We start from the raw sequence: 56,986 nt of genomic DNA on the forward strand, positions 1-56,986 counted from the left end.
GCGGGCGGAGCCCGCAATTGGACCGCCGCGGGCGGAGCCCGCAATTGGACCGCCGCGGGCGGAGCCCGCAATTGGACCGCCGCGGGCGGAGCCCGCAATTGGACCGGAGCCCTCGCGGGCCCGAAGTTCCGCGGCGGCGAAGCGCACCTGCTCGAGGATCTCCGCGGTGGACAGATTGCGCTTCAATCCACCCTGGCCGGTGGCGCAGAACGGGCACGCCATGCCGCAGCCGGCCTGTGACGAGATGCACACGGTGTTGCGGTCGGGATAACGCATCAACACCGATTCGAAGGTCGTCTTGTCGACCGCCCGCCACAGCACCTTGCGGGTCTCCCCCGCGTCGCATTCGATCTCGCGGGCGGCGTCGAGCAGTGTCGGGAACAACGAGGCGGCGACCTGGTCGCGGATCCCGGCCGGCAGGTCGGTCATCTGCTGCGGGTCGGTGATCAGCCGACCGAAGTACTGGTTGGCCAGCTGTTTTCCGCGGAAAGCCGGCAGTCCGAGCTCGGCCAGCGCGGCGGCGCGCTCGGCGTCGGCGAGATCGGCGAAATGCCGCGGCGGCAGCGCACGGCGCGGAGCGTCGAAGACCAGGGGCAGAGGATTCGGCATGACTGCCGTCCAGTATCCCTGGCGGCGGCCCGGTCAGGCCAACAGCGTCAGCACGACCCAGCCCATCACGGCCGACGGGAGCATGGCGTCGATCCGGTCCATGATGCCGCCGTGGCCGGGCAGCAAGGCACCCATGTCCTTGATGCCGAGGTCGCGTTTGACCTGGGATTCCACCAGATCACCGAGGACGCCGGTGATGACGAGCATCAACCCCAGCGGAACCCCGACCCAGGCGGGGTTGTCGAGCAGGAACGTCACCGACAGCACCGCGGCCGCGACCCCGAACACGAGCGAACCGCCGAGTCCCTCCCAGGACTTCTTCGGGCTGATCGCCGGTGCCATCAGGTGCTTACCGAACAGCACCCCCGCCGCGTAGCCGCCGATGTCGGCGAACACCACGGTGGCGATCACCGTGAATACGCGGCCGCCGCCGTGGTCCTGGAAGATCAGCAGCGCGCTGAACGCGGCGAACAGCGGAACCCACGTCGCCAGCAGAACCGTGGCGGCGATGTCACGCAGATAGTTGACCGGTGGTCGGCGCAGTCCACGCCCGACGAGCCGCCAGACCATGCATACGACGATCGTCGCGCCGAAGGCTCCGAGCACTCCGGTCGGGCCCCACGGCCAGCTCAGCCAGATCATCGCCTGACCGCCGAGCAGCAGCGGAACGGCCGGGAGGTCATAGCCGGCTTCGCGGAGCCGTTTGATCACCTCATGGGTGGCGATCGGGATGAAGACCGCGAGCACGGGCAGCCAGCCGATCGGCCAGAACAACAGGATGCCGATCGCCAGTCCGCCCAGCAGGACACCGACGGCGATGGCCGCGGGCAGGTTGCGTCCTGCCCGCGAGGGCTTCTTCGTCGGCGGTTCGTCGACCGGCTGATTCATGCGAGAGATCGATTGCTGTGGTCTCAGACCTCCAGCAGCTCGCCTTCTTTGTGCTTGACGAGTTCGTCGATCTGCGCGGTGTACTGGTGGGTGGTCTTGTCCAGGTCCTTCTCGGCGCGCGTCACCTCGTCCTCGCCCGCGTCCCCGTCCTTCTTGATGCGCGCCAGCTCTTCCATCGTCTTGCGGCGGATGTTGCGGATCGCCACCTTGGCGTCCTCGCCCTTGCCCTTGGCCTGCTTGACCAGATCGCGGCGTCGCTCCTCGGTGAGCTGAGGGATCGCGACGCGGATGACGTTGCCGTCGTTGCCGGGGTTGACGCCGAGGTCGGAGTTGCGGATCGCGTCCTCGATGGCACGCAACTGGTTGGCCTCGTAGGGCTTGATGACCACCAGGCGCGCCTCGGGCACGTTGATGCTCGACAGCTGCGTGATCGGGGTGGGCGTTCCGTAGTACTCCACCTGGATGCGGTTGAACATGCCGGGGTTGGCCCGTCCGGTGCGGATCGACGCGAGGTCGTCTCGCGCGACCGCCACGGCCTTCTCCATCTTCTCCTCGGCATCGAAGAGGGCTTCTTCGATCACAGTCGTCTTCTCCCGTCGCTGTCGCGTGCGATACGCGTCGTCACGTGGTGACCAGTGTCCCGATCTTCTCACCCGCGACGGCGCGCGCGATATTGCCGTCGACGAGCAGGTTGAAGACCAGGATCGGCATGCCATTGTCCATGCACAGGCTGAACGCGGTCGCGTCGGCGACCTTGAGCCCCCGGTCGATGACCTCGCGGTGGCTGATGGCGGTGAGCAGTTCGGCGTTCGGATCCTCCCTCGGATCCGCGGTGAACACGCCGTCGACGGCTTTGGCCATCAGGACCACGTCGGCGCCGATCTCCAGGGCCCGCTGGGCTGCGGTGGTGTCGGTCGAGAAGTACGGCAGTCCCATGCCGGCCCCGAAGATCACCACACGACCCTTCTCCAGGTGGCGGACCGCGCGCAGCGGGATATAGGGCTCGGCCACCTGGCCCATGGTGATGGCGGTCTGCACCCGGGTGTCGATGCCCTCCTTCTGCAGGAAGTCTTGCAGCGCAAGGCTGTTCATCACGGTGCCGAGCATGCCCATGTAGTCGCTGCGGGTACGTTCCATGCCGCGCTGCTGCAATTGGGCGCCGCGGAAGAAGTTGCCGCCGCCGATGACCACCGCGACCTGGGCGCCGCTGCGCACGACGTCGGCGATCTGCCGGGCGACCAGGGCGACAACGTCGGGGTCGAGGCCGACCGAGCCGCCTCCGAACATCTCACCGCCGAGCTTGAGGAGGACCCGCGAATAGCCGGGCCTGATGGTCGACGACGAATCTTCACCGTGGGGGCTGGTGCCTTCCGCCATCCGACTCCTTCGCAGTGCTCGCACCGGTGCACGCGCGGCCCCGACCGGCACCGCGACGGCACTCCTCATCCTGCCTCATCGCGGGGTCGACACGGCGCCGGGGTCGTCGGCGGGTCGGGGTTCAGTCGCGCACGCTCGGCCAGGGCCGGGCGGCCTCGAGCTCGTAGGCCAGCTCGAGCAGTCGCGACTCGGCACCCATCGGCGCGGAGAACATCATCCCCACCGGCAACCCGGTCGCGCTCTGCGCCAGCGGCAGTGAGATCGCGGGTTCACCCGTCGCGTTCTGCAGCGGCGTGAACGCCACCCAGGCGGTGAGTCGTTCGATGACCTGCTCGTAGGGCGCCGTCGGATCGAGGTGGCCGATGCGCGGCGTGACGTCGGCCAGCGTGGGCATCAGCACGACGTCGTAGGTCTGGTGCAGCCGCGACGTGATGCGCCGGATCCGGGCCAGGCGGGCGATCGCCCCGGGCAGCCGGTGCAGGTTGCGCGCCGCATGCGCTTCGAGTCCGCGCGTCAGGTTGTCCAGCCGGTCGCGGTCGAAGCTCGTCCCGAAGGTGCGCCGTCCACCGCGCACCAGCGCGAACGCCAGAAACGACCAGTACAGCAGGAAGTCGTCGACGAAATGGCCGGGTACCGGGTTGCCGATGACCTCGATCCGGTGTCCGAGACCCTCCAGCAGTTTGGCGGTGTCCAGGGTCAGCGCGCTGACCTCGGCACTGGCCTCCCGTTCGATCGACTCGGTGCAGACGGCGATGCGCAGACGCTGGGTACTCGGGCCGGTGACGTCCCCGATCGGCGGCAGCTTCGGGTTGGCGATGGCGCGTTCGGCCTCGCGGTAGAAGGCCGCGGTGTCGCGCACCGTGCGCGTCACGACACCGTTGTGCACGATCCGCAACGGCATCTGGCGCATGTCCCTGTCCAGCGGCAGCCGCCCCCGCGACGGCTTGAGCCCGACCAGGCCGTTGCACGCGGCGGGGATGCGGATCGAGCCGCCGCCGTCGTTGGCGTGGGCGATGGGGACGACGCCCGCGGCGACGAACGCCCCCGACCCCGACGAGGACGCACCGGCGGTGTGCTCGGTGTTCCACGGGTTGCGCACCGGCCCGAACCGCGGGTGTTCGGCAGACGCGCTGAAGCCGAATTCCGACAGGGCGGTCTTGCCCAACGGCACCAGGCCGGTCGCCAGGTAGGTGCGCGCGAAGTCGCCGTCGGCGCTCTCCGGGCGTGGGTGCCACGCGTCGGTGCCGCTCATCGTGGGCATCCCCGCGACGGCGACGTTGTCCTTCAGAAAGCTCGGTACGCCGTCGAAGAACCCGCCGAATGGCCGCCGCTGGGCGGCCCGGGCGCGCGCCCGGTCGAAGGCCTCGAAGACCAGGCCGTTGAGCGTCGGGTTCACCGCCTCGACCCTCGCGATCGCTGCTTCCACGACCTCGGATACCGAGACATCCCGCCGTCCGAGTGCCTCGACGACACCTACGGCGTCGAGGTCGCCGAGTGCGTCGTCGGCGAACGCCGAAACTCGATCCATGCGCCCGACGGTACCAAAGCGTACCGCTTGCGGTCGGTGATCTGAACGGTCACTCCGCGCGTCGCAACACCGCACCCACGGTCATCGCCAGGATCTTCCAGTCCAGCCACAGCGACCAGTTCTCGATGTAGAAGTTGTCCCACTCGGCGCGGTCGGCGATCGAGGTCTGCCCGCGGAGTCCGTGCACCTGCGCCCACCCGGTGATGCCGGCTTTGACGCGGTGCCGCTCCCCGTAGCGCGCGATCTGAACGTTGAACAGCTCGACGTACTCCGGCCGTTCGGGGCGCGGACCGACCAGGCTCATGTCGCCGCGGATGACATTGATCAGCTGGGGCAACTCGTCCAGCGAGGTGGCGCGCAGGAACTTCCCGATCCTGGTGCGGCGGTCGTCGCCTTCCACACCTCCCGGAGCCGACCCGGCCTCAGGTAGGTACGCGGGGTCGGACTCCTTCGGCGGGCGCATCGAGCGGAACTTCAGGCAGCGGAAAACCCGGCCGTCGCGGCCGGTCCTCGGCTGCGCAAAGAAGATCGGCCCCGGCGAGCTCAACCGCACGAGCAGCATCAGCGTCACGAACAGCGGAGCGATCGCCGCCAGGCCGATCGCGGCGACCACCCGGTCGGAGACGTGCTTGCACGTGAACTGCCAACCGCGCGGATTCACCCGCGGCGCAGCGATCAACGGCAGACCGCCGATGTGGTCGATGCGGGCATGCACCCCGATGGTGTCGAAGATCCGCGGCACGATCCAGACCGCGACTCCGAGATCATGGGCGGTCCTGACCGCCCGGGCCATCGCGTCGTCACGGGTCCGGGAGAACGTGACGATCACGCACTCGGCTCCGGTGCAGACGATCGCCTCGCCGAGCCGATCCAGGCCGCCCAGGTACGGAATGTCCGAACGGTCTCCGCTGGACAGTCCGCCCCACGGCGGCTCGTCATCGATCAATCCGACAGGTCGCAGTCCGTATTCCGGCGTGATCGCCAGCCGCTCGATGACCTTTGCGGCGATGCGTCCGTTACCGACGATCAGTGTCGGCGCGGTCAGCACACTGCGACGGAACAGGCACCTTCGGATCGACAACCACAGCAGGCGTCCGAGCGGCACCAGGACCGCCGCGCACATCCAGATGCGGGCCACGGCGTCGTCCGCCGATTCGGCCACGCCCGGGTTGGACACGAGCCCGGACAGCAACAGCACCGCGGCCAAAGCCGTCGCCGCCGCAATGGTGGGGAGCTCGTCGAGGAAGGTGCGCTGCAGTGATCGCCGATACAGTCCGCGGATTGCGATCAACGCCACGACGGTCGGAGCGAAGAACCACAGCATCCAGATCGGCGGCAGATCGAAGCCCAGACGCGTAGCCCAGATCGCGCCGATCGCCACCGCGGCCGAGGTGGTGGTCAAGTCCAGGAGCGGACCGAGAACAGGCTCCCAGGACCTCCGCCGTCTCAACTGGTCGAGATCGACGACGACCTCGGTTCGGGCATCTGTCCGCGTCGCCGCATCTGCGGTGTCCCGGACCTCGAGGATGTCTGTCACCTGCAGCCACGGCAATTGTCAGGTTCAGACATGCGGATAGATTAACTCTACCGACACCGAAACACGCGAAATCCAGCCCTTTTGATGATCGACAAGCGGCATCCGAGTTAGCTGTACTGTTGCTGCGATCCTGTCATGGGGTAATCCGCAAACCCTGCCGTCGCCGCAGCGGGCACCTCGGATCGTCTTTGACCCGTTCAAGGCACGGGTAGCAAATAGGTGGACAGGCCACGAACAGTTCCTGGCAGCAGACGCGAGCCGGGTGCGGATTCCGTCGTCACCGCCCCGCCGGAAAGAACGAGGCCCCCGAGACGATGTCTCGGGGGCCTCGTGACTTCAGTGCGGAGAGGTCAGGCCTGACCGACCTCGAAGCGGACGAAGCGCGTTACCGTCACGCCGGCCTCGTCGAGGAGCGCCTTGACGGTCTTCTTGTTGTCGGACACCGACGGCTGATCGAGCAGCACGACGTCCTTGTAGTAGCCGTTGACCCGACCCTCGACGATCTTGGGCAGCGCCTGCTCGGGCTTGCCCTCGTTGCGGGCGGTCTCCTCGGCGATGCGGCGCTCGTTGGCGACGATGTCCTCAGGGACATCGTCGCGGGTGAGGTACTTCGCCTTGAGCGCCGCGATCTGCAGCGCGACCGCGTGCGCGGCTTCGACACCCTTGGCCGCGTCGCCGGCCTGGTACTCGACGAGCACACCGACCGCGGGCGGCAGATCGGCGGCCCGCTTGTGCAGGTAGGTCTCGACCGTGCCGTCGAAGAAGGTCGCGCGACGAAGCTCGAGCTTCTCGCCGATCTTCGCCGACAGATCGGCGATGGCCTGCTCGACGGTCGAATCGCCGAGCTTGGCGGCCTTGAGCGAGTCGACGTCGCCGGCCTTGGCCTCGGCAGCCGCGGCGACGATCTGCTCACCCAGGGCCTGGAACTCGGCGTTCTTGGCGACGAAGTCGGTCTCGGAGTTCAGCTCGATCAGAGCGCCGCCCTTGGCCGCAACCAGACCCTCGGCGGTGGCGCGCTCCGCACGCTTGCCGACGTCCTTGGCGCCCTTGATGCGCAGCAGTTCGATCGCCTTGTCGAAGTCGCCCTCGGCCTCGACCAGCGCGTTCTTCGAGTCGAGCATTCCGGCGCCGGTCAGCTCACGGAGACGCTTGACGTCGGCAGCGGTGTAGTTAGCCATCTGAGCCTTCCCTACGGGTTCGGGGTGGTCGTGGGTTCGGTGTGGGTCTCGGCCTCGGGCGTACCGGGCGTCGCCGCGGTGGCGCCGGCCAGCAGTTCCTGCTCCCACTCGGGCAGCGGTTCGGCCGCCGCATCCTGGCCGGCCTCGGCCTTGCCGGCGCCGGCGCGGGCCTGCAGGCCCTCGGCGACCGCGGAGGCGATCACCTTGGTCAGCAGCGCGGCCGAACGGATCGCGTCGTCGTTGCCCGGGATCGGGTAGTCGACCAGGTCCGGATCACAGTTGGTGTCCAGGATCGCGATGATCGGGATGTTCAGCTTGCGCGCCTCGGCGACGGCGAGGTGCTCCTTGTTGGTGTCGACGACCCAGATCGCCGAGGGCACCTTCTGCATGTCGCGGATACCGCCGAGCGAGCGCTCCAGCTTGTTCTTCTCGCGGGTCAGCATCAGGATTTCCTTCTTGGTGCGACCCTCGAACCCGCCGGTCTGCTCCATGGCCTCGAGTTCCTTGAGCCGCTGCAGGCGCTTGTGCACGGTGGAGAAGTTGGTGAGCATGCCGCCCAGCCAGCGCTGGTTCACATACGGCATGCCGACGCGGGTGGCCTCCTCGGCGATGGATTCCTGCGCCTGCTTCTTGGTGCCGACGAACATGATCGACCCGCCGTGCGCGACCGTCTCCTTGACGAACTCGTACGCCTTGTCGATGTAGGTCAGCGTCTGCTGCAGGTCGATGATGTAGATGCCGTTGCGGTCGGTGAAGATGAACCGCTTCATCTTCGGGTTCCAGCGTCGAGTCTGGTGTCCGAAGTGGGCGCCGCTGTCAAGCAGCTGCTTCATGGTTACAACAGCCATGGTTGGCCATACCTCTTGTGTTGTCGGTTGTCGTCCGGCATCGGGTGAGCCGGACCCTGGCGACTGTTTCGGTGCCGGACCCCGGAGGGACCACCCGGCACACAGGTATTACAGACGCGCGAAGTCAACCCGCAGATGCGAGTTGCGGTTAGCAGTTTACACGCCGAACAGGGTGCTCTTGACCACCGGCGGAGCTGTCCACAGGCGCCGCACAAGCCGGTGGCGTCGAGCCTGACGGCTGCGCTGAACTGCAAGGATGCGGATCGTCGCGGCGCTGTTGTGGTGTGGGTTGGTGTGGGCGGTGCCGGCGCAGGCCGACGGCACCCGCTTCGGGTGGCCGCTGCGGCCGCCGCCCGCGGTGGTGCGGGCCTTCGACGCCCCGTCCCCGAATTGGCAGCGCGGGCACCGCGGCGTCGACCTGGCCGGACACCCGGGTCAGGCTGTGTTCGCCGCCGCTGCCGGGACGATCGTCTACGCCGGGCAGCTCGCCGGACGGCCGCTGGTGTCGATCGCGCATGCAGGTGGTCTGCGCAGCAGCTACGAACCGGTGCGGCCCGGGGTCCGGGCCGGTCAGACGGTTGCGGCGGGTACCCCGATCGGCGAGCTGGTCGCAGGCCACGCCGGTTGCGCGGCCACGGCCTGCCTGCACTGGGGCGCGATGTGGGGTGCGGCGGCGCGGGCGGATTACGTCGATCCGCTGGGTCTGCTGTCCGCGACCCCCATCCGGCTCAAACCCTCGGGCGGCGGTGGCGGTTAGCGTCGGAGTGTGACCACCGAGGCCCACCGCAACCGACGTCCGCGTTTCGGTCTGACCACCGCACTGCCGCGGCGGGGCGGCCAGTGGCGGACGTTCGCGCAGTCGGTCGAGGCGGCCGGTGTCGACGTCCTGACCTTCGCCGACCATCTGGCCCCGGCCCTGGCGCCGTTCACCGGCGCCGCCGCAGCGGCGCTGGCAACCGAGTCTCTGCGGGTGGGCACGCTGGTGCTCAACAACGACTTCCACCATCCGGTCCAGATCGCGCGGGAGGCCGCGACGCTGTCGGAGGTCAGTGGTGACCGGTTCGAACTCGGTCTCGGCGCCGGCCACATGAAAAGCGAGTACGACGCCGCCGGTCTGCGATTCGACCGCGGCGCCGTCCGGGTGGACCGCCTGGTCGAATCGGTCACGGTAGTGCGGGATCTGTTGGCGGGCAAGGGAATCCGCTTCGCCGGTGCGCACTACCGGGTACACGCGGAAGCAGGAACGCTGGTCCCCGTGCCGGGCTCACCGGTGCCGCTGCTGATCGGCGGCAACGGCACCCGGGTGCTGCAGCTGGCCGGACGGGTGGCCGACATCGTCGGTTTGGCCGGGATCAGCCACAACCGGGACGCCACCGAGGTGCGGTTCACTCACTTCTCGAGCGCGGGGCTCGCCGAGCGCATCGCGGTGGTGCGCGCCGCTGCCGGCGATCGGTTCGAGCAGATCGAGTTGAACGCGCTGATCCAGGTGGTGGAGTGCACCAAGGATCGGGCGGCCACGGCCGACGCGCTGGCAGGCCGGCTCGGGGTGCCGGCGGACCTGCTGCTGGATTCGCCGTTCGTGCTGTTGGGCACCCACGAGCAGATGGCCGAGACCCTGCTGGAGCGGCAGCGCCGTCTGGGGATCAGCTACTGGACGGCGTTCGACGAGTGGGCCGGACGGCCGTCGGCGCTGCCCGACCTCGCTGCGGTCATCGGCCTGCTGCGGCCGTGACTCAGGCCCGCGGGTGGGCCTGGTCGTGCACGGCGCGCAGCCGCGCGACGCTGACGTGGGTGTAGAGCTGGGTGGTCGCCAGCGACGAGTGACCCAGCAGTTCCTGGACCACGCGCAGGTCTGCGCCGCCTTCGAGCAGATGGGTCGCCGCGCTGTGGCGCAAGCCGTGCGGACCGATGTCCGGCGCGCCCTCGACGGCCGCCACCGTCTGGTGCACGACGGTGCGTGCCTGCCGCGGATCGAGCCGGCCACCGCGGGCGCCGAGCAGAAGCGCGGGACCGGACCGGTCGGTCACCAGATGGGGACGCCCGTCGGTCAGCCACGCCGTCAGGGCGGCGTCCGCGGGTTGACCGTAGGGCACCGTGCGCTGCTTGTTGCCCTTGCCGAGCACGCGCAGCAGCCGCCGCGAGGTGTCGACGTCGTCGATGTCGAGTCCGCACAACTCGCTGACGCGGATGCCGGTGGCGTAGAGCAGCTCGACGATCAGGCGATCCCGAAGTGCGAGCGGATCATTCTGTTGGGCACCGGATTTCGCGGCATCGAGGGCGTCGAGCGCCTGGTCCTGACGCAGCACCGAGGGCAGGGTGCGGCGGGTCTTCGGCATCTGCAGCCGGGTCGCGGGATCCTCGTCGAGCAGGCCCCGTCGCACGGCCCAGGTGGTGAACGTCTTCACCGCCGAGGTCCGTCGTGCGAGGGTGGAGCGCGCGGTGCCGGCCGCGGCCTGGGTGGCCAGCCAGGACCGCAACAGCGGCAGTGTCAGGCCGCGCAGTCCGGCGCCGGGGCTGCGTTCGTCGACGAAGTCGAGCAGTGCGCGCAGATCGCCGCGGTAGGCGCGGCGGGTGTGCTCCGACCGGCCGCGCTGCAACGCAAGATATTGATCGAATTCGTCGAGCACCGCGTCCACCGCTTCACCGTGGCAGACGCTTCCGCGGTCGGTCAGCCGACGCGCCGCAGCACGTCGTGGGTCAGCTCCGCGAGGCTGCGGTAGCCGTCGACGGCCATGATCAGATCGGCCTCGGCCAGCAATGACCGCAGCACGTGCACCACGCCGTCCTCGCCGCCGATGGCCAGACCGTAGGTGTAGGGCCGGCCGACCCCGACCGCGGTGGCGCCCAGCGCGACCGCCTTGACGATGTCGGCGCCGCTGCGGATGCCGGAGTCGAACAGCACGGGCATGCCGTCGGCCGCTTCGACGACACCGGGCAGGCAGTCCAGCGCGGGCAGCCCGCCGTTGGCCTGGCGGCCGCCGTGGGTGGAGCAGTAGATGCCGTCGACCCCGCCGTCCTTGGCGCGGCGGACGTCGTCGGGGTGGCAGATGCCCTTGAGGATCAGCGGCAGGTCGGTCAAAGACCGCAGCCAGGGCAGATCATCCCAGGTCAGCGGGTTACCGAACTGTTGAACCCACTGCAGCACGGTGGCCTGCATGTTTTCCTCGGGCGGTTGGGACAGCGCCGCGCGGAAGACCGGGTCACTGGTGTAGTTCGACAGGCACCGGCCGCGCAGCTGCGGGAAGTTCGACGTGGCCAGGTCGCGGGGCCGCCAACCCGGGATCCAGGTGTCGAGGGTGACGACGATGGCCTTGTAGCCCGCGGTTTCGGCGCGCTGGACGAAGCTGGCCGCCAAGTCGCGGTCGGCGGGTGTGTAGAGCTGGAAGAACCCGGGGGTGTCGCCGAATTCGGCGGCCACGTCTTCGAGGGGGTCCTCGGTCAGGGTGGACACCATCATCGGCACGCCGGTGCGGGCCGCCGCCCGCGCGGTGACCAGATCGCCGTGGCCGTTCTGCGCGCAGATGCCGATGACTCCGACGGGCGCCATGAACACCGGCGACGGCAGTTTCAGACCGAAGAGGTCCACGGACAGGTCGCGTTCGGTGGCGCCGACCAGCATCCGTGGCATCAGCCCCCACCGGTCGAACGCGGTGCGGTTGGCGCGCTGGGTGTGTTCGTCGCCGGCCCCGCCGGCGACGTAGGACCACACCGACGGCGGCATGGCGACCTCGGCTTTGGCTTCCCACCCGGCGTAGTCCATCGGCAGCGTGGGCAGGATGCCCGAGAGGCCCTGGAGGTAGATCTCGAGTTGGTAGTTGCCGAAGGTCATGGCGTCAGCCTGCCATCGACCCCGGCGCGGGCACGGTTATTTGGCTTCGGCCGCGGCCAGTTCGCGTTTCCACTGCCGGAAGGTCTCTTCGGTGCGGCCGCGGCGCCAGTACCCGGAGATCGACGATGCCCACTGGGCTGGGATGCCGCGTTCCTTGCGGATGTAGGGCCGCAGGTTGTGCATGACGGCCTGGGCCTCACCGTGGATGAACACCTGCGCCTGGCCGGGCAGCCACGGTGTCCCGGTGACCGCCTCGATCAGCGGCGCGTGGTCGCCGGCGATTTCGTCGCCGACGAGGTCGGCGCGGCCACCGCGGTAGATCCAGCGCACCTCGACCCCTTCGGGGGCGGTCAGCTCGATTTCGTCCTCCGGTCCGGCGACTTCGATGAAGACGCGGCCGATGGCGTTGGCGGGCAACGCCTCCAGCGATGCGCTGATCGCCGGCAGTGCTGCCTCGTCGCCGGCGAACAGGTACCAGTCGGCGGCCGGGTCGGGCGCGAACGCTCCGCTGGGACCCATCACGAACAGGCGCCGGCCCGGGGTGGCGTTGGCCGCCCACGGCCCGGCGACCCCGTGGTCGCCGTGCACGACGAAGTCGATGGTCAGTTCCCGGCGCTCGGTGTCGGCGCGGCGCACGGTGTAGGTGCGCACCACGGGTCGCTTGTGCTCCGGCAGCACGTTGAAACTGTCCAGGGTCAACGGCTGTTCGAGACCGCTGACGTCGAGGTCGTCGTCGACGAAGACCAGCTTGACGTAGGCATCGGAGTATTCGTTCGGGGTGAAGGTGTCAAATCCGGTGCCACCGAGGACGACTCGCACCATGTGGGGTGTGATGTTCTCGGTACGCACCACGTGGAACGTGTGCACGGGACGGCCTGCCACTTGATCAACCTCCACTGCTGACGGCTTTGTCAGCGACTATACGAGCGACCCTGCTCCAGCAGGGTCGGCCGTGTGCCTCAGCTGCGCGTCGCCAGCCTCCAAGTGCCCTCCTCCTGTCGGATCAAACCGCGGACCTCCAACATCGCCAACGCACCCAACACCCCTGCCATCGGCAGCCCCGCCAGGATCGCGATCTCGCCGACCGTGCGTGCCCCGCGGCGCGGCAACGCCTCGTACACAGTGAGTTCGGTGTCATCGAGGTCGTCGAGAGCGGTGGTCGAATGATCTGGTTCGGCAGCAAGCTCGCCGAGGCGCCCGACCGCTTCGACCACCTCCGCTGAGCGGGTGACCAGGGTGGCCTCATTCTTGGCGATCAGCGCGTGGCAGCCCGCCGACGTGGCCGAGGTCACCGGTCCCGGGACCGCGAACACCTGCCGGCCCAGCGCCCGCGCCCATGCGGCGGTGTTCGCCGCACCACTGCGCAGCCCGGCTTCGACGACGACGGTGGCCCCGCTCAACGCGGCGACCAGCCGGTTGCGCGCCAGGAACTGCCGTCGCGTCGGCCGCAGGCCGGGCGGATACTCGGTCAGCACCAGTCCGCTGCGGCCGACGCGGTGCAGCAGCGCCGAGTGCCCGGACGGGTAGGGCACGTCGATGCCCGCTGCCAGCACCGCGACGGTCTCGCCCTCGCAGGCCAGCGTGGTGCGGTGCGCCACGCCGTCGATGCCGTAGGCGCCGCCGGAGACCACCGCGACGTCGCGCTCGACCAGACCGGCGGCCAAGTCGGCGGTCACGTGTTCGCCGTAGGCGCTGGCGGCGCGGGTACCCACCAGTGCCGCCGACCGCGCCGCGACATCGGCCAGATATGACGGGCCCACCGCCCACAGCACCAGCGGGGCGTGTCCCCACTGCCGCTCGGCCAGCGCGGGGTGTGTGAACGAGGTGAACGCCAGATGGGGCCATTCGTCGTCGCCGGCCGTGAGCAAGCGCCCGCCCAACCGGTCGAGGGTCTTCAGATCGGCGTCAGCCGAGTCGATTTCGTGGCGCGCCTCGGTAGCGCGGGCCAGATCGCCGCGGACGTCGCGGGCGCGGATGCGCTGCGCGGCCTCGACGGGACCTTCTGCTCGTACCAGTTCGGTGAGCAGCGGATGGGGTGGCTCGCACACCCGGGACAGGTAGGCCCACGCACGCCGTTCTGCGGTGTCCATCAGGGGGTCCCCTGCCGAAAGCTGAGTGCGGTGGCCACGTCCTGTCGGGTCGGCGAGGTGCGGCCGCCGAGGTCGGCAAGTGTCCAAGCGACCCGCAATGTGCGGTCCATGCCACGGATGCTCAGGGCTCCGCGGTCGACGGCGGTGCGCACCGGCGCCATGGCGTCTGCGCTGAGCCGGAACCTGCGGCGCAGCAGTGTGCCGCCGGCTTCGGCGTTTGTGGTGATGCCGTGTGGTCGCCACCGCTCGGCAGCAGCCTGACGCGCGTTCCAGACACGTTCTCGCACTGCCGAGGTGGACTCCCCCGCCTCGTCGACGAACGGTCCGGCCTTGGAGGTGTGCATTTCGGTGCGCAGATCGACGCGGTCGAGCAGCGGCCCCGACAGCCTGCTGCGGTAGCGCCGCCGCTCGGCGGCGCCGCACTGGCAGTCCCGGGGGTCCGGCGGCGCACACGGGCACAGGTTGGCCGCGAGAACCAGCTGGAAGCGGCACGGGTAGGTCGCCACTCCGTCACGACGCGCCAGCCGGATCTGCCCGTCCTCCAACGGTGTGCGCAGCGCCTCCAGGGCACCGGTGTTGATCTCGGCGAACTCGTCGAGGAACAGCACGCCGCGGTGGGCGCGGCTGACCGCGCCCGGACGCGCCATGCCCGGCCCGCCGCCCACCAGTGCGGCGACGCTGGAGGTGTGGTGCGGGGCGACGAACGGCGGCCGGGTGATCAGTGGGGCGTCGCCGCTCAGCAGCCCGGCCACCGAGTGGATGGCCGTGACCTCGAGCGCCTCGCTGTGCGACAGCGGCGGCAGCAGACCCGGGAGACGTTGTGCCAGCATGGTTTTCCCAATCCCCGGCGGGCCGGTCATCATCAGGTTGTGCGCACCGGCAGCGGCCACCTCGACGGCGAAGCGGGCCTGCGGCTGACCCACCACGTCGGCCAGATCCGCGGCGACGTCGGGAGTGTCGGCAGGTTGATCGACGCGCCCGGCCAGTTCGCCCTTGCCGCGCAGCCAGCTGTGTACCTGACGCAGGGTGCGTGCACCCCACACTTCGATACCGTCCACCAGACTGGCCTCGGCCAGGTTGTCGATCGGCACCACCACCGCCGACCAGCCGTGGTTACGGGCAGCCAACACCGCCGGCAGCACCCCGGTGATCGCCCGCACCCGCCCGTCCAGGGCGAGCTCACCCAACAGCACCGTCTTCTCCAGGTGCGGCCACGCCTTCTTGTCCTGCGCAGCCAGCACCACGGTGGCCAACGCCAGGTCATAACCCGAGCCGACCTTGGGCAGCGTCGCCGGGGACAGCGCCAGCGTCAACCGGGTCTGCGGCCACTCGAACTTGCAGTAGGAGATCGCCGCCCGCACCCGGTCCCGCGACTCGCGCAGCGCGGTGTCGGCCAGACCCACCAGAGACACCCCCGGAAGACCACCGGCGATGTGGGCCTCGATTTCGACGATCACCCCGTCCACACCGCGCACCCCGACCGAGAACGCCCGCCCCAGCGCCATCACGCCACCGCCTGCAGATGGGTGATCTCCGGTTCCCGACGCCGACCCACCCGGATACCGATGACGTCGATGCGCACCGCGGCCCAGCTGCGTCCCTGGGCGGCCAGCCACAATCCCGCCAACCGGCGCAGCCGCCGCACCTTCGCCGGCGTGACCGCCGCCGTGGCCTCTCCGAACAGATCCCCGGCCCGCGTCTTGACCTCGACGAACACCACCGTGCCCGCATCGGCGGCGATGATGTCCAGCTCGCCGTAGCGGCACCGCCAATTACGTTCCAGCACAGACAAACCCCGACGCTGCAGATAGTCCACCGCCACCTGCTCGCCCCACGCGCCGAGTTCACCGCGACTCTGTGTTCCGGTCATGTCCGCAACCCTGACCCGCCCCGCCGACACCTCCCTACACCAACCCGCAGTTGTCCCCAGAACCGCGTTCCTCCACAGGCGCGGCCGCCCGCGGTTTCACCGCCGTCAAACCCGGGGTATACGCGAGCATCGCGCCGACCAGGAGGACTCATGACCACCCGAGGATCAGCCTCGTCGCTGCACCGATCCGCCCACGGTGCCGCCGACCGGGCCACCGACAGCAAGGCCTTCGAGTACACCGCGCGGGCGGGTTTCGCCGCCAGCGGCGTGCTGCACCTGCTGGTCGGCTACATCATCGGCCGGCTGGCCTTCGTCGGCGGCGGCGGTAACGCCGACCAGTCCGGCGCGCTGGCCACGCTCGGCAGCCAGACCGGCGGAGCGATCATGTTGTGGGTGGTCGCCGTCGGGCTCGCCGCCCTCGGACTGTGGCGGCTGGCCGAGGCCGTCATCGGCTCCAAGCCGAGCGAATCGCGGCGCGGCGACAACCCCGCGTGGAAACGCGGCAAGTCGGTCGCGCTGGCGGTGATCAACTTCGCGATCGCGTTCTCCGCGGCGCGGTTCGCGATGGGCAGCGGACAGTCCAGCAGCCAGCAGAACTCCGGGCTCTCGGCACAGCTGATGCAGTCCGCGTGGGGCAAGGCGCTGCTGTTGGCGGTCGGGGCGGGTGTGCTGGCCGTCGGCGCCTACCACGTCTACAAGGGCGTGTCCGAGAAGTTCTTCGACGACCTCGACGTGTCGCGCGGCACCGGCATCACCGCCGCCGGGGTCATCGGCTACGTGGCCAAAGGCGTCGTGCTCGGTGGTGCCGGTCTGCTCGTCGTGGTCGCCACGCTGCAGGCCGATCCGACCAAGGCCAGCGGACTCGACGCCGCGGTCAAGACCCTCGGCGAGGCTCCGTTCGGCAAGTTCCTGCTGATCGCCGCCGCGCTCGGCATCGCCGCGTTCGGTGTCTACAACTTCATCCGGAGCCGCCACAACCGCATGTGAAAAACCACGGCGGTATCGTCACGGCCATGTCGTCGTGCCGGCCGAGCGGGCCATGCGTGCCCTGATCGACCACCTGCGTACATACGGTGAGCGCACGGCGGTGCTGACCGAGACGACGCAACTGTCCTACCGCGACCTCGCCGACGAGGCCGCGGCGGTGGCCACCCGGCTCGGGACGCGTCGCCAACTGGTGATGATCGAAACGACCAACACGGTTTACTGCCTGGTGCACTACCTCGGGGCGCTGGCCGGTGGCCACGTGGTCTTGCCGGTGGCGGCCGACCGCGACCACCGCGCGATCACCGAGACCTACCGACCGGACGTCATCGTGACCGCCGGCGGAATCCAGGTGCACTCGCACGGCGCGCACGACCTGCACCCCGACCTCGCCCTGTTGCTGTCCACCTCCGGCAGCACCGGCTCCCCGAAGCTGGTGCGGCTGTCGCGTGACAACCTCGTCTCCAACGCCGCGGCGATCGCCGGCTACCTCGGGATCCGCGAAACCGACCGCGCCGCAACCACTCTGCCGATGTCCTACTGCTACGGCCTGTCGGTGGTGCACAGCCACCTGCTGGTCGGGGCCGGGCTGATCCTCACCGACCACAGCGTGGCCGACGAGCAATTCTGGACGCTGTTCCGGCGCCACCGGGGCAGTTCCCTTGCTGGGGTGCCGTACACGTTCGAACTGCTCGAGCGGGTCGGCTTCGACGCGATGGATCTACCGCACCTGCGCTATCTGACCCAGGCCGGCGGACGCATGCCCGCCGACCGGGTGCGCCGCTTCGCCGGGCTCGGCCGACGACGCGGCTGGGACCTGTTCGTCATGTACGGCGCCACCGAGGCGACCGCGCGCATGGCCTACCTGCCGCCGGACCTGGCGCGGTCCCGGCCGGAGGCGATCGGCGTACCCATCCCCGGCGGCACGTTCACCCTCGAACCGTCCGACGAGTGGCCCGGCGGCGACGTCGGCGAACTGATCTACCACGGACCCAACGTCATGCTGGGCTACGCCGAGCATCCCGCGGACCTGGCCACCGGCGCCACGCTCGACGCGCTGCGCACCGGCGACCTGGCGCGCCGCGCCCCCGATGGTCTCTACGAGATCGTCGGCCGCAAAAGCCGTTTCGTGAAGATGTACGGTCTGCGCATCGACCTGGCACAGGTGGAGTCCGCGCTGCGCGACGACTCCATCTCCGCATTGTGTGTCGACCACGGCGATCAACTGGCAGTGGTGGCCGCCCGAGCACCCGACGTTTCTTCGGTGCGTCGGTCCGCGGCCGAGGCGGCGGGCGTCCCGGCCGACGGGGTCCGCGTCGTCAGCGTCGACGAACTGCCCATGTTGTCCTCCGGGAAGCCCGACTACCCGACCGCGCGCGCGTGGGCCGCCGCCGCCACCGACGGCACGGTCGACGACCACACCACCGACCTGGCGGCCCTGTACGCCGAGGTCCTGCACCTCGATCCGGCCGATGTGGACGGCGACGCGAGCTTCGTCGATCTCGGCGGCAACTCCCTGAATTACGTGACCGTGTCGCGGCGGTTGGAGCGCGCGCTCGGGCGGCTGCCGGCGCAGTGGCCGCAGATGCCGCTGCGTGAGCTGCAGGCGCTGGCCGGCGCGCCGCGACGACGACGCCTGTGGGACACCACCGTCGAGACCAGCGTGGCGTTGCGCGCCGCGGCGATCGTGTTGATCGTCGTCTCGCACGCCGAACTGTTCGAACTCTGGGGCGGCGCGCACATCCTGCTCGGGGTGGCCGGCTACAACTTCGGCCGGTTCTGCCTGACCCCGCTTCCGCGACGCACCCGCATACGTCATCTGCGGTCCACCATCGCGTGGATCGCGGTCCCGTCGATCGCGTGGGTGGCGGCGGCGCTGCTCCTCACCGACGACTACCACCCGACGAATCTGTTGCTGGCCGACAAGTTCCTGGGACCACCGGACAGCATGACCGCCGGACGGTTGTGGTTCATCGAGGTGCTGGTGTGGACGCTGGTGGTGCTGGCGCTGTTGTTCTGGCTGCCGGCCCTCGACCGCGCCGAGCGCCGGTATCCGTTCGGGGTGGCCGCGGCGTCCCTCGCGGTCGGGATGGTGCTGCGGTACGGCCCGGGCGCGGTGCCCGACGCGAAGTTCACGATGCTGGCCTTCTGGTTCTTCGCGCTGGGTTGGGCCGCGGCCAAGGCGCGCACCGCAGCCCAGCGCGCCGCGGTGACCGTCGTGCTGGTGGTCGGCATGATCGGGTACTTCGACGACCCGCTACGCGCGGCGCTGGTGCTGAGCGGTCTGGCGATGCTGGTCTGGCTGCCCGCGCTGCGGTGCCCCGCTCCGCTGGCGGCGGTGGCGGCGGTGGTCGCCGAAGCGTCGCTGTACACCTATCTGACGCATTACCAGATCTACCCGCTGTTCGGGTCGCACCGCCTGCTCGGAGTTCTGGCCTCGATCCTGGTCGGCGTCGCCGTGACCGCCGCGGTGACGGCGCTGCGGACCCGACTGGGGCGACGCGCGGTCAGCGCGCCGGCTGGGTCGCCGGTTCGCGCGCTGCGATGAGTCCCTCCTGAACCAGCGTCGCGGTGACGGTGCCGTCGCTCCCGATCAGGCTCGCGGTCACCACGCCGCGCCCGCGCGCACCCGCCGGGGACCGACACTCCAGCAGGTTCCACCGATCGGCGACCACCGGCCGGTGCAGCCACATCGAGGAGTCGGTGGTGCCGCTGCGGTGCGTGCGGGCGGCCATCGAGTGCCCGTGCACCTGCAGCGCGGGGTCGATCAGGTAGAGGTCGGTGACGTACACGGCGACCAGCGTGTGCAGTCGCGCGTCGTCGGGCATGTCGGCGGTGACCCGCCACCACATCCGCCGGACGAAGTCCTCGGTGCCGGTGTGGGCGTCGACGATCCGGATGTCGAGTTCGTCCAGGGGCAGTGACGGCGCCGGGCCGGGCGGACCGGTCGGCGGCAGCGTCGCGGGATCGTCCAGGCCGGCCCGGCGGCCGTGTTCGGGCCCGGGCAGGCCCGCGGAGAACGACACCGTCGCGGTGGTCAGCAGCCGCCCGTGCTGGGTCGCCTCGACGCGACGCGACGCGGCGGTGCGGCCGTCGTGGATCCGGTCGACGCGGTAGTCCACCGGCTCCCCCGCATCACCACCACGCAGGAACTGCAGGTGCAACACCGTGGGCGCCTTACCGTCATCGACGGTGTGCCACGCCGCAGCGAGGGTCTGCGCGAGCAGCAACCCCCCGTACGCGCGCTTACCGGCCGGACCGCTGGGCCGCCCCCGCCAGGTGTCGTCTGCGAGCGCCTCGACCTCGAGCAGGCGGCGCAGCGTGCTCACGCGACGGTGCCCGAGCCGAAGAGTTCGTCGATCGCGCCCCGGTCCATCGACAACCACTCCCCCAGCACGGCGGCCGTGTCGTCGCCGAGCGCGGGCGCCGGAACCGCCCGCGGATAACTGCCGTCGATCGACACCGGCAGCCCGGCGGCGAGATGTCGCCCGACTCGCGGCTGGTCGAGCTCGGTGAACAGCGGGTTGTCGGTGACGCGCGGATCGGTCGCCGTTTCGGCGAAACTCTGATAGCGCTCCCACAGCACCGAGGTCTGCGACAGCGCCGCGGCGATCTCGGCGCCGGTGTGCGCGGAGAACCACTCGGCGAACAACGCGCTCAACGCATCTCGGTGCCGGTAGCGTTCCCCTTCGTCGGAGAAGTCGGCTCCGACTGAATCCGCCAGTCCCGCAACGGCTTCGGCGGTGCCGGTCAGGGTGGTCAGGTCGCGGAAGTGGCGTCCGGTCAGCGCGACGACCATGTAGGACACCCCGTCGCTGCTGGTGAAGTTCTGCCCGTAGGTGCCGTAGACGGAGTTGCCGATGCGTTGCCGCGAGGTGCCGTTGATCATCGCCTCGGTGAGCAGACTCAGGTTGCCGGCCGTGGCCAGGGCGACATTCTCCAGCGGGATGCTGATGCGCTGGCCCGCCCCGGTGGCGTCGCGGTGGCGCAGAGCGGTGACCACAGACAGGGCCGCGTACAGGCCGCAGCTGACGTCCCACGCCGGCAGGACGTGGTTGACCGGGGTGGTCAATTCGGCGGGCCCGGTCACCAGCGGGAACCCGATCGCGGCGTTGACCGTGTAGTCCACGCCGGTGCCGCCGTCGTGGCGCCCCGAGACCTCCACGTGGATCAGGTCGCGCCGCACCTTGAGAAGCTCTTCGTAGGAATGCCACTGGCGCCCAGCGACATTGGTGATGAACACGCCGGCATCGGCGACCAGCCGGGCGACCAGCGCCTGCCCGTCGGCCGAGCGCATGTCCACCGCCAGCGAACGCTTGCCCTTGTTCAGCCCCGCCCAGTAGATGCTGTCCCCGGCTTCGGTCAGCGGCCAGCGGCGGTAGTCGGCGGCCCCACCGACCGGGTCGACGCGCAGCACCTCGGCGCCGAGTTGGGCCAGGGTCATCCCCGCCAGGGGAACCGCGACGAAGCTGGAGATCTCGACAACCCGCACACCGGCCAACGGCCGCGCCGGGTCAGGCGCTGTATCGGTCACCCGATCAAGCTAGCAAGGCCCCGTTCAGACCAGGTCGATCGCTTCGGCGATCGAGGCCAGTACCCGGCTCGGCCGGAACGGGTAGCGCTCCACCTCGTCAGCCGACGTCGATCCGGTGAGCACCAGGATGGTCTCCAGCCCCGCCTCGATACCGGCGACGACGTCGGTGTCCATCCGGTCTCCGACCATCACCGTGGTCTCCGAGTGCGCCTCGATCCGGTTGAGCGCGCTGCGGAACATCATCGGGTTGGGCTTGCCGACGAAATACGGCTCCCGCCCGGTGGCTTTCGTGATCATCGCCGCGACCGATCCGGTGGCCGGCAACGGGCCCTCGGCCGACGGGCCGGTGACGTCGGGGTTGGTGGCGATGAACCGGGCGCCGCCGAGGATCAGTCGCACCGCCTTGGTGATCGCTTCGAACGAGTACGTGCGTGTCTCGCCCAGCACCACGAAGTCCGGGTCGATGTCGGTCATCGTGTACCCCGCCTCGTGTAAGGCCGTGGTCAACCCGGCCTCCCCGATGACGTATGCCGAACCGCCGGGTTGCTGGTCGGCCAGGAAGGTCGCGGTGGCCAGCGCCGAGGTCCAGATCGCCTGCTCGGGTACGACCAATCCAGATCGGGCCAACCGGGCCGCCAGGTCACGCGGAGTGAAGATGGAGTTGTTGGTCAGCACCAGAAACGGCCGCTCCCGTTCGGCGAGTCGCTGCAGGAACTCCGCGGCACCGGGCAGCGCGTGTTCCTCGCGAACCAGGACGCCGTCCATGTCGGTCAACCAGCACTGTGGGGTGGCGCGCATCGACCCAGTGTGGCAGGCGCAGCACCGATCGGGCCAGAGCCGGCGTCACCCGGCCTGGCCGGACCGGCAGACCATCACCGATATCTCGCTGTGCTGCAACAGATTCAGACTGGTCGACCCCAGCAGCGTGCTGGCCAGCGCATTGCGTCCGCGGGTGCCGACGACGACGAGTTGCGCATCGCCGCAGTGGTCGAGCACGGCTTGCGCGGCCGCGCCCTCGGCGACCACGCACTCCACCGCCACGCCCGGATAGCGCTGCACCAACCGGTCGGTCTCGGCGACCAGCAGGGTCCGCTGCGCCGCGGACAGCGAGTCCCGCAGTCCGTCGTCGGCGCGGGCCGCCGGCAGGCGCGTCGACCAGGCCCGCACCGCGCGCAGGCCGACGCCCAGCCGGTCGGCGACGTCGAACGCCGTCGCCAGGGCCGCCGCACCCGACGGGCTCCCGTCGGCGCCGACCACCACCGGCCTGTCGGTCAGCTCCGGCCGATCGCCGCGCCACGACACCACCGGACAGTGCGCCTGAGCGCTCACCGCCAGGGTCGTCGAACCCAACAACAGGACCGATGCGGTGTTGATCTCCTTGCCGCCCAACACGATCAGCCGCGCCTCGCGGCTCATCGTGGTCAGTACCTGGTCGGCGGACTCCCGGTGCGAGGAAGTCGACACCGCCAGTTCCGGGAGATCGGCGCGCACCGCGTCGGTCGCGTCCTTGAGGAAGATCGGCGACGTGTCCGCCTGATACGACATGATCGCGGCCTGGATCGCCGCGGTGGCCTCGGTCAGTCCTCGCCCCAGCCCGACCACGGCGTGCACGATGTGCAGCGGGGCGTGCAGTCGGTCGGCGACCGCCGCCGCCCACCGGGCAGCGGCGATCGCGCGGTCGCTGCCGTCCACCCCGACCACGACCGCACCGGTGTGCTCTGCCATGACACTCTCCTCGGATACTCGGTTCGGCGACGGGGCCGGCGTCAGAACGCCAGACAACAGATCTCGTGGGCCTCGGCGATGGTGTCGCCGAGGGGTCGACCGGTGTCGATGCGGTGCGCCCCTTCCCACACGTGCTCGGTCGCCTCGGCCAGCGCGGCCGCGATGGCCGGTGTGGCATCGGAGGTGGTGTTACGGCGCGCGGCGATGCGCGCCTTGGCCTCCTCCAGCGGCAGCGTGCACGCGAACTCGATGCTCGGACAGTGCATCTCGTCGGCAGTGTCACGAGCCCGCTGCCGATGGCCGGGATCGTGCCACGTCCCGTCGAGGATCACCGTGCGCCCGAGACCGAGCAGACCCGCGGCCCGGTTCAGCACGGCGTCGTAGACCTTCTCGATCTGTTCGGGGCTGTAGAGCCCCGAACTGAAGGCGCCGACCTCTCCGCCGATGACGCCGTCACGTTGCAGGTCCTTGCGCACGTCGTCGGTGGAGATCACCTCGGCCTGCAGATGCTGGGCCAGGCCTCGGGCCAGGGTGGTCTTACCGGTCCCGGGCCCGCCGCCGACCAACACCAGCCGCACCGCGCCGGTGCGCAGGTGATCGAGCGCGATGTCGAGGTGACGCCGAGCCGATTCCGCCGCGTCGGAACGGCCCTGTCCGGCGCGGATGCAGTCGGTCTTGGCGCGCACCACCGCCCGGTAGGCGATGTAGAAGTGGATCAGCGCCGTCGGCGCCGGATCCTGCGCAGCCGCGCGGTAGCGGTCGAGGAACACCTCGGCCAGGTCGCGACGGCCCAGGAACTCCAGGTCCATCGCCAGGAAGGCCGCGTCGTCGATGCCGTCGACGTGGCGCAGCCCCGCGTCGAACTCGAGGCAGTCGAGCAGCACCGGCCCCTCGGGCCGGCAGAAGATGTCGTCGGCGAGCAGATCGGCGTGGCCGTCGACGATGCGGCCTGCCGCGATGCGTTCGGCGAACAAGGCTTCGCGCCCGGCGATGAACTCGCCGGCGAGGCGTTCGACGTGGTCGACCGTCTCCTCGGGCAGCAGAGTCGGGGCGTAGCCGTGCAACTCGACCAGGTTGTCGTGCCAACGCTTGGCGACGGCCGCGGCAGTGGCTCCGGCGTCGACCTCGCTGCCGCGGTCCGCGCCGGCATGGAACCGGGCCAGCAGGTCGGCGACGGCCCGCAGGTCGTCGTCGACGGCCACTCCCTGCCGGCCGCGCGTGCTGAGGCGGTCCTGCTCGGCGTAGCGGCGCATCACGATCACCGGTTCGTCGGCTGCGCCGTCCACACCGGTCAGATGCGCCACCCCGAGATAGGCCTCGGGTGCGAGTCGGCGGTTCAGCGCGACCTCCTGGACGCAGGCCTGTTCCCGCTGCTCCACACTCGAGAAGTCGAGAAAATCCGTGCGGACGGGCTTCTTCACCTTGTACGCCCGATCACCGACGAGCGCGACGATGCCGGTGTGGGTCTCGTGGATCTGGGGGCAGGCATCGGTGGAGTGGTCGCCGTTCATGAGTCCCATGCTGCCCCACACGTCGGCCCCGCGCTGCAGCCCCTGGACCGCCGCAACAGGGACCAACGGCTCTAGTCAGCCGGTCCGGACCGGCAGACGCGCCCACCCCCGCACGCTGGAGGTGCGGGCCCGGCTCGCCTGCTGGTAGTCGACCTCCCAGTCGGTCCAGCGTTTGAGGACCTCCTCGAACGCGACCCGCGCCTCCAGACGCGCCAATGCAGACCCCAGACAGAAATGGATGCCCTGCCCGAAGCTGAGGTGCCCGCCGGTGCGGTGGATGTCGAAGCGGTCCGGATCGACGTAACGGGTGTCGTCGCGGTTGGCCGAGCCGTTGAGCAGCAGCATGAACGAGCCCTCGGCGACGGTGTGGCCGTAGAGCTCGACGTCCCGGGCCACGTAACGTCCCTGCACCGGCGACGGCGGCTCGAAACGCAGGGTCTCCTCGACCGCCGACGGAATCAGCGACGGGTTGTCGACGAGTTCCCGGCGTTGGTCGGGATGGTTGGCCAGCAGCTCCCCCATGAACCCGATCAGCCGGGCCGTCGTCTCGCCGCCGGCGCCGGCGATCATCGCCGTGTAGGCCAGCACCTCGGTGCGGTCGAGTTGCCTGCGGGTGCCGTCGGGCTCCTCGACCTCGGCGTTGAGCAGCTCGGTCATCAGGTCGTCGGACGGATGGGTGGCCCGCCACTCGATGTACTCGGCGAACAACGCCAGCGACTCGGCGAACACCGTCGCGCTGACATCGCCGAGCTCATCGCCTGCCGCGATGTTCTGGTCGGTGCGTTGCCGGATCTGCTCCTGGCCCTCTTCGGGGATACCGAGGAGGTACCCGATCGTGCGCATCGGCATGATCGCGCCCAGGTCGGCGACGAAGTCGAAGCCGTCGCGGCCGACCAGCGGATCCAGGGCGCGCGCACAGAATCCGCGCACCAGGTCCTCCACCGCGAGCATGCGCCGGGGGGTGAAGACCCGCGACAGCAGCCGCCGGTGCAGGTCGTGCAGTGGCGGATCCTCGAACAGCAGGATGCCCGGCGGCACCTCGATACCGTTGAACAGGATGTCGGCGGTGGTGCCCTTCCCCGACCGATAGGTCTCCCAGTCCGGAAGCGCCTTCGCCACATCGTCATACCGGCTCAGTGCGTAGAACCGGTATCGGTCGTTGTAATACAGCGGCGCTTCCTCGCGCATCCGGCGCCACACCGGGTACGGATCGTCATCGATCGCGAAATCATAAGGGTCGTAATAGAGTTCGACGGTGTCGGGTGTTCCCACGATGTTGACCCCTACCTCGGTTGGTTCTCGATGGGCGGCCACAGCTGTTCGGTCGGCCCCTCGGTGACGTACCCGCCGAGCTTGGTGGCCAGATGCGGCGCGAACACCGCGCCGTACATCAGGTGACCGACCACCACCACCGCCGCGATGGACAGCAGCGACGAGCCCAGCTTGCTCGACGACCGCTTGTCCGACCACACCTCGATGACGTTGCGGCCCTGCTCGTCCACGCGTCCGAGCAGATAGGTGAACACCATCATCTGCAGGCCCATCGCGACCGCGTCGTAGACGGGGTACTGGTAGCGGCTGCCCTGGAACAGCGCCAGCCCGTCGATCACGTAGCCGTAGACGAACACCCCGAGGCGCGGCCCGAAGAACCCGTTGAACAACAGCGCCCAGCAGAATCCCACAGCGAAGCCGACCGCCAGCAGCGTCTGCGGGCGCCGCCACCCGAACCGGGCGATCACCTTGCGGCCCAGCGCGGCGCCGATCACCGCGGGCAGCACGAAGTAGGCGATGTACCCGATGGGAACGGCCGAGGGCAGCCCACCGCCCCAGGTCATGTTCATCGGCCACCAGGACGGCATCCGGGGCAGCTCCGGCGGGAACTGGGCGTAGACCGCCCAGTCGTAGGGCGCCTCGATCCACGAGAAGGAGATCGCCGAGATCGACACCAGCAGAAGCGGATGCAGCCGGCCTCGCCGGATGCTCAGGTACACACCGAACGCCAGGAACAGGATCCCGCCGATGTAGGCGAACGACAACCCGGCGATCAGCGCCGGCGACAGCTCATTGTCCACTGTCGCGCGCCTCCGGGTCGAAGTACAACACCAGACCGACGATCAGGACCGCCAACCCGAGCAGCGACCCGATCATGATGAGAGCACCCATACCTGCCCCTTTCCGACTGTTAATAGTGGACACTATTACCAAGGGGTGGTCAAGACCCGACTAGGCTGAAAACCGGTGTCTCAACGAAATTCGTCCGACAAGCGCAACAGCGTCCGCCGCGCTCCCGGGGAGGCGCGTCGCCTGCTGCTCGACGCGGCCCGGGAACGCTTCGCCCGCAAGGACTATCGCGCGACCCCCACCCGAGAGATCGCCGAGGCGGCCGGCGTCAGCGAGTACCTATTGTTCCGGCACTTCGGGTCCAAGGCCGGCCTGTTCCGCGAAGCGCTCGTCACCCCGTTCACCACCTTCCTCGACGAATTCCTGATGACGTGGCGATCCGTGGTGCCCGAGGAGACCGACGAGGAGGAGCTGACGCGGCAGTTCGTGGGCCGCCTCTACGACGTCCTCGTCGACCACCAGGGCCTGGTGCGCACCCTCGTCGCCGCCGACGGGTGGGAGGACGACGACCTCGAAGCCGCGGGCATCGCCGACATCCGGCGCGCGCTGGGGATGCTCGGCGAGATCAGCGCCGAGGGAATGCGTCTGCGCGGCAAGCAGTCCCGTCAGCCGGACATGCCCGCACAGTCGACCGTAGCGATGATCGTCGGCATGGTGGCGCTGCGGTCGACGTTCTTCGGCGCCAGTCCCCCGCCGCGCGAGGCCATCGTCGACGAACTCGTCCAGGCGGTCCTGCACGGCTTCCTGCACCGCCCTGGTTGAGCGGCGCCTATCCCCCGGGCCCGTTCGGCCACTTCAGCAACGAGCCCGCATCCACGCGGATCTGCTGACCCGTGATGTAGCGGCTGTCGTCGCTGGCCAGGAACACCCCGAGCTTGGCCATGTCCTCGGGTTCGATGTACGGGATGGGCATGGCCTGGAAGATCGAGAACACCGGCTCGGCGTCCTCGCGGGTCGGCGTTTTGCCCTCCATCTTCAGGTCGGGACGGAACACGCCGTACATGCCCTCGTTCTGCAGGAGGTGGGTGTTGCAGTTCGTGGGGTGGATCGCGTTGACCCGGATCATCCGCGGCGCCAGGTGCAGGCTCATCTCTTCGACGTACTCGATGACCACCCGCTTGCTCCAGCCGTAGCCGGCGCCGCCTGGACCCATGTCGGGACTGGTGGTGGTGCCGCGGATCATGCCGGCCGTGGAACCGGTGACGATGATCGACGCCCCGTCGGGCAGGTGCGGAATCGCCACGGCCACCGTGTTCATCACCCCCAGCAGATCCACGTCGGTCGCATCGACGAAGCCCATCGGGTCGGGGTCGCCCATAGCCATCGGCAGGATGCCCGCGTTGGCGACGACGATGTCGAGCCGGCCCAGATCCGCCACCCCGGCCTCGACGGCTTCACGCAGTTCGTGGCGCTCGCGCACGTCGGCCACCCGGGCCACCACCCGGCGGCCGATCTCCTTGATGCTGCGCTCGGTTTCGGCGAGGTCGTCGGGCGTGGCCAACGGGTAGGGGTTGCTCGGGATGTCCCGGCAGATGTCGACGGCGATGATGTCGGCACCCTCGCGGGCCATGGCGACCGCGTGCGCCCGCCCCTGTCCGCGCGCGGCGCCGGTGATGAAGGCGACCTTGCCCTCGAGTTTTCCCGTCATGTGTGCTCCTCGGGGTGGGTTCGCGCTAGGGCGCGGGTTTGAATTCGATGTGCAGTTCGGCCAGCCCGCGCATGATGAACGTCGGCTCGTAGCTGTAGCGGCGGGCCTCGATCGGACCGTGGTGGGCTTCGGAGATCGTCACATCCGACATCCGGTCCAGGATGCGGTTCAGTGAGATTCGGCCCTCGGCGCGCGCCAGGGGTGCTCCGGGACAGGAGTGCACCCCGCGGATGAAGGCGATCTGTTCGCGGACGTTGGGTCGGTCGGGCTGGAACTCGTCGGGCTCGGGGAACTTCCGCGCGTCGCGGTTGCACGCTCCCGGCAGCACCATCACGGTGGTGCCTGCAGGCACCTCGACGTCGCCGATCGCGGTGGTGCGTCGGGCCATCCGGAAGTGCGACTTGACCGGGCTCTCCATCCGCAGCGTCTCCTCCAGGAACGACGGGATCTTGCCGCGGTCATCGCGCAGCATGGTCTCGAACCCGGGGTTGTCGCCCATGAACCGCACCGCCGAACTCACCAGCTTGGTGGTCGTCTCGGTGCCTGCGGCGAACAGGAACGTCGACAGGTTCATCACGTCTTCGATGTCGGGCGTGGAACCGTCCTCGTATTTCGCCTGCGCCAGCTCGGTCAGGACGTCCTCGCGCGGGGTGCGCCGGCGGTCCTCGATGTAGGCGTGGAACTTGTCGTTGAGCCACTGCAGGGGGTTGTGTGTGGTCGGCGCCTCCTTGCCCAGTTCGCCGACCGTCTCCAGCGCGAACGCCGCTTTGAACTCCTCGTGGTCCTCGGCCGGCACCCCGAGCAGATCGGCGATCACCAACAGCGAGAACGGTTTTGCGTAGTCGGCCAGGAACTCGGCGTGGCCGCGGTCGACGAATGTGTCGAGCTGCTGGTCGGCCAGGCGCCACATGAAGTCCTCGTTCTCCTTGAGGCGCTTCGGGGTGATCAGCTTGTTCATCAGGCCGCGCGTGCGCGTGTGCAGCGGCGGATCCTGGGAGGTGATGTGCTCCGACATCGGCACCGCGGCCCGGTGTTGCTCGATCAGGTCCGACACGTCGTCGGACTCACCGGGGCCGAACGGCATTCCGGAGAACGGTCCGGCCACCGAGTTACACGAGGAGAAGTCCGGGTTCTTGTAGACCGACAGCGCCTCCTCGTAGCCGGTGACGACCATGACGTTGAACGGGGTCGCCTGCGTCACCGGGCATTTGGACCGCAGGTGATCGAAGTACGGATACGGGTCGGGCACCAGCGACTCGTCGGTGAAGTAGTCGATGGTGTCGAACGCGGCTTGCTCGGTCACGCAGGGCTCCTGGCGGGGTCGAAGAGGACGGGCAGCGATGTCGGTGAGCGGAAGACCTGCCCGCGGATGTGCGGGTCGCCACCGTCGGGGTCCAGGCGCAGGTTCGGCAGCCGGTCCAGCAGCAGGTTCACCGCGGTGCGCATCTCCAGGCGGGCCAGGTGCATTCCCAGACACACGTGCACGCCGTGCCCCCACCCGAGGTTGGACTTCGGGGTACGGAAGATGTCGAACCGGTCCGGGTCGGCGTAGCGGTCGTCCTGACGGTTGGCGGCGCCGAGCATCGGCATGACCGTGGCGCCGGCCGGGATCGCCACCCCGCCCAGCTCGGTGTCGCGGGTCGCGACGCGCGTGATCGTCAGCAGCGGCGATTCCCAGCGCACGGCCTCTTCGATCGCCTGTGGGATCAGGGACCGGTCGGCGCGGACCGCCTCGAGCTGGGCAGGGTCCGACAGCAACGCGAACAGCAGACTGCCCAGCGAGCGGTAGGTCGTCTCGACCCCGGCGGGCAGCAGCAGCCGCAGGAACGAGTAGATCTCCTCGTCTTCGAGCTTGTTGCCGTCGATCTCGGCCGCTGCCAGCGCGCTGATCAGATCCTCGCGTGGTTCTTCGCGCCGCGCGGCCAGGATCGGCGCGAAGTAGTCACACAGCGCCGCCGACGCTGCGAGTCCGCGTTCGGGGTTCATCAGCCAGCTCAGCAGCGAGATCGACCAGCGCTGGAACTGCGGATAATCCTCCTCGGGCAGACCGAGCAGCCCCGCGATGATCTGGCTGGGATAGTCGAAGGTGAAATCCTTGACCAGATCGGCTTTTCCGTGCGGTGCGAACCGGTCGATCAGGGTGTTGGCGACGCGGCCCACCAGTTCGTTCTCCCAGCGCGCCAGGGCTTTCTGGGTGAACGCCTTCTGCACCAGCGCCCGCAGCCGCCCGTGCACGGGTTCGTCCATACCGAGCATCACCCGCTCGCCGAGTACGGGGCCGAACGCGGCGATGACGCTCGACGACGAGAAGGTCTCGTTGTCACGCAGCATCTGCTGGATGTCCTCGTGGCGGTAGACGATGAACATCGGAAGGGACTTCTCGTGCGGCAGTGCCCCGGAGGTCTCCAGCCGCTGCACGGGTTCCTCACGGCGCAGGCGCGCCAACTCCGTGTACGGGTCGCGGACGTCCCCGGAGATGGCGTCGTCGAAAGAGCCGAAATCCTCGAGATCATCGAATAACTGGGACAAAGCTTCCTCCTCGGCCGAGACGTTCTACTGCGCCGGGTAGGCGACGGACTTGACTTCGGTGTACTGACTGAAGCCCACGACGCCGTTCTGTCGACCGACACCGCTTTCCTTGTAGCCACCGAACGGCGTGTCGGCGCCGTATCCGGCGGTGCCGTTGAGGCCGATGAATCCGGCGCGCAGTCGCCGGGCCACGGCCAGCGACCGCTCCAGCGAGCCGGACGCCACGTTGCCGGCCAGGCCGTACACGCTGTCGTTGGCGATGCGCACCGCGTCGTCCTCGTCCTCGTAGGCGATGACGGCCAGGACGGGACCGAAGATCTCCTCCTGGGCGATGGTCATCGAGTTGTCGACGTCGGTGAACAACGTGGGATTCACCCAGAAACCCTTGTCGAACTGCGGCGGCGCCTCGGTGCTACCGACCAGCAGCGTCGCGCCCTCGTCGACACCCTGCCGGATGTAGCCGAGGATGCGGGACTGCTGCCGCGCGGAGATCACCGGTCCGCACAGGGTGCCGGGATCCTGGGGGTCGCCGGCGGCGATGTTCTCGTAGATGCCCTGCAGGATCGCCACCCCCTCGTCATAGCGCGACCGGGGCAACAACATTCGGGTCGGCGCCGCACAGCCCTGTCCGGCGTGCATGAGCGGCCCGATCCCCATTAAACATGCGGAGTTGAACGCTGTGTCATCCAAGTCGTCGAGCACGATGGTCGCCGATTTCCCGCCGAGTTCGAGGAAGAGGCGCTTCATGGTGGCCGCGCCCTTCTCCATGATCCGTTTACCGACCGCCGTCGAGCCGGTGAACGAGATCATGTCGACCTTCGGCGAGATCGTCAGTTCCTCACCGACCAGGTGATCGGAGGCGGTCACCACGTTGACGACACCGGCCGGGATGTCGGTGTGTTCGGCGATGAGCCGTCCCAGCCGGGTCGCGTTGAACGGGGTGTCCGGTGCTGGTTTGAGGACGACGGTGTTGCCGGCGGCGAGCGCCTGTCCGAGCTTGTTGATGCTGACCTCGAACGGGAAGTTCCACGGGACGATGGCGCCGACCACACCCACGGGTTCGTGCCACACCTTGCGGGTGGTGTTCACCCCTGTCACCGACACCATGGCGTCACCGAGGTCGGTCTCCCATTCGAAGCTGTCGATCAGCCGCGCCGGGTAGCGCAACCCGTCTTCCAGCGGGGCGTCCAACTGCGGCCCGTGGGTCACCGTGCGCGGCGCACCGACCTCCCGGATCAGTTCCTCACGCAAGTCCTCTTTTTCGGCCTCGATGGCGTCGTGCAGTTGCAGCAGGCAGCGCTTGCGCAGTTCGCGGTCGGTCGACCAGCCGGTGTCGTCGAACGCGCGCCGCGCGGCGTCGATGGCGCGCCTCATGTCGGCCGGCGAGGCATCGGTGACCTCGCCGAGCACCTCCTCGGTCGCAGGGTTGATGTTGGCGAAGCTTCCGGCCTGACCGTCGACGAGTTTGCCGTCGATCAGCATCCGCGATTCGAACGCGTGCTCAGTCATCGGCGTCCCCGGGTGCGCACTTGCCCTCGCCGGGTGGTGGGGGCACGACGTCGGGCCGCCCGTCGGGCAGCCCGCTCTGCCAGGTCGCCCACTTGCCCACCGAGAACGGCCCCACGGCCCCCTCCTTCTCGAAATACCCCTGGGGGTCATAGACTTTGGCTTCGGGGTAGGGCCACGGGCAGGCGACGGCGGTGGCCAGTCCGCTGGCCTTGATCGCGGCGAACCACGAGCCGTAGGCGAAGTACGCGACGTTGATGATGATGAACATGACCACGAACGTGCCCAGCACCGGCTTCTTCGGGAACAGCCGGGCCCGGGCGGCGAGCTTCTCGGCGACCGATTTCCCGGTGTCGTCGCGGTAACACAGCACCGCGGCCGGCACCATCACGAAGGTCACCGCGAGCGACTCCCAGATCAGTGGGAACTGGAAAGTGGTGCCCGGGAACAAGGTTCCGAACGGGATGGCCTGGGAGTAGATGTACAGTCCGGTCCGCACCAGACTGACCTCGAGGATGGCGTCGAAGATGAAACCGATCACCAGGGTGATCGAGCCCAGGCTGATCAGCGGGTGCCGTGACACGAACGCCGTGGGGCCGTGCTTGGCCTGCAGCTTGCGCAGCAGCCAGATGGCCGGGAAGAACGGGGCGAAGTAGAACGCGACGTAACCGAACACGATGAACGGTTCGACCGTCGGGGACAGCATGATCAGCGGCCAGTTCTCCGGCCAGTGGATCAGCTCGGGGTTGTACACCGCGAACGGCGCCCAGTTCATGATCGGGTCCTGCCACACGATCAGCGTCGTGCACAGGAACATCAACATGATCGGGCTGCCGGGGTCGCGCCGCCATCCGCGGACGAAGATCACCACGAGGACCACGAGCAGGATGACGGTGCCGATCTGGTGCACCCACAGCCAGCCGTCCCAGCCGAACAGGAACTCCACGGGCCGGGGCCTGCCCTCGACGTTCGGGTTGGCCACGCGCGGGTCGAGATCGGTGCGGGCGAAGGCGGCGAACAGGCTGAAGAACGCCAGCAGGGCGAACGCGGAGATCCACCGCCCCCAGTTGACGCCTCTGCGTCCCGGCGCCTTGTCCGGCGCCGTGCTCGGTCGCGCGGTGCGCGGGGCCTCCTCGGTGGTCATATGGCTTCCTCTCCGAAGCGGTCGACCAGGTGGGAGTTGACGCCGTCGGCGTCGAGGGTCCGCGCCACCAGATACCCGGCGCCCATCCACGCACGCCGCGTCCACTTGCCGAAGGACACCCGGGTTCCCGGCGCGCCGGAGGCCGCGGGCATCATCTTGACGCGCTCGAGTGCCTCTTTGACCCCGCGCGGACTCAGCGGGTGTGCATCGCTGAACGCCCGCACGAGGGTGGCGGCCACGTCGTGGTTGACCACCGAGACGCAGTATTCGGGACGGCTGCCCGCGTAGCGCTGGGCGTACCGGTCGAGCCAGGCCTGTCCGACCTTGTTGCCCTCGTCGTACTGGTCGACGCCGATCCAGCCGAGGAACGCGTTCCACATGACCGGGTTGACCCATGCGTTCTGGAAGGCCGTGGTGGTGAAGCGCGGCGGATCCCAGTCGACGGCTTCCAGCGCCGGGTTGATGAACACCACACCGAATCCGAATCCGAGGTGCACGATGGCTTCGGCCTTGGCCTCGTGCAGGGCGCGTACCGCGCCGTTGATGTCCTGGGCGGTCTGGGCGACGGCAGCCTCGGCGACGATGCGGATTCCCTTGCGAGCCGCAGCACTTCGCAGGTTCCGCAGATAGCTCTCACCGATCAGACTGCGCTCCATCAGCACCCCGATCTCGGTGAGACCACGCTTGGCGATCAGGTCGATCAAGAAGATCGGCTCGTCGGTCATCGAGCCCTGCGGGAACGCGAACGTCCACTCCCCCAACCAGTCGTCGGTGCCGGTGACGCTGATGGCCGGCACCTTGAACCGTTCCTCGATCGCTTCCCGCAGCGGCACGCAGTTGTCGGTGATGTTGGGGCCGAAGACCACCAGTGCGCCTTCGTCGACCAGTTCGCCGTAGGCGTCGATGACCGCTTTGACCGAGCCTTTCGGCAGGCCCTCGACTTCGCGGTAGATCATCTGCACCGGTCGGTCCATCACGCCGTCGGCCACCGCTTCCTCGAAGACGAGATCGAAGGTCTGGGTGAACGAAGCCCGCAGCTCCTCGGGGAACCCCGGGGGGAGCGTGAAGTCCATCAGATAACCGACCTTGATGGGTTCTGCGGTGCTTTCGTAGGACATCCGACCTCCAACATGCGCCCGCGGCATCGTCGCGGCACGCAGCGACCTAATATTTGTTCAGACACTAAACGCGGCAGCCCGCAGCGTCAATCACCGGCCGACGGTCCCCCGAGGTACATGTCGATCAGTTCATGCAGGCCACGGCTGACTGCGACGTCGTCGGTGAGCGGACCGGCGATGGCGACCCGAGCCGCGACCGCCACGGGCAGCCCCTCGGCGATCAGGCGCGCCGCCGCGATCAGCACCCGCGTCGAAGCGACCTCGCGCAGCCCGCCGGTCTCCAGGCGGCGGATCGCCTGGCCGAACCGCACCAGCTCCGCGGCGGTCTCGGTGTCCACCCCTGCCTCGTGGGCAATGATGTGTTCTTCGACTTCCGGTGCCGGGAAACCGAATTCGATGGCCACCATGCGCTGGCGCGTGGAGTCCTTGAGGTCTTTGAGCACGCTCTGGTACCCCGGGTTGTACGACACCACCAGACCGAAACCCGGGGCCGCGTCGAGCGTGATACCTAGGCGTTCGATGGGCAACTGCCGTCGGTAGTCGGCCAGGGGATGCAACACCACCGTCGTGTCCTGACGGGCTTCGACGACCTCGTCGAGATAGCAGATCGCGCCCTCCCGGACTGCGCGGGTCAATGGACCGTCGACCCAGACCGTCTCGTCTCCCCGCAGCAGGTACCGGCCGACCAGATCGGCCGTGGTGAGGTCGTCGTGGCACGCGACGGTGATCAACGGACGTCCGAGGTCGTGCGCCATGGCCTCGACGAATCGGGTCTTGCCGCACCCGGTGGGGCCCTTCAGGACGATCGACAGACCCTGCCGGTACGCGGCCTTGAAGACCGTCTCCTCGTTGCCCACCGGGGTGTAGTACGGACGCTGACCGGCGGCCGGCGAAGCTGTCCCGTTCTTCTGCGCGATCCCGGATTCGATCGTCATCCCCACACCCTTCCCTGCGCACGACGGCGTGCGCTTTCGGAGCCTAACGCGGAACAGATGTTTGTTTCAAGAGCGTTCGAGAATTGGATCCGGACCGATGACTAGGACCCAACGGCATTCTGCCGGTTGACTTCCCGCCGATTGACGTCCGTCACGAGACCCGGCGGCGAACCTCGGCAGACCGCACGGCCGAGCGGAACATGGGACCGATGACCCCTGCCAGTTGGTCCGGTGAGGAGATCGTCGCGTGTGCCGCGCTACCGAACACCCGGCGCAGTGCCTCGACCTCCGTACTGGCCCCGATCGTCAGGCAGACGCACCCGGTCCCCCGGCGGCGGGCTTCGGTCAGGGCGCGGCGCGCGTCGGCGGCCCCGTAGGCGCGCTCGTAGCCGTGGTCGTAGGCCAGCCCGTCGCTGATCACCACCAGTAGTCGCCGCGAGGTCCCGCCGCGACTCTCCAGCACGGACGAGCCGTGCCTGATGGCCGCACCCAGCCGGGAGTAGGCACCCGGTTCGAGGCTGTTCAACCGCCGGATGATCTGGGCGTCGAGGTGTTCGTCGAACCGCTTGACCGGCACCATGCTCACCGCCGACCGGCCCTGTGAGTAGTACGCATACAGCGACACCCGGTCACCGAGGTCGTGCAGGGCCGTCATCAGATGGGCGACCGCGGTGCGTTGCTGCTGATGCACCGTACGGCCGACCGTTCCCGGTTCGGCGGTCGATCCCGACACGTCGAGCAGAAGCAGCACCGACAAGTCGCGCCGCCGACGCAGACTGTCCAGGTACACGGCCTCGTCGGGCACCACCCCCGCGCGGATCTCGACACGCGCCTCCAGCGCCGCATCGATGTCGATGTCGTCGCCCTGGGTTTGCCGGGGCCGGCGCTGCAGCCCCACGCCCAGGCGCGCCAACGGTCGCCGCACGCTGATCGCGTCCTCGATCTGCTGGGTGGCGTTGGCCGCGATCTCGGGATCGACCTCGCGGACGGTGCACCAATCCGGTCGGTAGGTGCGCTTCTCGGCGTTCCACTCCGGGTACCTCAGGCCCTCGGTCTTGACGTCGACGATGTCCTCGGACGCGACCGCCGCCAGTGACGACACCGCGTGCAGACCACGGGTGGTCGAACTCGTGCGGTGCGTAGGGGAATCCGCCCCCGGCGGCCCGCTGCCGCTACCACCGGTCTTGCGTGCCGAAGACAGCAGCTTCTTGAGCCACTTGCCCAGCGCCCCACCGCCTCCCACCGGGCTGGAGAACAGGTCGGGGTCATCGGAATCGTCGACGTCGTCCTCGTCGAGTTCTTCGAGATCCCGGCTTACGTCGCGCCGCGGCACGTGGGCGACGGCTTCCCGGTCGGTCTGCTTGGCGGCGGCCGCGTGGACCGCGAGGACCTTCTTCGGTAGCAACGTCCCGAAATTCGGCGGAGGGTCACCCACGGATCTGTCCGACTTCGCGATCGTCAGCGAGTCCTGCGCCGACTCACTGAGGCGACCGAGTCGCCGGTCGGCACTCCCCGCCAGCGCCGCGGGAAGCAGGGCTTCGTTGACCAGCAGGGCCCGTCGCCCCTCGACGGCGAGGTAGCGCTGCGCCCACCGCCGGTGACGCACCAACGGGCCCAGGATCTCCGGGGTCAGGCTGCCCGCCGCGATCAGCGACGCCTGCACCGCCACGGCTTCGGTCCTGGCCCGCGGCGACGCGGACGGGTCGACGAACACCGTCTGGCCATCGGTCCAGGCCGGCTTTCCCGGATCGGCGGCATCCACAGCCACCGCCCGTCCGGCCAGTGCCGACGCCAGCAGCGCCAGCCCGGGAAACCGGTCGGCGACCTCACCAGTGGACACCTCTGGCACCTCCACCCGCGGTCCGTTGACCAAATATCTGTTCCACCGTAGAGTCCGGCTTGCCGCCAGTCAACGAACCACAGAGCTTGCAGGGCGGGGAATCCGCCGCCGATGACGAACAGGACCAAGATGATCGACTTCACCGGTCAGGTGGCCGTCGTCACCGGCGCGGGTCGTGGACTGGGCAGGCTCTACGCGTTGGATCTGGCGCGCCGCGGCGCGGCGGTGGTGGTCAACGATGTCGGCTCCACCATGGGTGGCGACGGCGAGGACGCTGCGGTGGCCGACGGGGTGGTCGAGGAGATCCTGCGCGCAGGCGGGCGTGCGGTGGCATCACACGATTCCGTCGACACCGCCGAGGGCGGTCGGGCGATCGTCGAAACGGCCGTCGACACCTTCGGCCGCCTCGATGCCGTGATCAGCAATGCGGGCATCTTCAACAGCATCCCGTTCGAGCACATCGACTCCGAGGACTGGCGGCGCATGCTGCGCGTGCATCTCGACGGGGGGCTTCTACCTGAGTCAACCCGCCTACCGGGTGATGATGGCCCAGGGGTACGGCAGGATCGTGTTCATCTCGTCGTCGGCCGGCAACTTCGGGCAGCCGTTCGAGGCACACTACGCGGCGGCCAAGACCGGGCTGGTCGGCCTGTCGAACGTCATCGCGATCGAAGGTGCGGCGCACGGGATCACCTCGAACACCGTTCTGCCGACCGGGTTCTCCCGCATGGTCAGCGAGACGGTGGGCGACGAGAAGTTCCTCACCGAGTCCGGCTTCATGCGCGCGATCCGTCCCGAACTCGTCGTTCCCCTCGTCACCTTCCTGGCGAGCAGAGACTGCACGTTCACCCACCACAACTACTCCGCGTGCGCCGGTCGCTACGCCCGGGTCTTCACCGGACTGGGTCACGGATGGCTGGCCGAGGACGACACCGCGCCCACCGCCGAGGACATCGAGGCACACCTGAGCCAGATCTCGTCGACCGAGAACTTCACCGTGCCGGAATCGATCGTGGACGAGGTGTTGCAGTTGTGCGAGCGACGGGGCATCAACGCGATGCCCGACAACGCCGACGTCGCTTTCCCTGCGGCCGGAGATCGGACGTGACCGCATCCGGTGACCGTGCCGGTAGGATCGGTCACCGGCCCGTGACGGCACTGACCCAGAAGGAGCGTTGACGATGGCAGCGGATGCCGCGGGACGCAACGCCAAACGCGCCGCACGCACAGTCAAGACCGTGCGGCGCTCCTCCAGACTCGCGGCCGTCGCCGACCCCCCGTCGGCCGACCTGAGTCGTCGGGCCGAGATCCTCAAGACCGCCAACACCGTCATCGCGTCCACCGGACTGCGCAGCTCGCTTCAGCAGATCGCCGATGCCGCAGGTATTCTCGCCGGCAGCCTGTATCACCATTTCGAGTCCAAAGAGGCCATCCTCGTCGAACTGATCCGGCTGTATCACGCCGACCTCGACCGCATCGGCGACGAGGCGCTGCAGCGACTCGACGCACCGGACCCCGAACCGGTCGCCGACCAGATCACCGCGCTGGCGTGTGCGATCGCCCGATGCGCCGTCGAGCATCGGGCGGCGCTGCAGATGTCGTTCTACGAGGGGCCCAGCAACGATCCCGAGCTGGTCGAGCTGACCTCGCGGCAGCCCACCAAGATCCAGGCGGCGATGCTGCAGGCGTTGCGCGCGGGTCGCTGGAGCGGCGAGATCCGCGCCGACGTCGACCTCCCCACGCTGGCAGACCGGTTGTGCCAGAGCGCATTGCACGTCGGTCTGGACGTGATCCGACACAAGGCGCGCACCGACGATCTGGCCCGGCTGAAGTGCCGGGTCGCGCTGCAGGGTCTGGCCACCACCGCGCCGTCCGACGCCGACCTCGACGGTTCGGCCGCTTTCACCGCCGCGCAGTCGGTCATCGCCAGCTGGGACGAGGACGGCGACGACGTCGACCTGAAGGTCGCCCACCTGCGCGCCGTGGCCCGTTCGGAGTTCGGCCGGCGCGGTTACGAGATGACCACCATCCGCGACATCGCGTCGGCCGCGGGACTGGGCACCGGCACGGTGTACCGGATCATCGGCTCCAAGGACGAGTTGCTGATGTCGATCATGCTCGAGTTCGGCCGCAAGGTCGGCGGCGGCTGGCCGGCGATCGTGCGGACCGACTCCACGGCGGTGGAGAAACTGGATGCCCTGAGCTGGCTGAACATCAACGCGCTCGACCAGTTCCCGGACGAGTTCCGGATCCAGCTGGCGTGGTTGCGCCATTCACCGCCGGACTCGGCCAATCCGGCCTGGTCCTTTGCCACCCGCATCCGTCAGATGAAAACGCTGCTGTCCGAAGGCATCAAGGCCGGCGACATCTCCATCGCCAGTCCGACAGCCGACATGTTGGCGCGCTGCATCATCGGCGAGCAGTGGATCCCCGAGAACATCCTGCAGCAGGTCGGCGCCCGCAACGCCCTGATCCTGGCGCGCGACACGATCTTACGAGGCGTGGCGGTGCGCTCAGGCTGACAAGTGGTCGCGCGCCGACGCGGTCCTCAGCGCGCCGAACCTCGGGATCCCCATCATCACCCGGATCATGTGATGCAGCACCGACGGTGGCAGCATCCGACTGGCCAGCATCAGCATCCGCGCGTCCGGCCCGACCGCCCGCCGGTCGAAGGGCTTGCGCGACTGCAGCGCGAGAGTCAGTCCCGCCGCGAACGTCTGCGGTGAGCGCGCGGCATACCGCATGGCCGCGCGGCCCCGGCGATCCATCGTGCGGTGGTGGCGGGCATAAGGACCGTCGAGGTCCCGGCAGTCGGTGGTGCCGGCGTCGGTGATGATCTCGGTGTCATAGGTTCCGGTGACCAGGACGCTCACGCCGATACCGAACGACGCGACCTCGCCGGCCATCGATTCACCCCACCGCTCCAACGCCCCCTTGACCGCCGAATACGGTGCGGTGGCCGGCATTCCGCGTACCCCGCCCTGACTCGAGACCAGCACGATCCGGCCCCGGCCGGCGGCACGCATCGACGGCAGCAGTTCCCTGGTCAGCGCGACCGGCCCGAACAGGTTGGTCGCGAACATCCGCTCCCACAACGAGACCGGGGTCTCTTCGACCATCCCTGCCGCCGAGATGCCGGCGTTGTGCACCAGAGCGTACGGTGCACCGACGGCGTTCTGGATCTCGTGGGCGGCCGTGGTGATCGAACCCGCGTCGGTCAGGTCCAACTGCACCCCGATCAACCGGCGATCCCCCTCCCCCGCGCCGGTGACCTCGCGCAGTCGCGCCAGACCCTCGTCCACCGAGCGCATGGCCGCCACGACGGTCCACCCTGCGCGGTACAGGTGCGCTGCTGAGGCCAGCCCCAGCCCGCGGGAGGCTCCGGTGATCACCACTGATCGCGGTTGGTCGGACATTCGTTCCCTTCCGGGTCTCGATTCGTGCTGCGGTATCAGGTGAAGGCGTAGCGAGGCAGGGTGTTCGGCAGGTCCAGGGAGCTGAGCAGCCCGGGGGGTGCGGCGACGACGAACGGGATGGCGTTGACCACGCGCATCGCGGTGGCGGTCATGGCGGCCCGCCCGGCGCCGTGGCCCTCGGCATCCCCGAGGGTCATCCAGCAGTGCACGTCGGGTTCGCCGTCGATGTCCACCCGGTAGGTGGCGTCACAGTCCGAGGCCGGCCAGTCCGGTGCGACGTCGCGCGCCATCCGGATGATGTGCTCGACGACGATGGCTTCCCGGCCGTCGACCACCCCTGCGGCCCGTGTGCGCACCGCGCCGCAGGTGCCCGCCGGGACGGTCCCGAAAGCCACCGTCAGGTCCCGGTCGGTGATCCGGCGGTCCAGGCTGCCGCGCACCTCCGCAACCTCCACTCCGAGCGCCTCGGCCATCAACTCGATCGGCGCCCGCCAGGCCATCTCGATGAAGCCGGGAGTGGCAAGCAACGGCTGGAAGTCCAACGGCCGCGCGAAGCCCATCGCATCGGTCATCACGTCGGCCACCGGGTAGTGGTCGTTCAGGGCGACCTCGGTGACCGTCACCGCGGTGATGGTCTTCGACACTGTGGTCAACAGCAGTGCCAGCTGATCGGATCCGAAGCCGGGAAAGATGCCGGAGGCGTACAACGACGCGCCCCCGGATTGCGCGGCGGCCGAGAGCTGTTCGCGCATCTCCGGAGAATAGAAGGACGGTGGATGGACCAGCGTGGTCGAGGAGGTGGTGACCACGTTGATGCCGGCGTCCAGCAGGCGCACATAGTCGGGCACCGCGGCGGCGTCACGCTCAGGTCCGCTGGCGGTGTACACCACGCAGTCCGGCCGCAGTGCGATCAGCGCGTCGGCGTCCGACGTGGCGGTGATACCGAGCGGTTCGCGGCCGCACAGCGTGCCGGCATCCTGACCGACCTTGTCGGGCGAGTGCACCCACACCCCGACCAGTTCGAGATCGGGCCGGCGGGCGATGGCGTCGATCGCGTGGCTTCCGACACCGCCGGTCGCCCACACCACCGTGCGCAGCGGAGTCTGCGTATCAGCCACGTCCACCTTCTTTTTCGTCTCTTCACGTTCGATCCGCCGGCACGGACCGACCGCTGACAACCTAACCTAATTTTTGTTTCGCTATCCGGCTTTCCGGTCTTGACCGTGTCGGCACGCGACTGTTAGCTTTCCGGAGCAAACGTTAGGTTCTACCTCGCGCATGATCCGAGGATTCGTGATGACGCACCCGAGCACGGCCGGCACCACCGGCACCGCCGGCGTCGACGCATCGTCTCGTCTGTGCAGCCTCACCGGCATCCCGCCGCCGCGCTGACCTGAATTCAACGATCACGTTTCTTCGACTGTGCCGTCGACTGTTCGGCGCCTCTCCACGGCCCCGCTGGGCCCTTCCTTCCCAAAAACGGGAGACTCGTTGACTGCAGGGACACCGCCCACGCACTTCGTGGTGCGCGCATGAGAGCGTCGTTGCTGCGGCCGCTGGTCGGTCTCGTCTCGCTGGCGGCGGCGGTCGGGGTCACCGGAATCGCAGCAGCCCTGTTCCAGGATGAATTCTCCGATTCCATTGCGCTCACCGTGATCTCACCGCGGGCGGGGCTGGTCATGAACCCCGATGCGAAGGTGCAACTTCACGGTGTCGCGATCGGCAAGGTCGAGTCGATCGATCATCTCGACAACGGCATGGCGGCGCTGCATCTGGCCATCGAGCCGTCCCGGCAGGACATCGTTTCCGAAGATGTCCGGGTCGACATCGCCTCGACGACAGTATTCGGGGCCAAGGTCGTCCGGCTGGTGCCGCCGCCGAACGCCTCGGCCGCCCCGATCCGGGCGGGTCAGGTCCTCCCCGCTGATCGGGTCATGCTCGAGGTCAACACGTTGTTCGAGCAGCTGGTGTCCGTGCTCTCGACGATCGAACCCGAGAAGCTCAACCAGACCCTCGGCGCCATCGCCGACGCCATGCGCGGGCGGGGCGAGATGGTCGGCCGGAGCCTGTCGGACCTCAACTCCGCTCTGGCACGGATCAACCCGAGCCTCGAGGCGCTGCGTCAGGACCTGCGGGCGGCGCCGACGGTGTTCTCCGCCTACGCCGACGCTGCACCCGATCTGCTGTCGCTCGTCGCCGATGCGACCCGGATCGGCGCCACGCTCGTCGACACCGGAACAGATCTGGATGCCCTGCTGGTCAGCGCTGTCGGCCTCGGTGATCTCGGCACCCGGGTCCTCGACGACAATGTGAGTCCGCTGGCCGAGGTGCTGCGACTGCTGGCGCCGGTCACCGAGACGGTCGCCGATTACCATCCCGCACTGACCTGTGGGCTCGGCTCGTTGACCGTGATGGCGAACAACCCGCCACTGGACGTCCCCGGAGTCGAGGTGCTCGCCGGCTTCTTCTGGGGCCAAGACCGCTACCGCTACCCCGCCGATCTGCCGAAGGTGGCCGCCTCCGGTGGCCCGCAATGCACGGATCTGCCGAAGATCCCCTACGGCAAGGCCCCACCGTTCGTCATCGCCGATACCGGCGCCAACCCGTGGAAGTACGGCAACCGCGGCCCGATCGTGAACTCCGACCTGCTCAAGCAGATCATGTTCGGACCGATCGACGGTCCTCCACGCAACAGCGCGCAGATCGGACAGCCCGGATGATCGGTTCCCGGCGGGTGCCGGTCAAGTTCGCCGTCTTCGTCATGACGATGTCGGTGCTGACCGCATGTCTGTTCGCGGTGTTCGGACAGTACCGATCCGGTCCGACACACTCGTATTCTGCTGTCTTCACCGATGTTTCGAACCTCCGCGCAGGCGAGTCGGTCCGATTCGCCGGGGTGCGGATCGGTGCGGTCCAAGACCTGGTCATGCAGCCCGACAGGACGGTGGTGGTGACCTTCGACGCCGATCGGCGGGTGGCGTTGACCGTCGGCACGCGGGCGATCGTGCGCTACCTGAACCTGGTCGGCGACCGGTTCCTCGAGCTGGTCGACGACACCGGCTCCACGGAGATCCTGCCGGCCGGCGCCCAGATCCCCGCCGAACGTACCGCCCCGGCGCTGGACCTCGACCTGCTGCTCGGCGGACTCGAACCCGTCCTGAAGGGACTCGACGCCGACGCGGTGAACGCACTGAGCGCCTCTCTCATCCAGATCGTGCAGGGCCAGGGCGGCACCCTGGAATCGTTGCTGGCACGGACGTCGTCGTTCTCGCAGGCATTGGCCGACAAGAACCAGACCATCGAAGACCTGATCGAGAACCTGCAGAGCACGCTGTCGACCCTGGCCGGTCAGCGCGATCAGTTCTCCACCGCGGTGCAGCGACTGCAGCAGTTGGTGTCCGAGCTGGCGGTCGAGCGCGAACCGATCGGCTCGGCGATCGACGCGCTCGCCGACGGCACCGCCGCCCTGACCGACCTGCTCGTCGAGACCAGGACACCGCTGGCCGAATCCGTCGACGAGTTGCACCGGCTGGCACCCAACATCGAGAGCAAGCTCGACCGGGTCGAAACGGCCATCGCCAAAGCACCGGAGAACTTCCGGAAACTCGTGCGTATCGGCGCCTACGGCAGTTTCGTCAACTACTACATCTGCTCGCTGGGCGTGCGCGTCACCGACCTGGAGGGGCGCACCGCCTCGTTCCCGGTGTTCCGCCAGGACAACGGAAGGTGTGCAGAGAACTGATGCTCAGATACCGGCGCACCGGCATCGCCCGCTCGGGGTTCATCGGGACGGCGCTCATCGTGCTGGTGATCGCCGTCGGCCTCGCGCCGGAACGGATCACCGCGTGGGCCACCTCGATCCGGTACCAGGCGGTGTTCACCGATCTGAGCGGGCTGGCCGTCGGCAATAACGTGACGATGTCGGGCATGACGGTCGGCAGCGTGACGGCCGTGGCACTGCAGGATCCGCACGCGCTGGTCACCTTCACCGTGGACAGCGCCACCCCGCCGATGGCACAGACCACCGCGCACATCCGCACCGGAACGCTGCTGGGACAACGTGTCCTGGCCCTCGAATCGTCAGGTGAGACCATTCTGTCCCCGATGTCGGTGATCCCGGTCAACCGCACCTCCTCGCCCTACGCACTGACCGAGGCGCTCGACGACCTGACCACCAACACCACGGGCACCGACACCGACCGCCTCAACACCGCGCTGAACACGTTGTCGGACACCATCGATCAGATCGCGCCGCAACTCGGTCCCACATTCGACGGGTTGGCCCGCGTCTCCGAAGCCCTCAACGCCCGCAACTCCGCGCTGAGCGCTCTTTTCGCCGGCGGCCGTGACGTCACCGACGTCCTCGCCCGCCGCAGCGAGGACGTGGCGGCGTTGATTCTCAACGCCAACGACCTGGTCGGCATGCTGGCAGACCGTCGGCAGACGATCGCCGAACTGCTCGCCCACACCTCGTCGATGGCGCGCGAGGTGACCGGACTGGTGCACGACAACCAGGCCGAACTCGCGCCCACGCTGGACCGGCTCAACACGGTGCTGGCCATGCTGGAGCGCCAGCGCGACAACATCGCCCTGGCGTTGCCCCGCCTGGCGAAGTATCAGGTCACCCTCGGCGAGACCGTGGCCAGCGGTCCGTACTACTCGGCGTACATCCCCAACCTCGATCTGCCCCCGATCCTGCAGCCGTTCCTGGATTACGCGTTCGGCTTCCGGCGCGGTGTCGACGCCGGCCAACCGCCCGACAATGCCGGCCCGCGTGCCGAATTGCCGTTCCCCCGCAACGGCATTCCGGAACGGCCGCCGCGATGAGAAGGTCGGCGGCGGCGGCCGCGGTCATGCTGAGCATCCTGCTCGTCGCATCGGTCAGCTATGTGGTGGCGGCGCGCCTGTTCCCGCCCACGACGCTGACGGCGATCTTCGCCAACGCCAACGGGATCTACCCTGGCGACGACGTCCGCATCGCGGGCGTGCGGGTCGGCACGATCACCTCCATCGAACCCGACGGACCCGACGCGGTGTTCCGGTTGGAGATCGACCACGGGGTGCGGGTCTCCCCCGACGCGAACGCGGTGATCGTGGCGCCGAACCTGGTGTCGGCGCGCTTCGTCGGACTCACCCCCGCCGGCGGGCGGGACGACTCTGCCCTGCCCGCTCCCGCCGTGATCCCGCGCGAACGGACCGCGGTACCGGTGGAATGGGACGAGGTCAAGGAGCAACTCGACCGCCTCGCCTCCGACCTCGGACCGGTCGAACAGAACCCGACCGGATCGGTCGGCCGGTTCATCGCCAGTGCCGCCGACGCGATGGACGGCAACGGCGAGAAACTCCGCAACACCTTGCGGCAGTTGGCCGGAATCAGCCGAGTACTGGCCGACGGCAGTGGAGACATCAGCGCGATCATCACCAACCTCGGCCGATTCGTCGCTGTGCTACGCGACACCAACGAACAGATCGTGGCGTTCCAGAACCGCCTCGCGACGCTGAGCAGCGTCCTCGACGGCAGCCGAAGCGACCTCGACGCCGCGCTGGTCCACCTCGCCGAGGCGGTCGGCGAGGTGCGTCGCTTCGTCGCAGAGACCCGGGACCGCACCGGCGAGCAGGTCACCCGACTGGCCGCCGTGACTCAGAACCTCGTGGACCACCGCGCCGACCTCGAACAGGTGCTGCACGTCGCCCCGTCGGCAATGGCCAACGCCTACAACATGATGGACCCCCGCACGGGCGGCGCCAGCGGTGTCTTCGTGCTCAACAACATGGCCGACCCCACCGCGTTCTTCTGCGGGATGCTCGGCGCACTCGGCAACGTGACCGCTGCCGAGACCGGCAAGCTGTGCGCCCAGTATCTGGGACCGGGACTGGACACCGTGAACTTCAACTATCTGCCGTTCCCCGTCAACCCGCTGCTGACCCCGGTGCCCTCGGACAGCAAGCTGATCTACAGCGAACCCCACCTGCGGCCCGGCGGTCCCGGCACCACATCGGAGGCAACCGATGTCGCCGCACGCGACTCGGCGTATCAGCGCCCCACCCCCGCACTGCCCGACCTGCTGCTACCGGCCGAGGGGGCCACACCGTGATCGGCCGCGTCTTCACGCTCGGACTGGTCCTCGCAGTCGGCGCCACCGCCTGCACATTCCAGGGGGTGAACTCGCTACCGCTGCCCGGCACCGTCGGAGCCGGAGACCAGGCCTACCGCTACACCATCGAGCTGGCCAATGTCGGTACGCTGGAACCGAATTCACCGGTGATGATCGACGATGTGGTGGTCGGCAGCATCAGCACCATCGGGGTCGTCGACCGCCACGCCGAGGTCGGCATCCGGGTGCGGCCCGGCGTCGAGATCCCCGGCAACGCCGTCGCCACCGTCGGACAGACCAGCCTGCTCGGCTCCATGCACCTCGAACTCGCACCGCCCGCCGGCGAGCCACCCGTCGGGGTGCTGACCCCCGGAACCACGATCGCCGCGGACCGCTCCGCGACGTACCCGTCGACCGAACAGACCCTCTCCGCACTGTCGACAGTGGTCAACGGTGGCGGTCTCGGGCAACTAGGCGATGTGATCGTCGCATTCAACGACATGTTCACCGGCCGGGAGAGCGACATCCGCGACCTGCTGACGCGGCTGAACGATTTCGTCGCGGTGCTGCACGACCAGACCGACGACGTCCTCGCCACCCTCACCGAGTTGAACCGGTTCTCGGCGACGCTCGTCGACCAGGAGGACGTCGTCACCGCGGCACTGCAGACGATCCCGGCGGCGTTGGACACGCTGCTGCGGACCCGGCCCCACTTCGTCGACGCACTCGCTGCGCTGCGCCGGTTCAGCGACGCCGCCGTCACCGTGATCGACACCGTGCAGACCGATGCGGTGCGCAACCTGCGCAGCCTGGAACCGGTGTTTCGGGCCCTGGCCGACATCGGACCCGACATCGGTACCGGGCTCGGCTACGCACTGACCTTCCCGCTCAACCAGAACATCATCGACCGCGGGGTGCGCGGCGACTACATGAACCTGTTCGTCACCGTCGACCTGACGCTGAGCCGATTCAAACGCGGCCTACTGGCCGGCACCTCCTTCGGCGACGAGAACGCACCACTGGTGCCCGCACCGGGCGACCCCGGCTACGACTCCTTCTACTCCAAGAACGCGCGCGGTGAGGCGGTCGCACCGCCACCCGGGGTGAGGGGACCCGACCGCCTCCCCGAGGGCGGTCGCTGATGCTCACCCGCGGTGTCCGAATCCAGTTGACGCTCTTTGCGATCGCGTCGCTGGTGGGTGTCACGGCGATGGTGGTGCAGTACATCGGTGTGCCGACGCTGCTCGGTCTCGGACGGATCGAGGTGACGCTGCAACTGCCCGAGGCCGGCGGCCTGTACCGGTTTGCCAACGTCACCTACCGCGGCGTGCAGATCGGCGAGGTGACCGCGATGGACGTCGACCGCGACGGGGCCGTCGCCACGTTGTCGCTGGCCACCTCACCGCGGGTGCCGGCCGATCTGCACGCCGAGGTGCGCAGCGTCTCCGCGGTCGGCGAACAGTACGTCGACCTGCAACCGCACAGTCGCTCAGGGCCTTACCTCGCCGACGGCGCCGTCATCCCGGTCTCGGCGGTCACGGTGCCGCAGCGCGTGGCGCCCATGATCGAGCGGGTCAGCGCGCTGATCACGAGCATCCCGAAGAACGAACTCGACACGCTGCTCGACGAGTCGTTCCTCGCGTTTCACGGCGCCGGCTACGACCTGCAGACGCTGGCAGAATCGACGTCGCGGGTCGCCGCGGACACCGCGGCCACGGCCGAGCGCACCGCCCGGCTCGTCGAGGACACCGCGCCGGTCCTCGACGGCCAGATCCGCAGCGCCGACGCGTTGGCCACCTGGTCGTCCCGGTTGGCCGCGGTCAGTGCCCAGCTGGTCGTCCGCGACCCCGAGATCCGCACCGTCCTCCACACGGGAACACCTGCCGCACAAGAGGTCACACGACTACTCGAGGTGGTCCGACCCACACTGCCGGTGCTGCTGGCGAACCTCACGTCGCTCGGACAGGTCGCGCTGACCTACCGGCCGGGACTCGAACAGCTACTGGTGCTCCTGCCGCCTGCGTCGGCGTTCTACCAGTCCGCGGTCGGCTCCAACAACGCGACCGGCATCCCGGTCGGCGACTTCCGGATCTCCGTGGACGACCCGCCCGCCTGCACCGTCGGATTCCTGCCGCCCTCGGCGTGGCGCTCACCCGCCGACACCTCGACCATCGACACCCCGGACGGGTTGTACTGCAAGCTGCCGCAGGACTCTCCGATCGCGGTACGCGGCGTCCGCAACCTGCCGTGCATGGACGTCCCCGGCAAGCGGGCCCCGACCGTCGCATTGTGCAACAGCGACAGACCTTTTCAACCGCTGGCGGCCCGTCAGCACGCGCTGGGACCCTACCCGTTCGACCCGAATCTGGTCGGCCAGGGCGTGGCGCCCGACGGGCGCGTCACCCGCGACGAACGGATCTTCGCGCCACGGGAGGGCACCCCGCCACCCCCGCCGCTGGGGGTGGCCACCTACGACCCGCAAACCGGTCGCGTCGCCACCGCCGACGGCACCGCCCCCCAACAGACCGACCTGGTCGCTCCCGCCGAGGACTGGAAGGACCTGGTGTGGCCCGCCGCGCCCTGACCACCGCGTTGTGGTGCCCGGTCGTCGCCGCCGCCGCGGGTTTGGTGGGCGCCGTGCCCGCGCCGGCGTCCCCGGACGTTGCCCTCAACGGCACGTTCACCGCGCGCTCGGACGGGCTGTGGGCCAAGACCAACGAGATCATGGTCTACCGCGAGGATGTCGTGGCGACGTGGACGGTGACCTCGTCGTGCACCACGTTCCAGGACTGCACCGGAACCGTGGTCAGCGATCAGGGGTGGACCGCGGAACTGGTCTACCAGAGCCAGCGGTGGCGCACCACGCACGTCGTGGCGGGGTGGCAGAGGTGTCCCGACGGCAGCACCGCGCCCGGCGAGCAGACCTTCACGTTCTGGGCGGGGCGGCTGGACGCCCCCGATCGGCACGACCGGCTGCGCGGGTGGGATCAGACCATCGGGCCCAGCGGCGCGTGTGGGGTGAACCGGTCGCTCAACATCCGGATGCCGTTCGAGCTGACGCGCGTGGGCTGACTACTCCGGCAGGCGCAGCTCGGGCTTCTCGACCTCTTCGATGTTGACGTCTTTGAACGTGATCACGCGCACCTGTTTGACGAAACGCGCCGGCCGGTACATGTCCCACACCCACGCATCGCCGAGCCGGAGCTCGAAATAGACTTCGCCGTCGGCGTTACGGGGCAGCAGTTCGACGCTGTTGGCCAGGTAGAAGCGGCGCTCGGTCTCCACGACGTAGCTGAACTGCCCGACGATGTCCTTGTACTCACGGTAGAGCGAGAGCTCCATCTCGGTTTCGTACTTCTCGAGATCCTCGGCACTCATCGGCTCAGCTGTCCTTCATGTAGATCGGAGTCCATCGGGCCCAACGGGCCCATCCTCCCGCACGTGAGATCGGCATGCCCCCCGGGTTCCCATTCCGGGGCGGTCGATGCACCTGCATCCGCGTCGCAGGTCACCAACCGCCGCACGTTGATGAACGAATACCGATGCTGCCGGGACGGACCCAGCGCCGCCAGCGCCGCGCTGTGGGCACGGGTGCTGTAGCCCTTGTGGTCGGCGAAGCCGTACCCGGGATGTTCGTCCTCCATCGCGACCATCAGTCGGTCCCGGCTGACCTTGGCCAGCACGCTGGCCGCGGCGATACAGGCGGCCGCGGCGTCTCCCCCGACCACCGGCAGCGACGGCATCGGCAACCCGGGCACCCGGAACCCGTCGGAGAGCACATACCCGGGCCGCACCGACAGGCCCGCGACCGCGCGTCGCATCCCCTCGATGTTGGCCACGTGCACCCCGCGCCGGTCCACCTCGACCGACGGGATGAACACCACGTGATAGGCCAGGGCGTAGCGCCGGATCAGCGGGAACAACCGTTCACGTTCGGCTTCGCCGAGCTTCTTCGAGTCATCGAGCGCCGACAGGCTCTCCAGGCGGTTGGGGCCCAACACGCACGCCGCCACCACCAGCGGCCCGGCGCACGCCCCGCGCCCGACCTCGTCGACCCCGGCCACCGGTCCGAGGCCCGCCCGGTAGAGCGCCGACTCCAGGGTGCGCAAGCCGGACGATTTGCGGATCACCGCACGCGGTGGCCACGCAGCACGCAAGTCCGAGGTCTCCTTCTCAGGTCTGCGGGTTGAACGAGCTCACTCCACCCCACCGCGACGGCGGCCAGGCGATGAACTGTGCCTTACCGATCACATTCTCCACCGGGATGGTGCCCGGCACCGGGTCTCCCGTGCACAACAGGCCGCGCTGCGCGTCTTCGGGTTCGTTGGCGCAATGGGTGCGGGAGTCCGCGGAGTGGGTCCGGTTGTCGCCCATCATCCACAGCCGGCCCTCCGGGACGGTGACGGGGCCGAACTCACTACCCAGACACGGGTACACCGCGGGATCGGCGTTCATGGTGTCGGGATCCAAGTACGGCTCCTCGAGCGGCTTGCCGTCCACGGTCAGGCCGGTGTCGACACGGCACGCAACGGTCTGGCCTCCGACGGCGATGATCCGCTTGACCAGGTCGTTCTGGTCGGGCGGGACGAAACCGATCACCGACAACGCGTTCTGCACCCAGCGCACCGCGGTGTTGTCCGAGCGGATCGACCGGTAGCCGATACTCCAGTTCGGGGGGCCCTTGAAGACCACGACGTCCCCCGGTTGGGGGGACGAGAAGCGGTAGCTGAGCTTGTCGACCATGATCCGGTCGCCGACGCAGCCGTCACAGCCGTGCAGGGTCGGTTCCATCGACTCCGACGGGATGAGATACGGCCGCGCGATGAACGTCAGCATCACGTAGTAGAGAACCACCGCGATGGTGACGAGGATTGCGGCCTCGCGGAGCGCGCCGCCCTTCTTCTTGTCGGACTTCTTGCCGTCGCGGACGTCGTCGCGATCCACCGCGTCGGCGGTCTCGGAAGTGCGATCGGGTGAGGAGTCGTCGGGCGCGGCAGGTCCGGTCACGAGATCAGACTAGTCAGCGCACGTTGCGGACCCGGCCGGCGGGCGGGTCAGCGCTTCTCCTTGATCTTCGCCTTCTTGCCGCGAAGCTCGCGCAGGTAGTAGAGCTTGGCGCGGCGCACGTCGCCGCGGGTGACGACCTCGATGCGGTCCAGGTTGGGCGAATGCACCGGGAAGGTGCGCTCGACACCCACGCCGTAGCTCTCCTTGCGGACGGTGAAGGTCTCACGGACCCCGCCACCCTGACGACGGATGACCACGCCCTTGAAGACCTGGACGCGCTCCTTGGTGCCCTCGATGACCTTGACGTGGACGTTCAGGGTGTCGCCGGGGCCGAAATCGGGGACGTCGTTGCGCAACGACGTCTGGTCGACGAAATCGAGCGTGTTCATCGGGACACTTCCTTGTCGATCGCGGCTCGCGCGACGTCGTGCTGACGCGCAGAGCCGAATTGTTCGGCGTCTGGGGTGCGGTCGTGCAGCGGAACGGTGAATCCGTCCCCGCCGTGCACAGACAACTGCCCAATTGTGCCAGACGAAGACCCGATCCCCGAAATCGCGCGAGCTTCCTGTGATCCGCCCCTGCATCAGAGCACACCGGCACCGATACGTCTAACCTGGTGCGCACGGGGCAGATGGGAAATGGGACCCCGTAGGGCGGGGAGCGATCTCGAGGTTCTTGGAGGCGACCGATGCGACGGCGGCCCTACAGGCTGGTCTCGACCACCGTTGCGCTGTCGGTGAGCACCCTGGCCCTGGGCGGGTGCCACGCCCAGCTGCCGTCCCCGACACCGGCGTCGGCCGGCCCGCACGTGACCGTCGTCGCCCCACTCGGCGGTATGGCGCCGTTACCGGAGCAGGCCCCCGACGAACCGGCGGTGACGTTCACCGCGCTGGCCGAACGTGAACAGCTGGCCACCGCGCGAGCGGCCGCGGCCGGGGCCGACCTCACCGCCGCCGTGCTGGACCGCAACACCGACCAGTTGGTGGCCACCGACCCCGGCCGGTCCATCGCGATCGCATCGGTGGTGAAGGTCTTCATCGCCGACGATCTGCTGTTGCAGGTGGCCCGCGGCGAGACCGAACTGTCTCCGCAGGACCGCCGTTCCCTCGACGTGATGTTGCGCTCCTCCGACGACAGTGCCGCCGAGGTGTTCTGGAACCGCAGCGGCGGCACCGCGATCGTCGAGCGGGTGGTCGAGCGCTACGGGCTCAGTGCCACCCGGCCACCGGGCAACGGGCGCTGGTTCAACACCACCAGCACCGCCACCGACCTGGTCCGGTACTACGACATGCTGCTGTCGGGGACCGGCGGGTTACCGGCTCAGCAGGCCGAGATCATCCTGGACAACCTCGCCGCCTGGACGCCGACCGCGCCCGACGGCATGGTGCCCGGTGGGGTCTACCCGCAGCGCTTCGGCATCCCGGACGGACTGCCGCGCGAGCAGGTGGCCGTCAAACAGGGCTGGATGTGCTGTGTGGGCGCCGACTGGATGCACCTGTCGACCGGTGTCGTGGGCGCCGACCGGCGCTACGTGCTGGCCATCGGTTCGATGCAGGCCACCGATGCCGACACGGCGCGGCAGACGATCACCGACGCGGTGCGGATCCTGTTCCCGGAGGGACATATCTAGGCCAACAGGTCGGGCCGCCGTTCCTGGGTGCGTCGGAGACCCTGTTCGCGTCGCCACGCGGCGATCCGTGCGTGGTCTCCCGACAGCAGCACCTCGGGGACGTCGAGGTCGCGCCACCGCGCCGGACGCGTGTAGCTGGGCCCCTCGAGCAGACCGCCGACGGCGTCGGAGTGCGAATCGTCTTGGTGGGACGCGGGATTGCCGAGTACGTCGGGCAGCAACCGCAGGACTGCTTCGATCATCACCACCGCGGCGGACTCGCCGCCCGGCAGCACATAGTCACCGATGGAGACCTCCTCGACGCGCATCCGCCGTGCGGCGTCGTCCATCACCCGCTGGTCGATGCCCTCGTAACGTCCGCACGCGAACACCAGATGCGATTCGGCGCTCCAGCGCTGGGCCACCGATTGCTTGAACAGCCGCCCGGCCGGCGAGGGGACGACCAGAAGTGTTTCCTCGGAACAGATGTCGTCCAGCGCCGCACCCCACACCGGGGCCTTCATCACCATGCCGGGACCGCCACCGTACGGGGAATCGTCGACCGAGCGGTGGACGTCGTGTGTCCAGTCCCGCAGGTCGTGCACCGCGAGGTCGACGATGCCGGCCTCGATCGCCCTGCCGGGCAACGATTGTCGTAACGGCTGCAGGAAGTCGGGGAAGATCGTGACGACGTCTATCCGCACGGTTTCGCCTCTCTAGAGATCGAGCAGGCCCTCGGGCGGATCGATGACCATCTTCTGCTCGTCCAGCGACACCGACACCACGATCGCCGACACGAACGGCACCAACACCTCGGTACGGGTCTCGGTGCGCACGGCGAGCAATTCCCCTCCCGCGGTGTGCAACACCTCCGCCACCGTGCCGACGTGGACACCCGCGACCGTCCACACGGCCAGGCCCTCGAGTTGGTGGTCGTAGAACTCGTCGGGATCGTCGATCGGTGGCAGATCCGCCGAGTCCACGACGAACAACGTGCCGCGCAAACCGTCGGCGCCGTCGCGGTCCGTCACGCCTTGCAGCCGCATCAGCAACCGGCCTCCGTGCGAGCGCACCGATTCGATGACGTAGTCGCGGCGCGCATCGCCTTTCGGGGCGCGCCCGTGCAGGGTCGCGCCCGCGACGAAGCGTCCCTCGGGATCGTCGGTGCGGACCTCGACGGCGACCTCACCGGTGACACCATGCGCCTTGGCGACGCGCCCGATCACCAGTTCCATCGTGTGACCTGTGTTGCGGGGTGACCCGACCTCAGCGGTCGGTGTCGACCACGTCGACCCGGATGCCGCGGCCGCCGATACCGGCGACCAGGGTGCGCAGCGCGGTGGCGGTGCGTCCGCCGCGACCGATGACCTTGCCGAGATCGTCGGGGTGCACGTGCACCTCGACGGTGCGGCCCCGGCGGTTGGTCACCATGTCGACGCGCACATCGTCGGGGTTGTCGACGATGCCGCGGACCAGATGCTCGACGGCGTCAACGACGACAGAGCTCATCGCGGGCTCAGCTCTCGGCCGGTGCAGACTCGCCCGCGGCCTCGGCGGCACCGGCGACGGTGGCGTCCTCGCCCTCGGCGGCGGCCTCGGACTTGTCGGCGTTACCGGCCGGATCGGCGGTGGCCTCGATGTCGGAGGCGGCCTTCTTGGCGGGTGCCTTCTTCTTCTTCGGCGTGGTCGCCTCGGTGGTGGCTCCACCCTCGGCCTCGGCGAGCGCGGCGTTGAACAGATCCAGCTTGGACGGCTTGGGTTCCTTGACCTTCAGCGTGCCCTCGGCACCCGGCAGGCCCTTGAACTTCTGCCAGTCGCCGGTGATCTTGAGCAGTTGCAGCACGGGTTCGGTGGGCTGTGCACCGACACCCAACCAGTACTGGGCGCGCTCGGAGTTCAGCTCGATCAGGCTGGGCTCTTCCTTGGGGTGGTAGCGGCCGATGACCTCGATGGCACGTCCGTCACGACGGGTGCGGGCATCGGCGACGATGATGCGGTACTGGGGATTGCGGATCTTCCCGAGCCGGGTGAGCTTGATCTTGACAGCCATGAACGACTACTCCTACTGCGATTGCCACGCTGCAATTCAGCGATGCGGGCGGGTTGCCCGATCCGGTTTTGCCTTACGTGTGTGACCTCCGGACGGCCCATCCCCGCAGAGGGGAAGCCGCACGTGGACAGCGGCCCATTGTGCCAGAACGTCGGTGCGCAGCGGAAATCGCGCCGTCAGATCCCGAGCACCACCTTGGCGATGCTGAAGTAGATGAGCAGTCCCGTCGCATCGACGAACGTGGAGATGAACGGGTTGGAGAACACCGCGGGATCCACCCGGATGGCGCGCGCGACCAGCGGCATCACGCCCCCGGCGGTCGCGGCCATCGTGCACAGGCTCACCAGGGTCAGGCCGATCACCGTGCCGATCTGGGGACCGTAGATCAGGGCGGTCACCACGTAGGCGAGGCCGCCGAGCAGCAGGCCGAGCGCCAACCCGACCCGCACCTCCCGGAACAGCACCTTGCCCAGATCGGCCGGGCCGATGTCCCCGAGCGCCAACGCCCGGGTGACGGTGGTCGCGGCCTGGTTGCCGGTGTTGCCGCCGGTGCCGATGAGCAGGGGCACGAACAGCGCCAGGGTGACCACCTCCGACAGGGTGTTCTCGAACACCTCGAGGACCTGCACGGTCAGCGTGGCACCGATCGCGAGCACCAGCAGCCACACCACCCGTGAGCGGACCAGGTTCATCACCGGGGCGGTCAGGTAGGGCCGGCGCAACGGTTCGGTGCCGGACAGGCGGGCCTGGTCCTCGGACTCGGCGGTCTCGAGGATGCGCAGTGCATCGTCGACGGTCAGGATCCCCACCAGGCGGGTCTCGTTGTCCACCACGGGCAGGGCGAGCATCTTGAGGTCCGCGCAGCGGCGCGCGGCACTCTCGGCGGTATCCGTCGCGCGCGCCCACTGTGCCTGCGACATGATCTCGGCGACCGGCGTCTGCGGCTCGGCGGCCAGCAACCCGCGCAGACTGACCACACCGACGACCATCCGTTCGTCCTCGACGACCGGCAGCGTGTAGATCGTCTCGGCGTCACCCAACCGGCTCGTCACCCGATCCAGGGCCTCGGCGGCGGTCATCGTGGACCGCACGGAGACGAACTCGGGACTCATCCGGCGGCCGATGGAGCCCTGCGGATACCCGAGAATGTCCGCGGTCAGATCGCGCTCGCGCCGGGGCAGGCCCCGGAGCAGACGCGCTGCGACCGTCGCCGGCAGTTCGTCGAGCAGTTCCACGCGGTCGTCGGGCTCGAGGTCGGCGAACAGAGCCGCCACGGCGTCGTCCTGCAGGCCGTCGACGATGTCGCGCTGCAACGACGGGTCGAGCAGTTCGAAGACCTGCAGGGCCCGGTCCTTGGGCAGCACCCGGTAGAGCACGGCCGCTTGCCGCCGGTCCAGGCGTTCGAGCAAGCCGACGACGTCGATCGCCGACAGAGGGTGCACCGCGGCGGTCAGGGCCGC

The 56,986-nt window shown here is 68.8% G+C and carries 54 protein-coding genes and 2 pseudogenes (1 of these 56 cut by a window edge); 15 read left to right on the forward strand and 41 right to left on the reverse strand.

The features are described 5' to 3' along the window. From ACAG25_RS21520 to rpsB, 8 genes and pseudogenes are all read right to left on the reverse strand, one after another. A pseudogene (locus tag ACAG25_RS21520) lies at window positions 1-609 on the reverse strand (23S rRNA (adenine(2503)-C(2))-methyltransferase RlmN); the annotation flags it as partial. Between the two features lie 33 nt (window positions 610-642). Beyond that, window positions 643-1,497 (reverse strand): phosphatidate cytidylyltransferase, encoded by an 855-nt coding sequence (locus ACAG25_RS21525; RefSeq protein WP_370490513.1) that lies wholly within the window; start codon window positions 1,495-1,497, stop codon window positions 643-645. A gap of 23 nt (window positions 1,498-1,520) precedes the next feature. Further along, entirely contained in the window at window positions 1,521-2,078 is a 558-nt protein-coding gene (frr, locus tag ACAG25_RS21530) for a ribosome recycling factor (RefSeq protein ID WP_370490514.1), read from the reverse strand. 40 nt (window positions 2,079-2,118) lie between these two features. Then, on the reverse strand, window positions 2,119-2,874 hold the full coding sequence (gene pyrH / locus ACAG25_RS21535; protein WP_370490515.1) for a UMP kinase: 756 nt from the start codon (window positions 2,872-2,874) through the stop codon (window positions 2,119-2,121). A 121-nt stretch (window positions 2,875-2,995) separates the two neighbouring features. Beyond that, window positions 2,996-4,402: an amidase gene (locus tag ACAG25_RS21540; RefSeq protein ID WP_370490516.1), complete on the reverse strand. Its 1,407-nt coding sequence runs from the start codon at window positions 4,400-4,402 to the stop codon at window positions 2,996-2,998. Window positions 4,403-4,451: 49 nt separating this feature from the next. After that, on the reverse strand, window positions 4,452-5,939 hold the full coding sequence (locus ACAG25_RS21545; RefSeq protein ID WP_370490517.1) for a sugar transferase: 1,488 nt from the start codon (window positions 5,937-5,939) through the stop codon (window positions 4,452-4,454). Window positions 5,940-6,289: 350 nt separating this feature from the next. After that, the gene (gene tsf / locus ACAG25_RS21550; RefSeq protein ID WP_370490518.1) at window positions 6,290-7,117 is read right to left on the reverse strand and encodes a translation elongation factor Ts; all 828 of its coding nucleotides are present in this window, start codon (window positions 7,115-7,117) and stop codon (window positions 6,290-6,292) included. 11 nt (window positions 7,118-7,128) lie between these two features. Next, entirely contained in the window at window positions 7,129-7,965 is an 837-nt protein-coding gene (gene rpsB / locus ACAG25_RS21555) for a 30S ribosomal protein S2 (protein WP_370490519.1), read from the reverse strand. 256 nt (window positions 7,966-8,221) lie between these two features. Here rpsB and ACAG25_RS21560 point away from each other — a divergent pair, with 256 nt between their 5' ends. Further along, window positions 8,222-8,722 (forward strand): M23 family metallopeptidase, encoded by a 501-nt coding sequence (locus tag ACAG25_RS21560; protein WP_370490520.1) that lies wholly within the window; start codon window positions 8,222-8,224, stop codon window positions 8,720-8,722. Window positions 8,723-8,731: 9 nt separating this feature from the next. Next, complete coding sequence (locus tag ACAG25_RS21565) at window positions 8,732-9,697, forward strand: TIGR03621 family F420-dependent LLM class oxidoreductase (protein ID WP_370490521.1); 966 nt, start codon at window positions 8,732-8,734, stop codon at window positions 9,695-9,697. A gap of 1 nt (window position 9,698) precedes the next feature. On the opposite strand, the gene ACAG25_RS21570 is transcribed toward ACAG25_RS21565, so the two are convergent. The 6 genes from ACAG25_RS21570 to ACAG25_RS21595 form a co-directional block, all read right to left on the reverse strand. Beyond that, window positions 9,699-10,601, reverse strand: a complete 903-nt coding sequence (locus ACAG25_RS21570) for a tyrosine recombinase XerC (RefSeq protein WP_370490522.1) — start codon at window positions 10,599-10,601, stop codon at window positions 9,699-9,701. A gap of 32 nt (window positions 10,602-10,633) precedes the next feature. Then, the gene (locus ACAG25_RS21575; RefSeq protein ID WP_370490523.1) at window positions 10,634-11,794 is read right to left on the reverse strand and encodes a lactate 2-monooxygenase; all 1,161 of its coding nucleotides are present in this window, start codon (window positions 11,792-11,794) and stop codon (window positions 10,634-10,636) included. A gap of 36 nt (window positions 11,795-11,830) precedes the next feature. After that, complete coding sequence (locus ACAG25_RS21580; RefSeq protein ID WP_370490524.1) at window positions 11,831-12,676, reverse strand: siderophore-interacting protein; 846 nt, start codon at window positions 12,674-12,676, stop codon at window positions 11,831-11,833. A gap of 77 nt (window positions 12,677-12,753) precedes the next feature. Continuing rightward, entirely contained in the window at window positions 12,754-13,884 is a 1,131-nt protein-coding gene (gene dprA / locus ACAG25_RS21585) for a DNA-processing protein DprA (protein ID WP_370490525.1), read from the reverse strand. Next, window positions 13,884-15,389, reverse strand: coding sequence for a YifB family Mg chelatase-like AAA ATPase (locus ACAG25_RS21590; protein ID WP_370490526.1), 1,506 nt, complete (start codon window positions 15,387-15,389; stop codon window positions 13,884-13,886). Before ACAG25_RS21590 ends, dprA begins: the two co-directional genes overlap by 1 nt. Beyond that, window positions 15,389-15,754: a YraN family protein gene (locus ACAG25_RS21595; RefSeq protein ID WP_370490527.1), complete on the reverse strand. Its 366-nt coding sequence runs from the start codon at window positions 15,752-15,754 to the stop codon at window positions 15,389-15,391. The genes ACAG25_RS21590 and ACAG25_RS21595 overlap by 1 nt, the downstream gene beginning before the upstream one ends. 150 nt (window positions 15,755-15,904) lie before the next feature. Between ACAG25_RS21595 and ACAG25_RS21600 the strand changes: the two genes are divergently transcribed. Then, window positions 15,905-16,741 (forward strand): DUF1206 domain-containing protein, encoded by an 837-nt coding sequence (locus ACAG25_RS21600; protein ID WP_370490528.1) that lies wholly within the window; start codon window positions 15,905-15,907, stop codon window positions 16,739-16,741. 34 nt (window positions 16,742-16,775) lie between these two features. Next, the gene (locus ACAG25_RS21605; protein WP_370490529.1) at window positions 16,776-19,286 is read left to right on the forward strand and encodes an AMP-binding protein; all 2,511 of its coding nucleotides are present in this window, start codon (window positions 16,776-16,778) and stop codon (window positions 19,284-19,286) included. Here the strand turns inward: ACAG25_RS21605 and ACAG25_RS21610 are convergent. The 7 genes from ACAG25_RS21610 to ACAG25_RS21640 form a co-directional block, all read right to left on the reverse strand. After that, window positions 19,246-20,067, reverse strand: coding sequence for an acyl-CoA thioesterase (locus ACAG25_RS21610; protein WP_370490530.1), 822 nt, complete (start codon window positions 20,065-20,067; stop codon window positions 19,246-19,248). The genes ACAG25_RS21605 and ACAG25_RS21610 overlap by 41 nt on opposite strands. Further along, window positions 20,064-21,272 carry a CoA transferase gene (locus ACAG25_RS21615; RefSeq protein WP_370490531.1) on the reverse strand — a complete coding sequence of 403 codons (1,209 nt, stop codon included), beginning with the start codon at window positions 21,270-21,272 and terminating at the stop codon, window positions 20,064-20,066. The genes ACAG25_RS21610 and ACAG25_RS21615 overlap by 4 nt, the downstream gene beginning before the upstream one ends. A gap of 24 nt (window positions 21,273-21,296) precedes the next feature. After that, window positions 21,297-22,070 (reverse strand): HAD-IIA family hydrolase, encoded by a 774-nt coding sequence (locus tag ACAG25_RS21620; RefSeq protein WP_370490532.1) that lies wholly within the window; start codon window positions 22,068-22,070, stop codon window positions 21,297-21,299. A 45-nt stretch (window positions 22,071-22,115) separates the two neighbouring features. Then, the gene (locus tag ACAG25_RS21625; protein WP_370490533.1) at window positions 22,116-22,997 is read right to left on the reverse strand and encodes a universal stress protein; all 882 of its coding nucleotides are present in this window, start codon (window positions 22,995-22,997) and stop codon (window positions 22,116-22,118) included. Between the two features lie 41 nt (window positions 22,998-23,038). Next, a complete protein-coding gene (locus tag ACAG25_RS21630; protein ID WP_370490574.1) occupies window positions 23,039-24,517 on the reverse strand; it encodes an AAA family ATPase in 1,479 nt (492 codons plus the stop codon). 66 nt (window positions 24,518-24,583) lie between these two features. Beyond that, the gene (locus tag ACAG25_RS21635) at window positions 24,584-25,780 is read right to left on the reverse strand and encodes a cytochrome P450 (protein WP_370490534.1); all 1,197 of its coding nucleotides are present in this window, start codon (window positions 25,778-25,780) and stop codon (window positions 24,584-24,586) included. An 11-nt stretch (window positions 25,781-25,791) separates the two neighbouring features. After that, a complete protein-coding gene (locus tag ACAG25_RS21640; RefSeq protein WP_370490535.1) occupies window positions 25,792-26,580 on the reverse strand; it encodes a spirocyclase AveC family protein in 789 nt (262 codons plus the stop codon). Between the two features lie 166 nt (window positions 26,581-26,746). Here ACAG25_RS21640 and ACAG25_RS21645 point away from each other — a divergent pair, with 166 nt between their 5' ends. Continuing rightward, window positions 26,747-27,391, forward strand: coding sequence for a TetR/AcrR family transcriptional regulator (locus ACAG25_RS21645; protein WP_370490536.1), 645 nt, complete (start codon window positions 26,747-26,749; stop codon window positions 27,389-27,391). Between the two features lie 7 nt (window positions 27,392-27,398). Here ACAG25_RS21645 and ACAG25_RS21650 read toward each other — a convergent pair whose 3' ends face one another. The 8 genes from ACAG25_RS21650 to ACAG25_RS21685 all read right to left on the reverse strand — a co-directional run bounded on the left by ACAG25_RS21650 (window position 27,399) and on the right by ACAG25_RS21685 (window position 37,349). Further along, window positions 27,399-28,277 carry a mycofactocin-coupled SDR family oxidoreductase gene (locus tag ACAG25_RS21650; RefSeq protein ID WP_370490537.1) on the reverse strand — a complete coding sequence of 293 codons (879 nt, stop codon included), beginning with the start codon at window positions 28,275-28,277 and terminating at the stop codon, window positions 27,399-27,401. A gap of 25 nt (window positions 28,278-28,302) precedes the next feature. After that, window positions 28,303-29,580 carry a cytochrome P450 gene (locus ACAG25_RS21655; protein WP_370490538.1) on the reverse strand — a complete coding sequence of 426 codons (1,278 nt, stop codon included), beginning with the start codon at window positions 29,578-29,580 and terminating at the stop codon, window positions 28,303-28,305. Further along, entirely contained in the window at window positions 29,577-30,806 is a 1,230-nt protein-coding gene (locus ACAG25_RS21660) for a cytochrome P450 (protein WP_370490539.1), read from the reverse strand. The genes ACAG25_RS21655 and ACAG25_RS21660 overlap by 4 nt, the downstream gene beginning before the upstream one ends. Before the next feature lie 24 nt (window positions 30,807-30,830). Further along, the gene (locus ACAG25_RS21665; RefSeq protein ID WP_370490540.1) at window positions 30,831-32,315 is read right to left on the reverse strand and encodes an aldehyde dehydrogenase family protein; all 1,485 of its coding nucleotides are present in this window, start codon (window positions 32,313-32,315) and stop codon (window positions 30,831-30,833) included. After that, complete coding sequence (locus tag ACAG25_RS21670; RefSeq protein ID WP_370490541.1) at window positions 32,308-33,456, reverse strand: spirocyclase AveC family protein; 1,149 nt, start codon at window positions 33,454-33,456, stop codon at window positions 32,308-32,310. The genes ACAG25_RS21665 and ACAG25_RS21670 overlap by 8 nt, the downstream gene beginning before the upstream one ends. After that, on the reverse strand, window positions 33,453-34,574 hold the full coding sequence (locus ACAG25_RS21675) for an ABC transporter substrate-binding protein (RefSeq protein WP_370490542.1): 1,122 nt from the start codon (window positions 34,572-34,574) through the stop codon (window positions 33,453-33,455). Before ACAG25_RS21675 ends, ACAG25_RS21670 begins: the two co-directional genes overlap by 4 nt. 86 nt (window positions 34,575-34,660) lie before the next feature. Continuing rightward, a complete protein-coding gene (locus ACAG25_RS21680; protein ID WP_370490543.1) occupies window positions 34,661-35,509 on the reverse strand; it encodes a CbbQ/NirQ/NorQ/GpvN family protein in 849 nt (282 codons plus the stop codon). A gap of 151 nt (window positions 35,510-35,660) precedes the next feature. Then, window positions 35,661-37,349, reverse strand: a complete 1,689-nt coding sequence (locus ACAG25_RS21685) for a nitric oxide reductase activation protein NorD (RefSeq protein WP_370490544.1) — start codon at window positions 37,347-37,349, stop codon at window positions 35,661-35,663. Window positions 37,350-37,478: 129 nt separating this feature from the next. On the opposite strand from ACAG25_RS21685, the pseudogene ACAG25_RS21690 reads away from it, so the two are divergent. Both ACAG25_RS21690 and ACAG25_RS21695 read left to right on the forward strand, forming a co-directional pair. Continuing rightward, window positions 37,479-38,457, forward strand: a pseudogene (locus ACAG25_RS21690) (SDR family NAD(P)-dependent oxidoreductase). A gap of 73 nt (window positions 38,458-38,530) precedes the next feature. Next, the gene (locus ACAG25_RS21695) at window positions 38,531-39,871 is read left to right on the forward strand and encodes a TetR/AcrR family transcriptional regulator (protein WP_370490545.1); all 1,341 of its coding nucleotides are present in this window, start codon (window positions 38,531-38,533) and stop codon (window positions 39,869-39,871) included. Here the strand turns inward: ACAG25_RS21695 and ACAG25_RS21700 are convergent. Both ACAG25_RS21700 and ACAG25_RS21705 read right to left on the reverse strand, forming a co-directional pair. Then, window positions 39,863-40,765: an SDR family oxidoreductase gene (locus ACAG25_RS21700; protein ID WP_370490546.1), complete on the reverse strand. Its 903-nt coding sequence runs from the start codon at window positions 40,763-40,765 to the stop codon at window positions 39,863-39,865. The two genes, ACAG25_RS21695 and ACAG25_RS21700, sit on opposite strands and share 9 nt — an antisense overlap. 35 nt (window positions 40,766-40,800) lie before the next feature. Next, a complete protein-coding gene (locus ACAG25_RS21705; RefSeq protein ID WP_370490547.1) occupies window positions 40,801-41,883 on the reverse strand; it encodes a dihydrodipicolinate reductase in 1,083 nt (360 codons plus the stop codon). 414 nt (window positions 41,884-42,297) lie between these two features. On the opposite strand from ACAG25_RS21705, the gene ACAG25_RS21710 reads away from it, so the two are divergent. From ACAG25_RS21710 to ACAG25_RS21740, 7 genes are read left to right on the forward strand one after another with little or no spacing between them, the layout of a single operon-like run. Then, complete coding sequence (locus ACAG25_RS21710; RefSeq protein ID WP_370490548.1) at window positions 42,298-43,485, forward strand: MCE family protein; 1,188 nt, start codon at window positions 42,298-42,300, stop codon at window positions 43,483-43,485. Beyond that, window positions 43,482-44,507, forward strand: a complete 1,026-nt coding sequence (locus tag ACAG25_RS21715) for an MCE family protein (RefSeq protein WP_370490549.1) — start codon at window positions 43,482-43,484, stop codon at window positions 44,505-44,507. The genes ACAG25_RS21710 and ACAG25_RS21715 overlap by 4 nt, the downstream gene beginning before the upstream one ends. Further along, a complete protein-coding gene (locus tag ACAG25_RS21720) occupies window positions 44,507-45,592 on the forward strand; it encodes an MCE family protein (protein WP_370490550.1) in 1,086 nt (361 codons plus the stop codon). The genes ACAG25_RS21715 and ACAG25_RS21720 overlap by 1 nt, the downstream gene beginning before the upstream one ends. Continuing rightward, the gene (locus tag ACAG25_RS21725) at window positions 45,589-46,860 is read left to right on the forward strand and encodes an MCE family protein (RefSeq protein WP_370490551.1); all 1,272 of its coding nucleotides are present in this window, start codon (window positions 45,589-45,591) and stop codon (window positions 46,858-46,860) included. The genes ACAG25_RS21720 and ACAG25_RS21725 overlap by 4 nt, the downstream gene beginning before the upstream one ends. Then, the gene (locus ACAG25_RS21730; RefSeq protein WP_370490552.1) at window positions 46,857-48,002 is read left to right on the forward strand and encodes an MCE family protein; all 1,146 of its coding nucleotides are present in this window, start codon (window positions 46,857-46,859) and stop codon (window positions 48,000-48,002) included. Before ACAG25_RS21725 ends, ACAG25_RS21730 begins: the two co-directional genes overlap by 4 nt. Further along, window positions 48,002-49,444 (forward strand): MCE family protein, encoded by a 1,443-nt coding sequence (locus ACAG25_RS21735; RefSeq protein WP_370490553.1) that lies wholly within the window; start codon window positions 48,002-48,004, stop codon window positions 49,442-49,444. The genes ACAG25_RS21730 and ACAG25_RS21735 overlap by 1 nt, the downstream gene beginning before the upstream one ends. Next, window positions 49,426-49,932: a hypothetical protein gene (locus tag ACAG25_RS21740; RefSeq protein ID WP_370490554.1), complete on the forward strand. Its 507-nt coding sequence runs from the start codon at window positions 49,426-49,428 to the stop codon at window positions 49,930-49,932. The genes ACAG25_RS21735 and ACAG25_RS21740 overlap by 19 nt, the downstream gene beginning before the upstream one ends. Here the strand turns inward: ACAG25_RS21740 and ACAG25_RS21745 are convergent, their stop codons facing one another. The 5 genes from ACAG25_RS21745 to ACAG25_RS21765 are packed head-to-tail and all read right to left on the reverse strand — an operon-like array spanning window position 49,933 to window position 52,381. Then, on the reverse strand, window positions 49,933-50,238 hold the full coding sequence (locus ACAG25_RS21745) for a DUF2469 domain-containing protein (RefSeq protein ID WP_370490555.1): 306 nt from the start codon (window positions 50,236-50,238) through the stop codon (window positions 49,933-49,935). Continuing rightward, window positions 50,235-51,017 (reverse strand): ribonuclease HII, encoded by a 783-nt coding sequence (locus ACAG25_RS21750; protein WP_370490556.1) that lies wholly within the window; start codon window positions 51,015-51,017, stop codon window positions 50,235-50,237. Before ACAG25_RS21750 ends, ACAG25_RS21745 begins: the two co-directional genes overlap by 4 nt. Window positions 51,018-51,033: 16 nt before the next feature. Then, a complete protein-coding gene (gene lepB / locus ACAG25_RS21755; protein ID WP_370490557.1) occupies window positions 51,034-51,867 on the reverse strand; it encodes a signal peptidase I in 834 nt (277 codons plus the stop codon). A gap of 47 nt (window positions 51,868-51,914) precedes the next feature. Continuing rightward, the gene (gene rplS / locus ACAG25_RS21760; protein ID WP_370490558.1) at window positions 51,915-52,256 is read right to left on the reverse strand and encodes a 50S ribosomal protein L19; all 342 of its coding nucleotides are present in this window, start codon (window positions 52,254-52,256) and stop codon (window positions 51,915-51,917) included. Next, window positions 52,253-52,381 carry a hypothetical protein gene (locus ACAG25_RS21765; protein ID WP_370490559.1) on the reverse strand — a complete coding sequence of 43 codons (129 nt, stop codon included), beginning with the start codon at window positions 52,379-52,381 and terminating at the stop codon, window positions 52,253-52,255. Before ACAG25_RS21765 ends, rplS begins: the two co-directional genes overlap by 4 nt. Before the next feature lie 174 nt (window positions 52,382-52,555). Here ACAG25_RS21765 and ACAG25_RS21770 point away from each other — a divergent pair, with 174 nt between their 5' ends. Then, window positions 52,556-53,497: a serine hydrolase gene (locus tag ACAG25_RS21770; protein ID WP_370490560.1), complete on the forward strand. Its 942-nt coding sequence runs from the start codon at window positions 52,556-52,558 to the stop codon at window positions 53,495-53,497. On the opposite strand, the gene trmD is transcribed toward ACAG25_RS21770, so the two are convergent. The 5 genes from trmD to mgtE form a co-directional block, all read right to left on the reverse strand. Next, entirely contained in the window at window positions 53,494-54,180 is a 687-nt protein-coding gene (gene trmD / locus ACAG25_RS21775; RefSeq protein ID WP_370490561.1) for a tRNA (guanosine(37)-N1)-methyltransferase TrmD, read from the reverse strand. The two genes, ACAG25_RS21770 and trmD, sit on opposite strands and share 4 nt — an antisense overlap. A 12-nt stretch (window positions 54,181-54,192) precedes the next feature. After that, window positions 54,193-54,711: a ribosome maturation factor RimM gene (gene rimM / locus ACAG25_RS21780; RefSeq protein ID WP_370490562.1), complete on the reverse strand. Its 519-nt coding sequence runs from the start codon at window positions 54,709-54,711 to the stop codon at window positions 54,193-54,195. A gap of 31 nt (window positions 54,712-54,742) precedes the next feature. Then, window positions 54,743-54,985: an RNA-binding protein gene (locus ACAG25_RS21785; protein WP_098004435.1), complete on the reverse strand. Its 243-nt coding sequence runs from the start codon at window positions 54,983-54,985 to the stop codon at window positions 54,743-54,745. Window positions 54,986-54,992: 7 nt separating this feature from the next. After that, on the reverse strand, window positions 54,993-55,526 hold the full coding sequence (gene rpsP, locus ACAG25_RS21790) for a 30S ribosomal protein S16 (protein ID WP_370490563.1): 534 nt from the start codon (window positions 55,524-55,526) through the stop codon (window positions 54,993-54,995). 176 nt (window positions 55,527-55,702) lie between these two features. Then, window positions 55,703-56,986: the 3' portion of a magnesium transporter gene (mgtE, locus tag ACAG25_RS21795; RefSeq protein ID WP_370490575.1), read on the reverse strand. Its footprint extends 66 nt past the window's final position; the window shows 1,284 of its 1,350 coding nt (coding positions 67-1,350); its start codon lies beyond the right edge, outside the window; its stop codon occupies window positions 55,703-55,705.

Source organism: Mycobacterium sp. pV006 (assembly GCF_041287115.1).
In the GTDB taxonomy this organism is placed as follows: domain Bacteria; phylum Actinomycetota; class Actinomycetes; order Mycobacteriales; family Mycobacteriaceae; genus Mycobacterium.

Bases quoted from the DNA above. Each gene is read 5' to 3' on its own strand.
- ACAG25_RS21675 (WP_370490542.1), bottom strand. From the start codon at position 34,574: ATGTCCTACGAAAGCACCGCAGAACCCATCAAGGTCGGTTATCTGATG.
- ACAG25_RS21670 (WP_370490541.1), bottom strand. From the start codon at position 33,456: ATGACCACCGAGGAGGCCCCGCGCACCGCGCGACCGAGCACGGCGCCG.
- ACAG25_RS21725 (WP_370490551.1), top strand. From the start codon at position 45,589: ATGAGAAGGTCGGCGGCGGCGGCCGCGGTCATGCTGAGCATCCTGCTC.
- rimM (WP_370490562.1), bottom strand. From the start codon at position 54,711: ATGGAACTGGTGATCGGGCGCGTCGCCAAGGCGCATGGTGTCACCGGT.
- ACAG25_RS21620 (WP_370490532.1), bottom strand. From the start codon at position 22,070: ATGCGCGCCACCCCACAGTGCTGGTTGACCGACATGGACGGCGTCCTG.
- ACAG25_RS21710 (WP_370490548.1), top strand. From the start codon at position 42,298: ATGAGAGCGTCGTTGCTGCGGCCGCTGGTCGGTCTCGTCTCGCTGGCG.
- ACAG25_RS21770 (WP_370490560.1), top strand. From the start codon at position 52,556: ATGCGACGGCGGCCCTACAGGCTGGTCTCGACCACCGTTGCGCTGTCG.
- ACAG25_RS21785 (WP_098004435.1), bottom strand. From the start codon at position 54,985: ATGAGCTCTGTCGTCGTTGACGCCGTCGAGCATCTGGTCCGCGGCATC.
- ACAG25_RS21695 (WP_370490545.1), top strand. From the start codon at position 38,531: ATGGCAGCGGATGCCGCGGGACGCAACGCCAAACGCGCCGCACGCACA.
- ACAG25_RS21720 (WP_370490550.1), top strand. From the start codon at position 44,507: ATGCTCAGATACCGGCGCACCGGCATCGCCCGCTCGGGGTTCATCGGG.
- ACAG25_RS21680 (WP_370490543.1), bottom strand. From the start codon at position 35,509: ATGACGATCGAATCCGGGATCGCGCAGAAGAACGGGACAGCTTCGCCG.
- tsf (WP_370490518.1), bottom strand. From the start codon at position 7,117: ATGGCTAACTACACCGCTGCCGACGTCAAGCGTCTCCGTGAGCTGACC.
- ACAG25_RS21600 (WP_370490528.1), top strand. From the start codon at position 15,905: ATGACCACCCGAGGATCAGCCTCGTCGCTGCACCGATCCGCCCACGGT.
- rpsP (WP_370490563.1), bottom strand. From the start codon at position 55,526: ATGGCTGTCAAGATCAAGCTCACCCGGCTCGGGAAGATCCGCAATCCC.
- ACAG25_RS21525 (WP_370490513.1), bottom strand. From the start codon at position 1,497: ATGAATCAGCCGGTCGACGAACCGCCGACGAAGAAGCCCTCGCGGGCA.
- ACAG25_RS21590 (WP_370490526.1), bottom strand. From the start codon at position 15,389: ATGGCGCTGGGGCGGGCGTTCTCGGTCGGGGTGCGCGGTGTGGACGGG.
- ACAG25_RS21745 (WP_370490555.1), bottom strand. From the start codon at position 50,238: ATGAGTGCCGAGGATCTCGAGAAGTACGAAACCGAGATGGAGCTCTCG.
- ACAG25_RS21575 (WP_370490523.1), bottom strand. From the start codon at position 11,794: ATGACCTTCGGCAACTACCAACTCGAGATCTACCTCCAGGGCCTCTCG.
- ACAG25_RS21650 (WP_370490537.1), bottom strand. From the start codon at position 28,277: ATGACGGGAAAACTCGAGGGCAAGGTCGCCTTCATCACCGGCGCCGCG.
- rplS (WP_370490558.1), bottom strand. From the start codon at position 52,256: ATGAACACGCTCGATTTCGTCGACCAGACGTCGTTGCGCAACGACGTC.
- ACAG25_RS21595 (WP_370490527.1), bottom strand. From the start codon at position 15,754: ATGACCGGAACACAGAGTCGCGGTGAACTCGGCGCGTGGGGCGAGCAG.
- ACAG25_RS21560 (WP_370490520.1), top strand. From the start codon at position 8,222: ATGCGGATCGTCGCGGCGCTGTTGTGGTGTGGGTTGGTGTGGGCGGTG.
- rpsB (WP_370490519.1), bottom strand. From the start codon at position 7,965: ATGGCTGTTGTAACCATGAAGCAGCTGCTTGACAGCGGCGCCCACTTC.
- dprA (WP_370490525.1), bottom strand. From the start codon at position 13,884: ATGGACACCGCAGAACGGCGTGCGTGGGCCTACCTGTCCCGGGTGTGC.
- ACAG25_RS21625 (WP_370490533.1), bottom strand. From the start codon at position 22,997: ATGGCAGAGCACACCGGTGCGGTCGTGGTCGGGGTGGACGGCAGCGAC.
- ACAG25_RS21630 (WP_370490574.1), bottom strand. From the start codon at position 24,517: ATGGGACTCATGAACGGCGACCACTCCACCGATGCCTGCCCCCAGATC.
- ACAG25_RS21700 (WP_370490546.1), bottom strand. From the start codon at position 40,765: ATGTCCGACCAACCGCGATCAGTGGTGATCACCGGAGCCTCCCGCGGG.
- ACAG25_RS21715 (WP_370490549.1), top strand. From the start codon at position 43,482: ATGATCGGTTCCCGGCGGGTGCCGGTCAAGTTCGCCGTCTTCGTCATG.
- pyrH (WP_370490515.1), bottom strand. From the start codon at position 2,874: ATGGCGGAAGGCACCAGCCCCCACGGTGAAGATTCGTCGTCGACCATC.
- ACAG25_RS21735 (WP_370490553.1), top strand. From the start codon at position 48,002: ATGCTCACCCGCGGTGTCCGAATCCAGTTGACGCTCTTTGCGATCGCG.
- ACAG25_RS21540 (WP_370490516.1), bottom strand. From the start codon at position 4,402: ATGGATCGAGTTTCGGCGTTCGCCGACGACGCACTCGGCGACCTCGAC.
- ACAG25_RS21665 (WP_370490540.1), bottom strand. From the start codon at position 32,315: ATGACTGAGCACGCGTTCGAATCGCGGATGCTGATCGACGGCAAACTC.